The sequence below is a fragment of the Micromonospora sp. NPDC049171 genome (genome assembly GCF_040648275.1).
Lineage (GTDB): Bacteria > Actinomycetota > Actinomycetes > Mycobacteriales > Micromonosporaceae > Micromonospora.
This window is the reverse complement of sequence record NZ_JBEZDJ010000006.1, coordinates 57,672-115,342: the sequence shown is the minus strand read 5'-3', so window position 1 is coordinate 115,342 and position 57,671 is coordinate 57,672. Positions and strand designations below refer to the sequence as shown.

Annotated in this window: 45 protein-coding genes, 3 tRNA genes and 1 pseudogene (2 of these 49 cut by a window edge); 34 read left to right on the top strand and 15 right to left on the bottom strand. The window is 71.3% G+C overall.

The window, feature by feature from the left end:
• From AB0B14_RS09855 to AB0B14_RS09840, 4 genes are all read left to right on the top strand, one after another.
• Window positions 1-647: the 3' portion of a fumarylacetoacetate hydrolase family protein gene (locus AB0B14_RS09855; RefSeq protein WP_357071585.1), read on the top strand. 157 nt of this gene lie to the left of the window's left edge; 647 of the gene's 804 nt are visible here — the last part of the coding sequence; the start codon falls outside the window, past its left edge; the stop codon is at window positions 645-647.
• Between the two features lie 108 nt (window positions 648-755).
• Window positions 756-827 (top strand) — tRNA-Gln (locus tag AB0B14_RS09850).
• A gap of 135 nt (window positions 828-962) precedes the next feature.
• Window positions 963-1,035 (top strand) — tRNA-Glu (locus AB0B14_RS09845).
• Between the two features lie 197 nt (window positions 1,036-1,232).
• Window positions 1,233-1,305 (top strand) — tRNA-Glu (locus tag AB0B14_RS09840).
• A 176-nt stretch (window positions 1,306-1,481) separates the two neighbouring features.
• On the opposite strand, the gene AB0B14_RS09835 is transcribed toward AB0B14_RS09840, so the two are convergent.
• A complete protein-coding gene (locus tag AB0B14_RS09835; protein ID WP_110562481.1) occupies window positions 1,482-2,168 on the bottom strand; it encodes an IclR family transcriptional regulator in 687 nt (228 codons plus the stop codon).
• Window positions 2,169-2,217: 49 nt separating this feature from the next.
• Between AB0B14_RS09835 and leuC the strand changes: the two genes are divergently transcribed.
• The 4 genes from leuC (at window position 2,218) to AB0B14_RS09815 (ending at window position 7,416) form a co-directional block, all read left to right on the top strand.
• On the top strand, window positions 2,218-3,663 hold the full coding sequence (gene leuC / locus AB0B14_RS09830) for a 3-isopropylmalate dehydratase large subunit (protein ID WP_357522191.1): 1,446 nt from the start codon (window positions 2,218-2,220) through the stop codon (window positions 3,661-3,663).
• 14 nt (window positions 3,664-3,677) lie between these two features.
• Window positions 3,678-4,265 (top strand): 3-isopropylmalate dehydratase small subunit, encoded by a 588-nt coding sequence (leuD, locus tag AB0B14_RS09825; RefSeq protein WP_357522189.1) that lies wholly within the window; start codon window positions 3,678-3,680, stop codon window positions 4,263-4,265.
• A 172-nt stretch (window positions 4,266-4,437) separates the two neighbouring features.
• A complete protein-coding gene (locus AB0B14_RS09820; protein WP_357522187.1) occupies window positions 4,438-5,190 on the top strand; it encodes an HU family DNA-binding protein in 753 nt (250 codons plus the stop codon).
• Between the two features lie 141 nt (window positions 5,191-5,331).
• Window positions 5,332-7,416, top strand: a complete 2,085-nt coding sequence (locus tag AB0B14_RS09815) for an endonuclease/exonuclease/phosphatase family protein (protein WP_357522185.1) — start codon at window positions 5,332-5,334, stop codon at window positions 7,414-7,416.
• 42 nt (window positions 7,417-7,458) lie between these two features.
• Here the strand turns inward: AB0B14_RS09815 and AB0B14_RS09810 are convergent, their stop codons facing one another.
• Genes AB0B14_RS09810 through cofC form a run of 5 tightly spaced genes read right to left on the bottom strand, consistent with a single transcriptional unit; the run spans window position 7,459 to window position 13,166 of the window.
• Entirely contained in the window at window positions 7,459-8,337 is an 879-nt protein-coding gene (locus AB0B14_RS09810) for an NUDIX hydrolase (RefSeq protein ID WP_357522183.1), read from the bottom strand.
• The gene (locus tag AB0B14_RS09805; protein WP_357522181.1) at window positions 8,325-9,845 is read right to left on the bottom strand and encodes a CYTH and CHAD domain-containing protein; all 1,521 of its coding nucleotides are present in this window, start codon (window positions 9,843-9,845) and stop codon (window positions 8,325-8,327) included. The genes AB0B14_RS09810 and AB0B14_RS09805 overlap by 13 nt, the downstream gene beginning before the upstream one ends.
• A gap of 24 nt (window positions 9,846-9,869) precedes the next feature.
• Window positions 9,870-12,230 (bottom strand): RNA degradosome polyphosphate kinase, encoded by a 2,361-nt coding sequence (locus AB0B14_RS09800; RefSeq protein ID WP_357080896.1) that lies wholly within the window; start codon window positions 12,228-12,230, stop codon window positions 9,870-9,872.
• A 54-nt stretch (window positions 12,231-12,284) separates the two neighbouring features.
• Window positions 12,285-12,482, bottom strand: a complete 198-nt coding sequence (locus AB0B14_RS09795) for a hypothetical protein (protein ID WP_030335323.1) — start codon at window positions 12,480-12,482, stop codon at window positions 12,285-12,287.
• Window positions 12,483-12,518: 36 nt separating this feature from the next.
• Window positions 12,519-13,166 carry a 2-phospho-L-lactate guanylyltransferase gene (gene cofC / locus AB0B14_RS09790; protein ID WP_357522179.1) on the bottom strand — a complete coding sequence of 216 codons (648 nt, stop codon included), beginning with the start codon at window positions 13,164-13,166 and terminating at the stop codon, window positions 12,519-12,521.
• 128 nt (window positions 13,167-13,294) lie between these two features.
• Between cofC and AB0B14_RS09785 the strand changes: the two genes are divergently transcribed.
• The 5 genes from AB0B14_RS09785 (at window position 13,295) to AB0B14_RS09765 (ending at window position 18,357) form a co-directional block, all read left to right on the top strand.
• Window positions 13,295-14,032 carry a lysophospholipid acyltransferase family protein gene (locus tag AB0B14_RS09785; RefSeq protein ID WP_357080890.1) on the top strand — a complete coding sequence of 246 codons (738 nt, stop codon included), beginning with the start codon at window positions 13,295-13,297 and terminating at the stop codon, window positions 14,030-14,032.
• Window positions 14,029-15,036 (top strand): NAD(P)H-dependent glycerol-3-phosphate dehydrogenase, encoded by a 1,008-nt coding sequence (locus tag AB0B14_RS09780; RefSeq protein ID WP_357080888.1) that lies wholly within the window; start codon window positions 14,029-14,031, stop codon window positions 15,034-15,036. Before AB0B14_RS09785 ends, AB0B14_RS09780 begins: the two co-directional genes overlap by 4 nt.
• A gap of 7 nt (window positions 15,037-15,043) precedes the next feature.
• A complete protein-coding gene (locus AB0B14_RS09775; RefSeq protein WP_357522177.1) occupies window positions 15,044-16,162 on the top strand; it encodes a cystathionine gamma-lyase in 1,119 nt (372 codons plus the stop codon).
• Window positions 16,163-16,170: 8 nt separating this feature from the next.
• Window positions 16,171-16,950, top strand: coding sequence for a putative protein N(5)-glutamine methyltransferase (locus AB0B14_RS09770; RefSeq protein WP_357080882.1), 780 nt, complete (start codon window positions 16,171-16,173; stop codon window positions 16,948-16,950).
• Between the two features lie 357 nt (window positions 16,951-17,307).
• Entirely contained in the window at window positions 17,308-18,357 is a 1,050-nt protein-coding gene (locus tag AB0B14_RS09765) for an ROK family protein (RefSeq protein WP_357522175.1), read from the top strand.
• Window positions 18,358-18,471: 114 nt separating this feature from the next.
• Here the strand turns inward: AB0B14_RS09765 and AB0B14_RS09760 are convergent, their stop codons facing one another.
• Complete coding sequence (locus AB0B14_RS09760) at window positions 18,472-18,672, bottom strand: DUF397 domain-containing protein (RefSeq protein ID WP_357077728.1); 201 nt, start codon at window positions 18,670-18,672, stop codon at window positions 18,472-18,474.
• Between the two features lie 5 nt (window positions 18,673-18,677).
• A complete protein-coding gene (locus AB0B14_RS09755; protein ID WP_357077731.1) occupies window positions 18,678-19,523 on the bottom strand; it encodes a helix-turn-helix transcriptional regulator in 846 nt (281 codons plus the stop codon).
• A 277-nt stretch (window positions 19,524-19,800) separates the two neighbouring features.
• Between AB0B14_RS09755 and AB0B14_RS09750 the strand changes: the two genes are divergently transcribed.
• Together AB0B14_RS09750 and AB0B14_RS09745 are read left to right on the top strand one after the other, a co-directional pair.
• The gene (locus AB0B14_RS09750; RefSeq protein ID WP_357077734.1) at window positions 19,801-20,019 is read left to right on the top strand and encodes a hypothetical protein; all 219 of its coding nucleotides are present in this window, start codon (window positions 19,801-19,803) and stop codon (window positions 20,017-20,019) included.
• A gap of 194 nt (window positions 20,020-20,213) precedes the next feature.
• Entirely contained in the window at window positions 20,214-21,314 is a 1,101-nt protein-coding gene (locus tag AB0B14_RS09745; RefSeq protein WP_357077737.1) for a D-alanine--D-alanine ligase family protein, read from the top strand.
• A gap of 48 nt (window positions 21,315-21,362) precedes the next feature.
• On the opposite strand, the gene AB0B14_RS09740 is transcribed toward AB0B14_RS09745, so the two are convergent.
• The gene (locus AB0B14_RS09740) at window positions 21,363-22,055 is read right to left on the bottom strand and encodes a DUF3515 family protein (protein ID WP_357077740.1); all 693 of its coding nucleotides are present in this window, start codon (window positions 22,053-22,055) and stop codon (window positions 21,363-21,365) included.
• Window positions 22,056-22,289: an Lrp/AsnC ligand binding domain-containing protein gene (locus tag AB0B14_RS09735; protein WP_013284547.1), complete on the bottom strand. Its 234-nt coding sequence runs from the start codon at window positions 22,287-22,289 to the stop codon at window positions 22,056-22,058.
• Between the two features lie 96 nt (window positions 22,290-22,385).
• Here AB0B14_RS09735 and AB0B14_RS09730 point away from each other — a divergent pair, with 96 nt between their 5' ends.
• Both AB0B14_RS09730 and AB0B14_RS09725 read left to right on the top strand, forming a co-directional pair.
• On the top strand, window positions 22,386-23,375 hold the full coding sequence (locus AB0B14_RS09730) for a thiamine-phosphate kinase (RefSeq protein ID WP_357077743.1): 990 nt from the start codon (window positions 22,386-22,388) through the stop codon (window positions 23,373-23,375).
• A gap of 29 nt (window positions 23,376-23,404) precedes the next feature.
• Window positions 23,405-23,866 (top strand): GNAT family N-acetyltransferase, encoded by a 462-nt coding sequence (locus tag AB0B14_RS09725; RefSeq protein ID WP_357077746.1) that lies wholly within the window; start codon window positions 23,405-23,407, stop codon window positions 23,864-23,866.
• A 100-nt stretch (window positions 23,867-23,966) separates the two neighbouring features.
• On the opposite strand, the gene rpmB is transcribed toward AB0B14_RS09725, so the two are convergent.
• Window positions 23,967-24,158 (bottom strand): 50S ribosomal protein L28, encoded by a 192-nt coding sequence (gene rpmB, locus AB0B14_RS09720; protein ID WP_091671657.1) that lies wholly within the window; start codon window positions 24,156-24,158, stop codon window positions 23,967-23,969.
• A 301-nt stretch (window positions 24,159-24,459) separates the two neighbouring features.
• Here rpmB and AB0B14_RS09715 point away from each other — a divergent pair, with 301 nt between their 5' ends.
• Window positions 24,460-26,073: a DAK2 domain-containing protein gene (locus AB0B14_RS09715; RefSeq protein WP_357522172.1), complete on the top strand. Its 1,614-nt coding sequence runs from the start codon at window positions 24,460-24,462 to the stop codon at window positions 26,071-26,073.
• Window positions 26,070-28,268: an ATP-dependent DNA helicase RecG gene (gene recG, locus AB0B14_RS09710; protein ID WP_357077753.1), complete on the top strand. Its 2,199-nt coding sequence runs from the start codon at window positions 26,070-26,072 to the stop codon at window positions 28,266-28,268. The genes AB0B14_RS09715 and recG overlap by 4 nt, the downstream gene beginning before the upstream one ends.
• Before the next feature lie 7 nt (window positions 28,269-28,275).
• Here recG and AB0B14_RS09705 read toward each other — a convergent pair whose 3' ends face one another.
• A complete protein-coding gene (locus AB0B14_RS09705) occupies window positions 28,276-29,064 on the bottom strand; it encodes an AfsR/SARP family transcriptional regulator (RefSeq protein WP_357522171.1) in 789 nt (262 codons plus the stop codon).
• A 274-nt stretch (window positions 29,065-29,338) separates the two neighbouring features.
• Between AB0B14_RS09705 and AB0B14_RS09700 the strand changes: the two genes are divergently transcribed.
• The 4 genes from AB0B14_RS09700 to AB0B14_RS09685 all read left to right on the top strand — a co-directional run bounded on the left by AB0B14_RS09700 (window position 29,339) and on the right by AB0B14_RS09685 (window position 41,904).
• Window positions 29,339-33,940: a LamG-like jellyroll fold domain-containing protein gene (locus tag AB0B14_RS09700; protein ID WP_357522169.1), complete on the top strand. Its 4,602-nt coding sequence runs from the start codon at window positions 29,339-29,341 to the stop codon at window positions 33,938-33,940.
• A 43-nt stretch (window positions 33,941-33,983) separates the two neighbouring features.
• Window positions 33,984-40,487 carry an RHS repeat-associated core domain-containing protein gene (locus AB0B14_RS09695; protein ID WP_357522167.1) on the top strand — a complete coding sequence of 2,168 codons (6,504 nt, stop codon included), beginning with the start codon at window positions 33,984-33,986 and terminating at the stop codon, window positions 40,485-40,487.
• A 245-nt stretch (window positions 40,488-40,732) separates the two neighbouring features.
• Window positions 40,733-41,149 carry a hypothetical protein gene (locus AB0B14_RS09690; protein WP_357522165.1) on the top strand — a complete coding sequence of 139 codons (417 nt, stop codon included), beginning with the start codon at window positions 40,733-40,735 and terminating at the stop codon, window positions 41,147-41,149.
• Between the two features lie 404 nt (window positions 41,150-41,553).
• The gene (locus AB0B14_RS09685; protein WP_357522163.1) at window positions 41,554-41,904 is read left to right on the top strand and encodes a hypothetical protein; all 351 of its coding nucleotides are present in this window, start codon (window positions 41,554-41,556) and stop codon (window positions 41,902-41,904) included.
• A 121-nt stretch (window positions 41,905-42,025) separates the two neighbouring features.
• On the opposite strand, the gene AB0B14_RS09680 is transcribed toward AB0B14_RS09685, so the two are convergent.
• Window positions 42,026-43,243 (bottom strand): cell wall anchor protein, encoded by a 1,218-nt coding sequence (locus tag AB0B14_RS09680; protein ID WP_357522161.1) that lies wholly within the window; start codon window positions 43,241-43,243, stop codon window positions 42,026-42,028.
• Window positions 43,244-43,673: 430 nt separating this feature from the next.
• Between AB0B14_RS09680 and rsmD the strand changes: the two genes are divergently transcribed.
• The 9 genes and pseudogenes from rsmD (at window position 43,674) to AB0B14_RS09635 (ending at window position 51,725) form a co-directional block, all read left to right on the top strand.
• The gene (gene rsmD, locus AB0B14_RS09675; protein ID WP_357077771.1) at window positions 43,674-44,237 is read left to right on the top strand and encodes a 16S rRNA (guanine(966)-N(2))-methyltransferase RsmD; all 564 of its coding nucleotides are present in this window, start codon (window positions 43,674-43,676) and stop codon (window positions 44,235-44,237) included.
• Entirely contained in the window at window positions 44,234-44,716 is a 483-nt protein-coding gene (gene coaD / locus AB0B14_RS09670; RefSeq protein ID WP_357077774.1) for a pantetheine-phosphate adenylyltransferase, read from the top strand. The genes rsmD and coaD overlap by 4 nt, the downstream gene beginning before the upstream one ends.
• Before the next feature lie 273 nt (window positions 44,717-44,989).
• Window positions 44,990-45,487 carry a hypothetical protein gene (locus AB0B14_RS09665; protein WP_281899866.1) on the top strand — a complete coding sequence of 166 codons (498 nt, stop codon included), beginning with the start codon at window positions 44,990-44,992 and terminating at the stop codon, window positions 45,485-45,487.
• Window positions 45,488-45,597: 110 nt separating this feature from the next.
• Complete coding sequence (locus AB0B14_RS09660; RefSeq protein WP_110562455.1) at window positions 45,598-46,161, top strand: YceD family protein; 564 nt, start codon at window positions 45,598-45,600, stop codon at window positions 46,159-46,161.
• A 5-nt stretch (window positions 46,162-46,166) separates the two neighbouring features.
• Window positions 46,167-46,340, top strand: a complete 174-nt coding sequence (rpmF, locus tag AB0B14_RS09655; protein ID WP_252416735.1) for a 50S ribosomal protein L32 — start codon at window positions 46,167-46,169, stop codon at window positions 46,338-46,340.
• Window positions 46,341-46,454: 114 nt separating this feature from the next.
• Entirely contained in the window at window positions 46,455-47,441 is a 987-nt protein-coding gene (locus tag AB0B14_RS09650; protein ID WP_357077779.1) for a phosphate acyltransferase PlsX, read from the top strand.
• Window positions 47,438-48,145: pseudogene (gene rnc, locus AB0B14_RS09645) on the top strand (ribonuclease III); the annotation flags it as partial. The gene AB0B14_RS09650 and the pseudogene rnc, both read left to right, overlap by 4 nt.
• 280 nt (window positions 48,146-48,425) lie before the next feature.
• The gene (gene mutM, locus AB0B14_RS09640; protein WP_357077782.1) at window positions 48,426-49,283 is read left to right on the top strand and encodes a bifunctional DNA-formamidopyrimidine glycosylase/DNA-(apurinic or apyrimidinic site) lyase; all 858 of its coding nucleotides are present in this window, start codon (window positions 48,426-48,428) and stop codon (window positions 49,281-49,283) included.
• A 222-nt stretch (window positions 49,284-49,505) separates the two neighbouring features.
• Window positions 49,506-51,725: an MMPL family transporter gene (locus AB0B14_RS09635; protein ID WP_357077785.1), complete on the top strand. Its 2,220-nt coding sequence runs from the start codon at window positions 49,506-49,508 to the stop codon at window positions 51,723-51,725.
• A 174-nt stretch (window positions 51,726-51,899) separates the two neighbouring features.
• On the opposite strand, the gene AB0B14_RS09630 is transcribed toward AB0B14_RS09635, so the two are convergent.
• Complete coding sequence (locus AB0B14_RS09630; protein ID WP_357522159.1) at window positions 51,900-52,742, bottom strand: endo alpha-1,4 polygalactosaminidase; 843 nt, start codon at window positions 52,740-52,742, stop codon at window positions 51,900-51,902.
• Between the two features lie 119 nt (window positions 52,743-52,861).
• Entirely contained in the window at window positions 52,862-54,151 is a 1,290-nt protein-coding gene (locus AB0B14_RS09625; RefSeq protein ID WP_357522157.1) for a CAP domain-containing protein, read from the bottom strand.
• Window positions 54,152-54,524: 373 nt separating this feature from the next.
• Between AB0B14_RS09625 and AB0B14_RS09620 the strand changes: the two genes are divergently transcribed.
• Together AB0B14_RS09620 and smc are read left to right on the top strand one after the other, a co-directional pair.
• Window positions 54,525-54,719, top strand: a complete 195-nt coding sequence (locus tag AB0B14_RS09620; RefSeq protein WP_030487463.1) for a hypothetical protein — start codon at window positions 54,525-54,527, stop codon at window positions 54,717-54,719.
• Window positions 54,720-55,055: 336 nt separating this feature from the next.
• Window positions 55,056-57,671 carry the 5' portion of a chromosome segregation protein SMC gene (smc, locus tag AB0B14_RS09615; protein ID WP_357077794.1) on the top strand. The gene runs 999 nt beyond the window's last position, so only the first 2,616 of its 3,615 coding nucleotides appear in the window; the start codon lies at window positions 55,056-55,058; its stop codon lies beyond the right edge, outside the window.

Genomic DNA, 57,671 nt, shown 5'->3' with positions numbered 1-57,671 from the left:
TTCGGCTGCTCTCGCCGATCCTGCCCAGCAAGGTGGTCTGTGTCGGTCGCAACTACGCCGACCACGCCGCCGAGCTCGGCAACGATGTGCCCAAGGAGCCGCTGCTCTTCCTCAAGCCGTCCACCTCGGTGATCGGCCCCCGGGACGCCATCCGCCTGCCGATCTTCTCCAAGCAGGTCGAACACGAGGCGGAGCTGGCGGTCGTGATCGGGGCGCCGGGCGCGCGCCGCGCCGACCGGGCCGCCGCCGAACGCGCCATCTTCGGCTACACCTGCGCCAACGACGTCACCGCCCGAGACCTCCAGCGCTCCGACGGGCAGTGGACCCGGGCCAAGGGCTTCGACTCGTTCTGCCCGATCGGCCCGTGGATCACCACCGGTCTGGACGTCTCCGACCTGGAGATCCGCTGTGAGGTGGGTCGCAACCCGGAGGAGATGGAGGTACGCCAGCTCGGCCGCACGAAGGACATGGTCTTCGACGTGCCGGGCCTCGTGTCGTACATCTCGCACGTGATGACCCTGCTGCCCGGCGACGTCGTCCTCACCGGCACTCCGGCCGGGGTTAGCCCGCTCGTCGAGGGGGATACGGTCGCCGTGCGGATCGAGGGCATCGGGGAGCTCAGCAACCCGGTGGTTCCGGTCGCCTGATCGGTCGGATGCCCCTGTTTCCGCAGCTCACGGGCGGTTCGGGGGGATCCGATTTGGCCTGCCGGCACCGGGAGGGTAAAGTTCACTCCCGGCGCCGCAAGGGGCCAATGGGGTATGGGGTAATTGGCAGCCCGACTGATTCTGGTTCAGTTAGTCTAGGTTCGAGTCCTGGTACCCCAGCGCTACCGGAGTTCGCGAGAATTCCGGACGCTGGATTCTGATGGAGTTCGACTCCGCCCCTTCGGGGGCGGAGAGTGGTCTCCGGCAGAGTGCAGCTCCTCCGCCCGCCGGGGTGGGGGAGCGAAAAGTGGTTCTGGCCCCGTCGTCTAGCGGCCCAGGACGCCGCCCTCTCAAGGCGGTAGCGCCGGTTCGAATCCGGTCGGGGCTACATCGTGCACAGCCCGTCTCACCTGGTGAGGCGGGCTGTTTCGTTGTCTGCGTCGGAGCTGCTGTGGCCCCTGTGTCGGAGCTGCTGTGGCACCTGTGGCCCGCCGCCGCGGGTCCTGCACCCCGCGCTCGCCCCAACCGGCGGTGCCGCTAGACTACAGCCGCACCGCTCGCGAGGGCGGTGAACAGGAAAGTTCTGGCCCCGTCGTCTAGCGGCCCAGGACGCCGCCCTCTCAAGGCGGTAGCGCCGGTTCGAATCCGGTCGGGGCTACACCCAAAGGCTCATCTCGCTCCGCGAGGTGAGCCTTTCCCGTCCCCACCCCCGCCCCCTCCTCCGTCGCGTTGATCATGGAGTTATAGCCACTGGCCTCGGCGTGTCGTGGCTATAACCTCATGATCAACGCGACGGAGGAGAGGGGTGGGGGTGGGGGGTGGGGAGGGGTGGGGTTAGAGGCCGGATAGGCGTTGGCCGGCTCGCACTACGGCCATGGCGTGGCGTTCGCCGGGGCGGCGGCCCAGGCGCTCGATCGGGCCGGAGATGCTGACCGAGGCGATCACGCGGCCGGTGCGGTCACGGATCGGGGCGGAGACGCTCGCCACACCGGCCTCCCGCTCGGCGACGCTCTGCGCCCAGCCGCGGCGGCGCACCTCGGCGAGGGTGCGTCCGGTGAACTTGCTGCGCGGCAGCAGTGGCATCACCGCCTCCGGTGGCTCCCAGGCCAGCAGGATCTGGGCCGCGGAGCCGGCGGTCATCGGCAGCACCGACCCGACCGGGACGGTGTCCCGCAGGCCGCTGGCGCGTTCCGCCGCCGCCACGCAGATCCGCTCGTCGGCGCGGCGCAGATAGAGCTGGGCGCTCTCCCCGGTGGCGTCCCGCAGCGCGGCGAGCAGGGGCTCGGCGGCGGTCAGCAGAACGTCCGGTGCGGCGTTCGCCAGCTCGCCCAGACGAGGCCCGGGGCGCCACCTGCCCTGGGTGTCCCGGACCAACATCCGGTGTATCTCCAGGGCCTGGGCCAGCCGATGTGCGGTGGCTCGGGGCAGCTTGGTGCGATCAACGAGTTCGGCCAGGCTGGCGCCGTCGACGCAGGCGGCCAGGATGACCACCGCCTTGTCGAGAACGCCGACACCGCTCATACTGTGTCCCACAAGCCGAAACTTACCTCCCAGAATTTAGGATGTCCAGATGGTGGGAGTCACTCCTGAGCCGAGGACCCTGGCCGAGAAGGTCTGGGACGCACACGTCGTACGATCCGCCGCTGGTGAGCCGGACCTGCTCTTCATCGACCTGCACCTGCTGCACGAGGTGACCAGCCCGCAGGCGTTCGACGGGTTGCGTCTCGCCGGGCGCCGGGTGCGTCGTACCGACCTGACCCTCGCGACCGAGGACCACAACACCCCGACCGGGTACGCCGACCCGGCGTTTCGCCTCCGCCGTGGTGACCTGCTCACCATCGAGGACCCCACGTCGCGTACGCAGATCGAGACGCTGCGGCGCAACTGCGCCGAGTTCGGGGTGCGGCTGCACCCGCTCGGTGACGACAACCAGGGCATCGTGCACGTGATCGGCCCGCAGCTCGGTGTCACCCAGCCGGGCATGACGATCGTCTGTGGCGACTCACACACCGCCACCCACGGCGCGTTCGGCGCGCTCGCCTTCGGCATCGGCACCAGCGAGGTGGAGCACGTGCTGGCCACCCAGACGCTGCCGCAGAGCCGGCCGAAGACGATGGCCGTGAACGTCACCGGCCGTCTCGCCCCCGGCGTCACCGCCAAGGACCTGGTGCTCGCGCTGATCACCCAGGTCGGCACCGGTGGGGGGCGCGGGCACATCGTCGAGTACCGCGGCGAGGCGATCCAGGCCCTCTCCATGGAGGGGCGGATGACAATCGCCAACATGTCCATCGAGTGGGGTGCCAAGGCCGGCATGATCGCGCCGGACGAGACCACCTTCGCGTACCTCAAGGGTCGACCGAACGCGCCGCAGGGCGCGGACTGGGACGCGGCGCTGGAGTGGTGGCGGACGCTGCCCACCGACGACGGCGCGAGCTTCGACGCCGAGGTGACCCTGGACGCCAGCCGGATCACCCCGTTCGTCACCTGGGGCACCAACCCCGGGCAGGGGGCGCCGCTGAGCGCGCCCGTGCCGGACCCGGAGGACTTCGTCACCGACTCGGAGCGCGCCGCCGCCCGCCGCGCCCTGGCGTACATGGACCTGAGCCCCGGCACCCCGCTTCGGGAGCTGCCCATCGACGTGGTCTTCGTGGGGTCCTGCACCAACGGTCGGCTCGAGGATCTGCGGGCCGCCGCCGACGTGCTGCGCGGCCACCAGGTCGCCGACGGGGTCCGGATGCTCGTGGTGCCCGGTTCCGCCGCCGTACGGGAGGCCGCCGAGGCCGAGGGGCTGGACAAGGTCTTCGTCGACGCCGGGGCCGAGTGGCGGTTCGCCGGCTGCTCCATGTGCCTGGGGATGAACCCCGACACGCTGAAGCCGGGCCAGCGCTCCGCCTCCACCTCGAACCGCAACTTCGAGGGCCGTCAGGGCCGGGGTGGGCGTACCCACCTGGTCTCCCCGCCGGTCGCCGCCGCCACCGCCGTGGTCGGCCGGCTGGCCGCCCCCGCCGACCTGTAGAAGGGACCGAGGAGATGGACAAGTTCACCACCCACACCGGCACGGCCGTGCCGCTGCGGCGGTCCAACGTGGACACCGATCAGATCATCCCCGCCGTGTACCTCAAGCGGGTGACCCGCACGGGCTTCGCCGACGGGCTGTTCAGCGCGTGGCGGGAAGATCCGACATTCGTCCTCAACGATGAAAGCTATTCCGGTGCGTCGATCCTGATCGCCGGCCCGGAGTTCGGCACCGGCTCATCCCGGGAGCACGCCGTCTGGGCACTGCGGGACTGGGGCTTCCGCGCGGTGGTGGCGCCCCGCTTCGGCGACATCTTCCGCGGCAACGCCCTCAAGGAAGGTCTGTTGCCGGTCGAGTTGGAATTGAAAGCCGTCGAAGAGCTGTGGGACCTGGTCGAGTCGGATCCGACCACCCCGGTGACCGTCGACCTGACCGCCCGCCAGCTCCGGGCCGGGGACGCCAACTGGTCGTTCCCGCTTGACGACTTCAGCCGCTGGCGGCTGCTGGAAGGCCTCGACGACATTGGACTCACCCTCCGCAACGTCGCCGACATCGACTCCTACGAGGCCCGGCGACTGCCGTTCCTGCCCTCCGTGGCATAGCCGTACGCCCGGGCGCCCAGCGGATTTCACCCCCATCGGTCCGACCGGTGGGGGTGAATCCGTTACGACACAAGGGCTTTTTTCTACCGAATGTTTGTGTCCCGGCAGCGCAGGGCATAACGTGCGCGCAGAATGGCTCGCGACGAGTCAGTTGCACAATCGGGAGGAAGTCGTGAACAAGGCCGAGCTCATCGAGGCGCTCGCCGTTCGCCTGGGGGACCGGAAGACGGCGACGAACGCCCTCGAGGCGGTCCTCACCGAGGTCCAGGCGGCGGTCACCAAGGGCGAGAAGGTGGCGATCACCGGATTCGGAGCGTTCGAAAAGCGTGTGCGTGGCGCGCGAACAGCGCGCAACCCGCGGACCGGCGAGGCGGTGAAGGTCAAGAAGACATCTGTCCCGACCTTCCGCCCCGGCGCCGGTTTCAAGGAGATGGTGGCCAGCGGCAAGGTGCCGAAGGCCACGGTGGCGACGAAGAAGACCGCCACCACCACCGCCACGGCCAAGACGGCCGGCACCAAGGCGGCGGGCACCAAGACGACCGGCACCAAGGCGACAAGCGCCAAGGCCACGGGCACCAAGGCGACAAGCGCCAAGGCCACGGGCACCAAGGCGACAAGCGCCAAGGCGGCCAGCAAGGCCACGGCCAAGGCGACCACGGCCAAGGCGGCCAGCAAGAAGACCGCCCCGGCCAAGGCGAGCAAGACCGCCACGGCGACCAAGACGGTCGCCAGCAAGAAGACCGCCCCGGCCAAGGCGAGCAAGAGCACCACGGCGACCAAGACGGCCGCCAGCAAGAAGACCACCGCGGCGAAGAAGACCACCGCGGCGACCAAGTCGACCACGGCGAAGAAGACCACCGCGGCGGCGAGCAAGAGCACGGCGGCCAAGAAGGCCCCGGCGAAGAAGGCGGCCAGCAAGCGCTGACCGAGCTTCTCCGAAAGGGCGTCCACCCGTTGGTGGACGCCCTTTCGGCGTACGGGGACCCGTTGACCGGGTCGGCTCGCTCGCGCAGAATCGCCGTGCCGGCCCCCTCCGCCGGTTCGCCGACACCGAAATGGGGCACCGGTGCGCTACCGCCAGGTCACCGCCGGGACGCTCGCGCTGGGCGTGCTGCTCCTCATCGACGTGCTGCGCGTCTGGCTGCCCGGCATCATCACCATCTTCGGTCAGGCCGCCTCCACCCCGGCCGAGCTGATGGGTGCGTTCGCCCTCGGCTGGTTCGTGCTCGCGATGGGCGCACCGGCGGTGGTCCGTCGGGTGGGCGCCCGCCCGGTCACGGTCGTCGCCGCCGTCGTGCTCGCCCTCGCCCGGCTCGCGCTCACCACCGCCCCCGGAGGGCGTACGCAGCTCTGGCTGGCCACCGTCGGGCTGCTCGCCGGGCTGGTGTGGCTGGTCGGCGTCGCCGCCGACACCGACCGACCGGTACCGGGGCTGGCGTTGGGGCTCGCCGTCAACGCGGCGCTGCACGCGGTGCTGGACACCTTCGACCTGGTCTGGCGGGGCGACTGGGCGGCCTGGCTGCTCAGCTCCGTCGCGGTGGCGCTCTTCCTGGTCGGCACGATCCGGCCCGGTTCCTGGGCGGAGGCGGAGCAGCCCGGCTCCTGGGCGGAGGCGGAGCGGTCCGGCTCCCGGGCCGTGGCGGCGCGGGTCGGCTCCCCGGCCGGTGAGCCGCGGGCCGTAGCCGCGCGGCCCGACTTCCCAGCCGATGAGCCGCGGGCCGAGGTGGCTGGGTCCGGCGGTCGGGCGGGCGCTGGTGGCGTACGGGCCTGGCTGCTGGTCGGGCCGGCGCTGCTGCTGGCCGGGATGGTGGCGCTCTCCCCGGCGCTGGCCCGGACCGGGATGTCGTACCTGGTCGTCGGCGACGGTGTGGCGCGCTCGCCGCTGCTCGGCATGGCACCGGTGCCGGTGGCGGTCGCGGGGTTCCTGTACACCGCCCTGACCCGGCCGCACGAGCGGTGGGGCCGAGCGTACGGGCCGGTGGCGCTGTTGGCCGGCGCGGTGCTGTTCGCCCTCGACCAGGGTGATCTGCTCCTCCCGGCCATCCTGCTCGCCGCCGTCGGTCTCGGCGCCTGCCTCGCCCGCACCGACGACGCCACCCACCCGAACGGCGCCACCCACCCGAACGCCGGCACCGCTGACGCTGACGGGGATGACCGGCGGTGGGCGGCGCGCCGGGGGTACGCGGTCGCCACCGGCATGCTCGTCTTCGCGCTGGGGGCGGTCGGGTACTACTCCGCCTACGACCTCGGGTACCCCAACGCTGCGGTGCCCGTGCTGGTGGCGGTGCTGGTCGCGGTCGTGGCGCTCGCCGCCCGTCCCGTCGTGCACCGCCTCCCCGGGCCGTTCGCGCCGCTGCGGGCCACGGCTGCGGTCACCGCGCTGGCCCTGCTCGCGCCGGTGTTCGCCGACGACGTGCCGGTGACCAGCAACCGCGAAGGTCCACCGGAGCGGCTGACCGTGGTGGCGTACAACATCCGGATGGGTTTCGGGCTGGACGGACGGTTCGACCTGGCCGGGCTCACCGAGGCCGTCGACCGGCAACGGCCGGACGTGGTGTTGCTCAGCGAGGTGGACCGGGCCTGGCTGCTCAACGGCGGGCACGACACCCTGGACCTGCTGGCCGACCGGCTCGGTATGTCGTACGTCTTCGGGCCCGCCGCGGACCCGGTCTGGGGCGACGCGGTGCTCAGCCGTTGGCCGGTCACCGATCTGCGGACCCGTGCCCTGCCGGCCGTCGGGGCACCCACCGGCGCGCAGGCACTCGCCGTCACGCTGGACCTCGGCGCCGGCGTCCGTACCGCAGTGGTCAGCACCCACCTGCAACCTCCGCCCGGGCAGGGCCCGGCGGTCCAGGCCCGCGCGGTCGCCACCTTCGCCACCGAGTACGCGGCCGGCCGGCCCCTGGTGGTGGCGGGCGACCTGAACACGGAGCCGGGTGACGAGGCGTTCGAACAGTTCACCGCCGCCGGTCTGCTCGACGCGTTGGCAGCCGCCCGGCCGCTGGCGACGAGCCCCGCCGACGACCCGCGCGAGCAGATCGACCACGTCTTCGTGTCGCCCGGCCTCACCGCGACCAACCCGGTCGCGCCCCGCGGCACGGCCAGCGACCACCTGCCGGTCGCGGTGACCCTGACCCTCCCGCCCCGCTGACCGTGCGCCCGAGTCGACCGGCTAGGGGCTTTGACACACGCCCTATAGGCGGTCGGCGGCGAGCAGCCGGTCGCCACTGAAGGCGAGCAGCCAACCGCCGCCCTTGGGGGTGGTGAAGTCCTCGTCGGTGCGGCCGGTCAACCGTTTCAGGGCGCCCGGCAGCACCTTGCCCTGGCTGCACACCGCCACCTGCCCACCGGCGCTGGCCAACTCCAGCACCGTGGCGGCGGTGGCGAGGATCTGCTCGTCGGGCTGCTGGCCGGGCTGTGGCTCGTCCAGGTCGCCGCAGATCTCGATCGGCAGGTCGAGCAGCGCGGCGGCCGGGTCCAGGGTCTGTACGCAGCGTCGCGGCGACGCCGACACCAGCCGGGCCGGTCGGATCAGGGCGATCAGACCGGCCAGCACGCTCGCCTGGGCCCATCCCTCGGCGTCCAGGGGCCGGCCGACGTCCGGACCGGACCAGGTGGCCCGTTTCCCGGCGTGCGCGTGCCGGACCAGCGCGACAGTCGCGGTCACCGCCGGCAGCGCGGCGAACGCCGCCAACACCTCGGCGTCGTGCGGGTAGCTGACCAACCGGATCGCGTCGTCCACCGCGAGCCAGCGCATGTCGTCCACCTCGGTGTCGGGTTGGAAACCGCCGCTGGCCACCGCGAGCATCGACCAGTAGTCGACAAGCTTGGCCTGCCCCTCGCTGCGGTAGCGCACCGACGGCAGCCGGACCTGCGGTACGCCCCGCACGTCGGCCTCCTCGGCCACCTCGCGGACCGCGGCGGCGAGTGCGTGCTCGCCCGGCTCCAGTTTGCCCTTCGGCAGGGTCCAGTCGCCGTAGCGGGGGCGGTGCACCACGCAGACGCGGACACCGTCGGCCGACGGCCGCCACGGCACCCCGCCTGCCGCCCGGATGCCGGTCACGGCAGCCAACTGGTCCGCCGCCGTCGGGTGGCCCGGTGCCACGCGTCCGGGAAGAGGGCCCGCATCCGGCGTACCGACTGGCGTTCGCGCTCGGCCAGCCGACCGGCGGTCACCGCCAGGTCGTGGTCGTCCGGCCGCTCGGCGGCGATCTCCAGCCAGGTGTCCGCCGCCACTGCCGCATCCTGGTGCTCGCCGAGCACGTCCTGCACGCCAGCGAGGGCGCGGGACAGCCGGCGTGCGCCCTTGCCGACGGTCGAGGCCACCGCGTTCACCGCGTACCGGGCCTGTTTGCCCTCCTTGCGAACGGCGTGCCAGCGGTCGTCCGGTGACTCGGCGTCGAGCCCGTCGACGCCGTCCGGCCCGGTCAGCCGCCGCCACGGGCGGGCCACCAGCGCGGGCAGCGCCTGCGCTGCGGGGGCAGCCGCCCGACGGGTGAACCGGGGCGCGCGGGCGGCCAGCACCAGCGCGTCCACCAGGGCCAGGTAGCGCGGAGAGCGCAGCGCCTCGTCGATGGCGGCGAGCGCCCGCCGCTGCCGTTGGGCGAGCACCTCGTCCAGCCGGTCCACCGCGCCCTGGTCGAGCGGGCTGAGCGGGTCGGCGCTCGCGGTGTCGCGCAGCCGCTCGCGCAGCACCTCGGCGTCGCGGGCGGCGCCGAGGACACCGGCCAGCCAGCGCAGCTCGTCGCGCAGCGGGCGGGACCAGGCCCTGCGGAGCAACGGTTTGAAGGTACGCAGGTCGCTGCGCAGTCGTCGACAGGCCACCCGCATCTGGTGCACGGCGGTGTCGCCACCGCCCGCCGGGGCGCGCAGCCGGACCAGCGGGTCGTGCGCCAACAGGCGGCGGATCTCCTTGCGGACCGCCTCGGTCACCACGTCGCCGGCGCTCGGCTCTGCGGTCAGCCCGGCCGGCGCGACCAGGTCCGGGTCGGCCTGCGCCGGCGCGCCCAACGCCCGTACGTGCTTCGGGGTGAACGTGCCGCTCTGCGCGCCCGCCTCGCGCAGCACCGCGCCGACCCGGTCGAGCAGTGCCCGGTCGCCGGACTTGAACTCCACCTCCAGCTCGCGGAACGTGCCGGTGCTGGCGCCGGCGTCGTCGAGCACTGTCACCCGGTCGTCCACCACCTCGGCGAGCACCGTGCCGGCCCTGTCACACACCTCGTACGCGTGCCGGACCGTCCGGACCACCGTCACCGGGGCCAGCGGCGCCCCCCGGTGCAGGACGGTGACCAACTCGACCAGCTCCGGCGGCGGCTGGCCCTTGGGCCCGGGGCGGGAGATCTCGTGCCGGACGCCCGGCGTCCCGGTCGGCAACTTCACCGTCCAGGGCTGCTCGTCGCCCCGGCGGTGGCGCAGCGAGGCACCGGCGCGGGCCAGCCGCAGGTCGACAGTGTCGAGGTAGCGCGCGACAAGCGTCACCGGTGCCAGCTCCCGGACCCGACCCCCGGCCGGGGCCGTGGGGGCCAGGTCCGGCAGCACGTAGGCGTCGTCCACCTCGTACTTCTGTTCCTCCTCGACCATCAGTTCAGCCTAAGCGTTGATCGGTCAACTGGCCGTGCCACCGACCCGGCGCAGCAGCAGTTCCTGCAGGTGGGCCCGCGCTTTTGTGTCCTCGCCGGTACGCCGGGTCCAGGTGCCGTCGGCGGCCAGTTCGAACGCGTCCACGTCGGGGCTCATCGCGGCGGTCAACACGTGGTCCAGCTCGGCGCGGGCGATCGGGTCGCTCACCCGCACCAGCGCCTCCACCCGGCGGTCGAGGTTGCGGTGCATCAGGTCGGCGGAGCCCATCCAGAACTCGGCCTCACCGTTGTTGCCGAACCGGAAGACCCGGGAGTGCTCCAGGAACCGACCGAGGATCGAGCGGACGCGGATGTTCTCCGACAGGCCCGGTACCCCCGGACGCAGGGTGCACATGCCCCGGATGAGCAGATCGACGTGCACGCCGGCCTGGGACGCCCGGTACAGCGCGTCGGTCACTCCCTCGTCGACAAGCGAGTTGACCTTGAACTGGACCAGGCCGGGCATGCCCAGTCGGACGTGCGAGATCTCCCGCTCGATCCGCTCGACGAGCCCGCTGCGGATGCCCTGCGGGGCGACCAGCAACCGCCGGAACGCCGTCTGCCGGCTGTACCCGGTGAGCACGTTGAACAGGTCGGTCAGGTCCGCGCCGATCTCCGGGTCGGCGGTGAGCATGCCGAAGTCCTCGTACAGTCGGGCCGTCTTTGGGTGGTAGTTGCCGGTGCCGATGTGGCAGTAGCGGCGGATCTGGTTGCCCTCCTGGCGGACCACCAGCGCGGTCTTGCAGTGCGTCTTCAGGCCGACCAGGCCGTACACCACGTGGCAACCGGCGCGTTCCAGCGTGCGGGCCCAGCCGATGTTGGCCACCTCGTCGAACCGGGCCTTCACCTCCACCAGCACCACCACCTGCTTGCCGGCGGCGGCGGCGTCGACCAACGCGTCGACGATCGGGGAGTCGCCGCTGGTGCGGTAGAGGGTCTGCTTGATGGCCAGCACGTTCGGATCCGCGGCGGCCTGCTCAATGAAGCGCTGCACGCTCGTGGCGAACGAGTGGTACGGGTGGTGCACCAGGATGTCCCCGTCGCGCAGGGTGGAGAACACGCTGCGCGGCACCTCACCCTCGGCGAGCCGGGGGTGCGTGGCCGGCACGAACGGCGGGTCCTTCAGGTCCGGCCGGTCGGCCTCGCCGTAGACCTGCCACAACGCGGACAGGTCCAGCAGGCCGGGCACCCGCAGCACGTCCTGGTCGTCCATGTCCAGCTCGCGGACGAGCAACTCCAGCATGTGGTCGGAGATGGACGCGGCGGCCTCCAGCCGGACCGGTGGGCCGAACCGTCGCCGGGCCAGCTCCCGCTCCAGGGCCTGGAGCAGGTCCTCGTCGCGGTCCTCGTCGACCTCCACCTCGGCGTTGCGGGTCACCCGGAACAGGTGGCACTCGACCACCTGCATGCCGCTGAACAACTGACCCAGGTGCACCGAGATCAGGTCCTCCACCGGCAGCATCCGCACGCCCGGCTGGTCCCGGTCCACCCGGACGAAGCGGGGGACGTTGTTGGGCACCTTCACCCGGGCGAACAGCTCCGAACCCCCGTCCGGGTCGCGAACCGCCACCGCCAGGTTCAACGACCGTCCCGAGATGTACGGGAACGGGTGCGCCGGGTCCACCGCGAGCGGCGTCAGCACGGGGAAGATGTGCTCCCGGAAATAGGTGCGCAACCGCTCCCGTTCGGGGTCGCCCAACTCGGCCCAGCGCAGGATGCGGATGCCCTCGTCGGCCAGCCTGGGCAGGATGTCGTCGACGAAGCAGGCGGCGTGCCGGGCGACCAGCTCGGCGGTCCGCTCGGCGATCAGCTCCAACTGGGTACGCAGGGGCAGCCGGTCCCCGCCGCGCACCGGCAGGCCGGCGGAGAGCCGCCGCTTCAGCCCGGCGATGCGCACCATGTAGAACTCGTCCAGGTTGCTCGCGAAGATGGCCAGGAACTTGGCCCGTTCCAGCAGCGGGGTGCGCTGGTCCTCGGCCAGGGTGAGCACCCGGGCGTTGAAGTCGAGCCAGGAGAGCTCTCGGTTGAGGAAACGGTCCTCCGGCAGCGGCGGGGCCGCCGGCGGTTCGTCGTCGTCCTCCGGGGCGCCGACCGGTAGGTCGCTCGGCAGGACCGGGTGGACGTCACCGGCGGCCGGGCCGTCCGCCTCGATCACCGGCGCGGGGTCGAGGACCTCGTCCAGCCCGGAGGAGGCGCCGCCGGGGTCGTCGGCGAGGGTGTCGGCGCGGGCGGCGCCGGCCCGTTCGGCACGGGACGGGCGGAAGCGGCCGTCGGTGCCGCGTGCGCGGGAGCCGTTACGGAGGTCGGTGGCGGGCGGGTTGGCCGGGTGCTCGCGAGGGGTGCTCACCCGCTCATAATCACCCGATTACGGTAAACGCAAAATGAACTTGGGCTCGCCGGGTCAGATCATCGTCGGCAATGTCACCCGGACTACCTCGCCGTCGGGATCGGTGTCGATGCGAACCCGCTGGCCGAGCCGGAGCAGCCGCAGCCCGGAGGCGTCGAAGGCCCGGGCGGGGAAGCGCATCTCGGTGCCGTCGTCGAGCAGCAGGACCCCGCTGCGCGTCGCCGCGTCGTAGCTGGCCACCGTGCCCTGCATGCTGGCACCGTACACCCGGCGTGCGGGCCGGGCGGGTCAGCCCGCCGTGCGGGCCGGGCGGCCGGCGGTGACCAGGGCGGCGGTGCGCGGCCCCAGCCCGAGCCGGGCGGCGGCGGTCAGGTCCGCGGCGGTGTCCACGTCCCGGCGCAGGCTGGGCCAGTCGTCGGTGAGCGGCAGCGCCCCGCTCGCCTCGTGCGCGACCGCCGAGTCCACCCCGAAGCGGGGGTCCAGCGCGACACCGGGCGGGGCGGTGAGCAGCACCGTGCCGCTGCCGGGCGCGTCGGGCACGAAACGGCGTACCGCGGGTCGCCCGTTCCGCGCGGCGAGCAGCGCGCCGGCCAACTCGGCGGGGCGCAGCGCCGGCAGGTCCGCCGTGAGCCCGGCCACCCACCCGACGGTCGTCGCGGCCGCGCCGTGCCGGAACGCGGCGTTCAGTCCGGCGGCCGGCTCGTCGGGCAGCACCCGCGCGCCGGCGGCCCGCGCCGCATCCGCCACCCGGGCGTCGTCGGTCACCACCAGGGCCTCGGCGACCGCCGGGCAGGCCAACACCGCGCGGAGCGTGTCGGCCGCCAGGGCCAGCGCCAGATCCTCGTGGGGTACGCCCGGCAGCGCGCCCCGCAGCCGGCTCTTGGCCGCTGCCAGATGCTTCACCGGCACCACCACGGCCCACCTCGGCTGACTCACGCCCGCAATCCTGCCAGCCGGACGGCGGGACCCTCGCTGGCCGTACCGGGGGCGAGCAGGCATGATTTCCGCTGCGGGTGTCGCGGGCGGGGTTTCGCGGCGGGGTTGGGGCGCGACGAGGAGGCAGAGTGGCACGGCGGAGGCTGGGGTTCTGGCAACGGTTCGCCGTGGGGCTGGTGAAGCCGGTGATGACCGTGTGGACCCGGCGGACCTGGCGTGGCCAGGAGCACCTCCGACGCGACGGCGGCATGATCATCGTGGCGAACCACATCTCGCACGCCGACCCGCTGGTCTCCGCGCACTTCATCTACGATTCCGGGCGCTGGCCGCAGTACCTGGGCAAGGCCAGCGTGTTCCGGGTGCCGGTGGTCGGCTGGATCCTGCACCGGTGCCGGCAGATCCCGGTCGAGCGGGGCAGCGTCGACGCGGTCCGCTCGCTGGACTCCCTGGTCGCCGCCCTCGACCAGGGTGGCGCCGTGGTGATCTACCCGGAGGGCACCACCACCCGACAGCCGGAGCTGTGGCCGATGAAGGCCAAGACCGGGGCCGCCCGGTTGGCTCTGGCCACCGGCGCTCCCGTCGTGCCGGTGGTGATGTGGGGGCCGGAGCGGCTCTTCGACCCGCGGACCAGCCGCGTCAACCCGCGCCCGCGGATCCCGGTGACAGTTGTCGCCGGGGAACCGATCGACCTGAGCCGGTGGGCCGATGCCCAGCCGACCCGGGTCACCCTCGAGGAGATGACGGACACCATCATGTTGCGGCTGCGGGACATGCTCGGCGAGATCCGCGGCGGCACCCCGCCGCCGCTGTGGGAGCGACCGGCCCGTTCCTCCGCCGGGCACGAGCAGCAGGGTGACCTGGGGTGAGCGGCCACGTCGCGGTGCTCGGTGCCGGTTCCTGGGGCACCGCGTTCGCCAAGATCCTCGCCGACGCGGGGCGGGACGTGACGGTGTGGGCCCGTCGTGCGCCGGTCGCCGAGAGCATCCGGACCGAGCGTCGCAACCCGGAGTACCTGCCCGGCGTGCTGCTGCCGGCCCGGGTCACCGCCACCGCCGACGCGGCCGAGGCGATCACCGGCGCCGAGGTGGTGGTGCTGGCCGTGCCGTCGCAGACCCTGCGCGGCAACCTCGCCGAATGGGCCGGGCACCTGCACCCCGACTCGACACTGGTGTCGCTGATGAAGGGCATCGAGCTCGGCACCACCAAACGGATGAGCGAGGTCATCGTGGAGACCGCCGGGGTCGCCGCCGACCGGGTGGTCGTCGTCTCCGGCCCGAACCTGGCTCCGGAGATCGCCGCCGAGCAGCCCGCCGCGACAGTGGTGGCCGGGACGAACAGCCACCGCACCGTGCTCGTGCAGTCGTCGATTCGGACGCCGTACCTGCGCCCGTACACCAACGACGACGTGATCGGCTGTGAGCTGGGCGGGGCGGTCAAGAACGTGATCGCCCTGTCGTACGGCATCGCCACCGCGATGGGTTTCGGCGACAACACCCGGGCCATGCTGATGACCCGGGGGCTGGCCGAGACGGCCCGGTTGGGCGTGGCGCTCGGCGCGGACCCGATCACCTTCGCCGGCCTCGCGGGCATGGGCGACCTGGTCGCCTCCTGCTCGTCCCCGCTGGCCCGCAACCGCACCTTCGGCGAGCACCTGGGCCGCGGTGAGACGCTGGAACAGGCCCAGACCGCCACCCGGCAGACCGCCGAGGGTGTGAAGAGTTGCCTGGCGATCCGGGACCTGGCCCGGGCGCACGGCGTGGAGATGCCGATCACCGAGCACGTCGAACGGATCTGCCACGAGGGGATGGACCCCCGGCTCGCCGTGCAGACCCTGATGAGCCGGACCGCCAAGCCCGAGTCGTACGAATGAGGACCCGATGAGCGAACTGGGTGACGGCACCCGCTGCGTCCGCGCCGGCCTGCCCGAGCCGGCACCGGGAGACCCGTTCCTGCCCGGGCCGGTCTTCGCCGCGCCGTACCACCTCGACCCGTGGCAGGGCCAGGGCACGTCGCCGAACGGCTACGGTCGCCCGGACAACCCGACCCGACGGTTGCTGGAGGCGGCCGTGGGCGAGTTGGAGGGTGGGGACTGTCGGGTCTTCGCCACCGGTCAGGCGGCCATCACCGGGACGCTGCTCACCCTGTTGCGCCCGGGCGACACCGTGGTGCTGCCCGCCGACGGCTACTTCCCGGTCCGGGCCTTCGCCACCGCCGTGCTGGAGACGATCGGCGTGCGGGTGCTCTTCGTGCCGACCGTGGGGCCGTACCCGTCCTTCGAGGGCGTCCGGCTGGTGCTGGTGGAGACCCCGGCCAACCCGGGTCTGGACGTGGTCGACGTCGCCGCCCTGGCCGAGCGGGCCCACGCCGCCGGTGCGCTGCTCGCGGTGGACAACACCACCGCCACCCCGCTCGGTCAGCGCCCGCTGGACCTCGGTGCCGACCTGGTGGTCGCCTCCGGCACCAAGGCGCTCACCGGCCACTCCGACCTGCTGCTGGGCTACCTGGCCAGCCGGTCCACCGAGCTGATCCAGGCGGTCACGCTGTGGCGTACCGGCACCGGTTCGGTCCCGGGCGCGTTCGACGCCTGGCTGGCGCACCGGTCGCTGGCGACCCTCGACCTGCGCCTGGCCCGGCAGAGCGCGAACGCCGCCGCCGTCGCCGACCTGCTCGCCGACCGGCCGGACGTGACAGGCCTGCGCTGGCCGGGGCGGCGGGACGACCCGGCGTACCCGGTGGCCTCGGCGCAGATGCGCCGGATGCCCGGGGTGCTCTCCTTCGATCTGGGTGACGCCGACCGGGTGGGCCGGTTCGTCGAGGCCGCCCGCCTGGTGGCGGCGGCCACCTCCTTCGGTGGGCTGCACACCACGGCGGACCGGCGGGCGCAGTGGGGTGACGACACCGCCCCCGGCTTCGTCCGGCTGTCCTGCGGTGTGGAGGACACCCCCGACCTGGTGGCCGACATCGCCGCCGCGCTGGACGCCGCCGGGCCGGTTTGAGGGGACCGGTGGCATCCATCGACCGGCTCTCCCTCGTACGCCGGCTGCGCGCCGCCGGCTGCGTCTACGCCGAGGACGAGGCCGAGCTGCTGCTCGCCGCCGCGGACACCCCGGCGGTGTTGGCCGACCTGACCGACCGACGGGTGGCCGGCGAGCCGTTGGAGTACCTGCTCGGTTGGGCGGAGTTCTGCAACCGGCGAATCCTCGTCGACCCGGGCGTCTTCGTGCCGCGCGCCCGGACCGCCCTGCTGGTCGAGTTGGCTGCCGAGGTGACCGGCCCGGCTCCGGCCGTCGTCGACCTGTGCTGCGGCTCCGGGGCCACCACCGTCGCGCTGGCGCACCGGCTCGCTCCGCGCTGGCTGGCCGCCGCCGACATCGACCCGGCGGCCGTGGCGTGCGCCCGCCGCAACGTCGCCGGGCTGGCCGCCGAGGTGTACGAGGGTGACCTTTTCGCGCCCCTGCCCGCGCGCTGGCGGGGTCGGCTGGACCTGGTGGTGGCCAACGCCCCGTACGTACCGACCGACGCGGTGGCGCTGATGCCGCCGGAGGCGCGGCTGCACGAGGCCCCGGTGGCACTCGACGGCGGCCCGGACGGGCTCGCCGTGCTGCGCCGGGTGGGTGCCGAGGCGGCCGACTGGTTGGCGCCCGGTGGGCACCTGGTCGTCGAGGCCGGCGACACGCAGGTGGCCGCGCTCTGCGCGGCGTTCGAGGCAGCCGGGCTGGTGCCGGACGTGCGGCAGGACGAGGACCTGGACGCCACCGCGGTGACCGCCCGACGCCCCGACTGAGCCCGCGTCACGGATGACACCGCCTCGGCCGCTCCTCGGTCGAGGGCAGGGCCGGCCAGGACCCCCTGCGCACCCTTTGCTCTGCACCCGCCCATGCACCACGAACGGTCCGTAACTGGCGCATGGGCGGGTGCAGAGCAAAGGCGGGTGAGAGGAGGGTGGGGGCGAGACCCGGCGGCGGCGCCACGGCACCGTCGAGCTGACCGCGGCGCGCGCGAGACCGGATCTTCTGGTCAAACGGGACGTGCGGTGACGCATGTCGGTACCTCTGCCAGCCGGCGGGTGGCCGGGCGTGGCGGGGGAGAGGGGTTGGCACTAGCCTCGGCTCACACTCTTACGGGCGGGAGGCGGTTTTCGGTGGGCAGCGCAGGGGTGCCGGTGGTCGTCGGGCTGGACAACGGCGGCACCAGCAACAACGCCACCGTGCTGACGGTGGACGGCCGCTTCCTGGTGGACGGGCTGTTGGAGATCCCCAGCGAGGTGCGGTCCGGGCCGGAGACGGCGATCGAGGCGCTGGCCCGGGCTCTGGACGGTGCCCTGGCGCGGACCGGCGTGCCGCGTGAGCTGGTCCGGGCGGTCGGGCTGGACACGCCCGGCCCGGCGAGTGCCGACGGTGTCATCTCGTCGCGGGGTTCCACCAACTTCTCGCAGCCGGCCTGGCGGGGCTTCGACGTGCGGGGCGCGTTGGAGCGACGCCTCGGCCTGCCGGTGATCTACCACAACGACGGCAACGCCGCCGCGCTCTACGCCCACCACGTGCACTTCGGCGACGACGCGATGAACCGCTCGTCGGTCTCCGCGATCGTCGGCACCGGGCTCGGCGGCGGTGTGGTCGAGAGCGGCCGGGTGATCGCCGGTGCCGCCGGGATGGCCGGGGAGCTCGGTCACGTGCACATCCCGCTGGGTGGGCTGCTCGGCCCGGAGCAGGGGGAGCCCAGCTGCGCCTGCGGCTTCACCGGGGACGTGGAGAGCATCGCCTCGCTGACCGGCATCGAACGCAATCTGCTGCCGTACTGGCTGACCCGCTATCCCGACCACCCCCTTGCCGCCGAGCCGGTGGCCCGGGCCGCGAAGTTGGTCCGGGGGTACGGCGAGCGCGGGGACGCCCTCGCGCGGGACCTCTTCACCCAGCAGGCGATGGCGCTGGGCCGCCTGTTCACGGTCGCGGCGAACTTCACCGATCCGCACGCGTACTTCGTCGGTGGTGGGGTGGTGGAGGCGGCGCCGGAGTTCCGCGACTGGTTCCTGGCGACGGTCCGCGAGCACACCGTGCTTCGGGAGGAGCAGGCGGCGGTGGCCACCTTCGCGCTGGTGCCGGACCGGGACATGGCCGGCGCCCGGGGCGTGGCGATCGCCGCGTTGGAGGCGCTACGTGCCGTCCCGGAGCCCCGTCCGCTCGTCGCCTGAGCCTGAGCCTGAGCCCGAGCCCGCCCCGGCCGCCGCGCCCGGTGGTCAGCGGGGCGGCGGTCGGGGCGGCGGGTTGGTGGCGCGGCCGGTCGGGTCAGCGTTGCGGCCTCCCGGTCACCGCAGGGGTGGTGCCTGGGCGAAGGCGGCCCAGGCGGCCGGCGGGAACAGCAGCGCCGGACCGGCCGGGTCCTTGGAGTCGCGGACGGCCACCAGCCGCGGGATCGCGGCCACCTCCACGCAGGCGCCCTCGTCGCCGCTGCGGCTGCTCTTGCGCCACGCCGCCGCGGACATGGCCGCTGTGATCGTCGGTGTCATCGGTCTTACCGTCCCTTCAGGGCTGTCAGGAGCATTCCGCGGCTGTCGGCCGGGCTGAGCGCCACGCTTCGGAGATGCTCCATGATCTTGGTGCAGGTCCGCGTCTCGCCGGCTCGGTCGAGGATCATCTGGCCGGCGACGGTCTCCACCGAGGCGATGATCGGATCTTCCGGATCGGCGAACTCGAGGATGTGTAGCGAGCCTCGGGTGCCCCGGTGGTAGCCGGCGGAGAGCGGGATCACCTGAACGGTGATGTTCGGCAACTCGGCCATCTTGACCAGGTGCCGCAGTTGGCCGTCCATCACCGACTGCTCGCCGACCGGGCGTAGCAGCGCGCCCTCGTCGATGATCGCGTCGAGGATGGGCGGGTCGTCGCCGGTGAGCCGCTGTTGCCGATCGAGTCGGACCTTGACCCGCTGCTCCACCAGGTCGTCGCCGAGGGTGTGCGGGCCACCGCGCATCACGCCACGGATGTAGTCCGCGGTCTGGAGCAGGCCGGGCACCACCGAGGGCTCGAAGTTGGCGATGGCGGTCGCCTCGGCTTCCAGCGCGATGAAGTCGATGGTGCGCGGATCGAGCAGGTAGGAGTACGAGACCCACCAGCCTGGCTTGCGGGCGTCCTTGGCGAGTTGCACCGCGGCGGCCACCTCCTCGGCACCCACCCCGTACGAGGTGAGCAGCGCGCGCACGGTGGCCGGGGTGACCAGGGACTGGGCGTTCTCGTACCGGGAGAGGGTGCTGCGGGTGCTGTTGATCTCATCCGCCGCGGTCTCCAGTGTCAGGCCGGCGGCTTCCCGGTGGTGGCGCAGGGCGATGCCGAGCCGGCGGGCACGGGCTGTCTTCGGGGCCATACATCGATGGTTGCACACATTCGTGAGAACGTCTGCATGGGAGAGGGTCGATGAGAGTTGCATTCATGGCTGTCCACGTGTCAATCTGTTAGCGCGTCCTCACCGCCGGTTGTCGTGGCGACGGTGGTGGTGAGCGACCGGAGGGATGGGGCGCGCGGCGATCGGGTTTCTCCCCCGTGCCCGATCGTCGCGTGCCGCGCCATCCCGGCCCGCCGGAAGGAGACGACGACGTGCGTACCGTTCCGGATCCCCCCGCCGTGCAGCCGGTCGGCCCCCGATGACCCGCTTCCTGGTGGTGCTCACCGACGTGCGTTCGGTCGAGGGCATCAACCGCGACGAGCGGACCGCGCCGGAGCGCCGACGGCAGGTGGTCGGCGCCAGCAGCCGGGAGGCCGCCGACCGGATCGCCGGAGCGTTCATGGCGCTGGGCATGGTGCGTGCCGGTCGGCAGCGGGTGAAGGTGATCGCGGTCGGCCGCCGACACTCCCGCGACTGAGCAGGCACGACGGTCGATCTGCCGCACGGCAATAGTCCCGTTACGCACCGTATATCCTATGCTGGCTAATCGCCGTGTCGCGCTGCGGCTCGCCGGGTATCGCCTCGCCCTATCGCCACGCACAGTAAGGTCAACCGGGTGAGCGCCACCGGCGAGCACGACCAGCCGCAGTCGCGTACGAAGAGGTGACCGGAGTGACCACCCCAGGCAAAACCCGCGTGGCGATCGTCTTCGGCGGCCGCAGCCCGGAGCACGGCATCTCCTGCGTCAGCGCCGGCAGCGTGTTCGGCGCACTCGACCCGGACGAGTTCGAGGTGGTGCCGGTCGGCATCACCCGAGCCGGTCAGTGGGTGCTGACCAGCGGAGATCCCGCCCAACTCGCGATCAACGCCCGTCAGCTACCGGAGATCACCGCCGACTCCGGCGACGACATCGTGCTGCGCGCCGACCCCACCGGCAACGGGCTGATGGTGCTCGACCCGACCGAGGGCCCCCGCGTGCTCGCCGACGTCGACGTGGTCTTCCCGGTGCTGCACGGCACGTACGGCGAGGACGGCACCATCCAGGGCATGCTGGAGATGGCCGGCATCCCCTACGTCGGGGCGAACGTGTTCGCGTCCGCGGCCGCGATGGACAAGGAGTTCACCAAGAAGCTCTGCGCCGTCGAGGGCATCCCGGTCGGCACGTACGCCGTGCTGCGCAACGGGATGACACTCACCGAGCAGGACAAGGAGCGGCTCGGGCTGCCGGTCTTCGTCAAGCCGTCCCGGGCCGGGTCGTCGTTCGGCATCACCCGGGTCACCGACTGGGCCGACCTGGACACCGCCGTCGCCGCCGCCCGGCAGTTCGACCCGAAGGTCATCATCGAGGCCGCGATCGTCGGCCGCGAGGTCGAGTGCGGCGTGCTGGAGGGCGAGGCCGGCGGCACGCCCGAGGCGTCCGTCCTGGCCGAGGTGCGGGTCGTCGCGGACCACGACTTCTACGACTTCGAGGCGAAGTACCTCGACGACTCGTGCGAGTACGACATTCCGGCCAACCTGCCGGAGCGGGTGACCCGCCAGGTGCAGGAGTACGCGGTCCGCGCGTTCACCGCGCTGGACTGCGCCGGCCTGGCCCGCGCCGACTTCTTCGTCACACCCGAGCTGGACGTCTACCTCAACGAGATCAACACAATGCCCGGGTTCACCCCGACGTCGATGTTCCCGCGGATGTGGGCGGCCTCCGGCCTGGAATATCCGAAGCTCGTCAACCGGCTGATCCGTACCGCCCAGCGGCGCGGCGTCGGCCTGCACTGAGTCGCCCGGCCCCGCTCGCGCAGGTCAGCCGGCGCGGGCGGGGTCAGCTCAGCGCTGGCAACCGGACGGGATGGCGCCGCCGGACGGCACGCTCGCCACGATCGTGCTGGAGATCGGTGACACCCACTGCAACGGCTGCTCGTACGAGCGCGGGATGCGCACCGCGACCGGCGTCTCCCGGTCGACGGTGGTGAGCACGGTCTCCGCGCCCTGCTCGGCCAGGTGCCAGCAGACCCGGTTGACCGTCCAGACCTCGTCGGTGGCGGGGAACGTCGGCTCGGTGCCGCCGCAGGCCACGGTGAGCGCGGGGTCGCCGTAGGCGGCGTTCTGCTCCGGGCCGGCGGTGACCGGCCGCTGGGCCAGGTCGCGGATGGTCGCCGGCAACTGGGAGAGCAGGGCCCGGCAGACCACGGCCGGGCGGGCGGCCAGCGCCGGGGCGGCCATCTCCACCGGGGCGGTGGACTGCACCCGGGCGGTGGTCGCGGACGGGGACGGCGCGGCGGCCGGCGTGTCCGGGGCGAGCCTGGTGACGGCCAGCACGGCCACCAGCAGCGTGATCGGCACCGCGATCAACGTGGCCACCAGAGCGGCGCCCCGATTGCTCCGGTCCCGGCCGACCGGCGCGGCGGCGGCCGGGTCGGCCGGCTCGCCGATACCGTCAGCCGGCTCGCGTGTCCCGTCGGACGTGTCGCGTGGGCCGTCGTCGTCCACCGCAGCGGAGGAGCTCGTCATCTCGTCCACCTACAGCCGCACCACCGAACACGTGAGGGTGCGCGTGATGCCGGGCACCATCTGCACCTTGCTGACAATGAGTTTGCCGAGTTCGTCGACGGTGTTCGCCTCGGTGAGGACGACCACGTCGTACGGCCCGGTGACGGCGTCGACGCGCACCACACCGGCGAGGTCCGCGATGAGACCCGCCACGTCGCGTGCGCGGCCGACCTCGGTCTGGATGAGGATGTACGCCTGTACCACGAGTAGACCTCCGTCCGTCGCCGCTCAGGAGCGGCCCGAACGGTGAAACTACCTTACGGAGCAGGTCCGATCCCTATCGGTGGTCAAGGAGCAGCGGTGAGCGAGCACGGCGGAGCCGGGCAGCACGGACGGAACGCCGGCGGCGGCACCAGCGTGTCCGGGATCGGGGAGTTCGGGCTGATCGGAAGGATCACGGCGCGACTGACGTACGGGCCGACGACCCTGCTCGGCCCCGGCGACGACGCGGCGGTGGTGGCCGCGCCGGACGGGCGGGTGGCGGCCTCCACCGACGTGCTCGTCGACGGGCGGCACTTCCGGCGGGACTGGTCCTCCGCCCGTGACGTCGGACACCGGGCGGCGGCGGCCAACCTGGCCGACATCGCGGCGATGGGCGCCACACCGACCGCCCTGCTGGTTGCCCTCTGCATGCCCGCGGACCTGGACACCGGCTGGGCCGAGGAGTTGGCCGACGGGCTCTCCGCCGAGGCGGCCACGGTCGGCGCGAGCGTCGTCGGCGGCGACATGTCGGCCAGCCCCACCCTGACTGTCGCGGTCACCGCGCTGGGCGACCTGCAGGGCCGCCCGCCCGTGCTGCGCTCGGGTGCCCGCCCGGGGGACGTGCTCGCCCTGGCCGGGCGCATCGGGTACGCGGCCGCCGGGCTGACCGTGCTCACCCGGGGCTTCCGCACCCCCCGGCTGCTGGTCGAGGCGTACCGGCGGCCGCAGGTTCCCTACCCGGCCGGGCCGCTGGCCGCCCGGCTCGGCGCCACGTCGATGATCGACGTGTCGGACGGGCTGCTCGCCGACCTCGGGCACGTGTCGGCGGCCAGCGGGGTAGCGATCGACGTGCGCCGCGCCGCGTTCGAGATACCCCGGCAGATGGCCGACGCGGCGCAGGCGCTCGGCGTCGACCCGTACACCTGGATCCTCGCCGGTGGCGACGACCACGCGCTGGTCGCGACCTTCCCGCCGGGGGTGGTGTTGCCGCCGGACTGGCGGCCGATCGGAGTGGTCACGGACGGTGTCGGGGTGACTGTCGACGGCGCGCCCCACGACGGCCCGGCTGGCTGGGACCACTTCCGGTGAGGCCCGGCGCCGGTCGTATTCTGGATACCGTGAGTGATATTGAGATCCGGGCCGTGCGGTTCGACGCATCGGTGGCGCAGCAGTTGATCCATGCCGCACTGGCCGACCTCGGTGTCCGCTACGGCGGCTCCGGTGACGACACCCCGGTCGACGCGACGGAGTTCGAGCCGCCCGATGGCGCGTTCCTCGTCGCCTATCTGGCCGGCGAGCCGGTCGGCTGCGGTGGCTGGCGCAGCCACGGCGCGGACACCGCGGAGCTGAAGAGGATGTACACGGCCCCGGCGGCGCGCGGGCGGGGCGTGGCCCGCGCCGTGCTGGCGGCCATCGAACGCTCGGCCCGTGAGCAGGGCCGCAAGCGGGTGGTGCTGGAGTGCGGTGACAAGCAGCCCGAGGCGATCGCCATGTACGGCTCCGCCGGTTACGAGCGGATCCCGAACTTCGGCTTCTACAAGGACGCGGAGGGCTGCATCTCCTTCGGCCGCACGCTCTGACCCGTGGCCTTCGGCGCTGGGTGGGCGCGCGCACGACAGAGCCGGCGGACCTCAGGGTCCGCCGGCTGAGCCGTACGAGAAGTTGTGTGGTGCCGCCGCGTCAGGCGCGGGTGACCTTGCCGGCCTTGATGCACGAGGTGCAGACCTGCAGCTTCTTGGTGTTGCCGCCACCGGCCGGGGTGCGCACCGACTGGATGTTCGGGTTCCAGCGGCGGTTGGTCTTCTTCTTGGACCAGGGCACGTTGTGGCCGAAGCCCGGCCCCTTGCCACAGACGTCGCACACGCTAGCCACGGGATACTCCTGGGATTGAAACGTTCATGAGGTTGCCGGCAGAGGTGCTGCACGGGCAACCGCGTCAGCCTACCCGATGTCCCGCCGAGGTGACCAACCGCCCTGGCCCGGTGATCAGCCGCCCCTCCGCACGTGGGCGGTGGTCGGCCCGCCGGGTGGCGGCGGTGGTTCCGGCGGCAACTGTACCTGGAGGGCGGATCCCGTCCGCCCGGGCCAGGGTGGCGGGCCGGTCGGGTGCGGGGCAACCGGACACGCCGGACGAGTCCGACGCGTGTCGGTGCGCGCCAGTAGGCTTCTGGCCGTGCTGGACACCCTCGACGCCGCCGCGGTGCGCCGTTGGTGCGCGGGTGGGCTGGCCGCGCTGAAGCGTCACCAGGGTGAGATCGACAGGCTCAACGTCTATCCGGTGCCCGACGGCGACACCGGCACCAACCTGGTGCTCACCCTCACCTCCGCCCAGCAGGCGCTCGCGATGGATCTGGACACCCTGCCCGACAGCGGCCCGACAGCCCACGGGCACGCGCTGCGGCTGATGGCCCAGGGCGCGTTGCTCGGGGCACGGGGCAACTCCGGGGTGATCCTCGCGCAGATCCTGCGGGGGTTCGCCGACGAGCTCACCGTGGCCCCGGCGGTGCGCGGCCGGGAGTTGGCCGCCGCGCTGCGCTCGGCCACCGCCGCGGCGTACACCGCTGTCGCCCAGCCGGTCGAGGGCACCCTGCTCACCGTGGTCGCGGCGGCCGCCGCCGCGGCCGACCGGGCCGACAGCGACGACCTGCCGGCGGTGGCCCGCCTCGCGGCCCGGGCGGCGGCCGAGGCGCTCGCCCGGACCCCGGAGCAGCTGCCGGCACTGGCCCGCGCGGGCGTCGTCGACGCGGGTGGGCGAGGGCTCTGCGTGCTGCTGGACGCCCTGGTCGAGGTGCTGACCGGGGAGAGCACCGCCGGGCCCGCACCGACGCCGCGCTCCGCCCGCCCGGCGGCCACCGTCGCGCGGGAGACCGGTTCCGACGAGTACGCGTACGAGGTGCAGTTCCTGCTCGACGCGGGGGCCGAGGCGGTGGCCCGGATGCGGCGGGCGCTCGCCGCACTGGGGGATTCGCTCGTCGTCGTCGGCGACGGGCGCGAGCCGGAGAGCACCTGGAACGTGCACGTGCACGTCAACGACGTGGGCGCGGCGGTCGAGGCGGGTGTCGCCGCCGGCCGCCCGTACCGGATCTCGGTGACCCGCTTCGCCGACCAACCGGAGCCGCCCCGCGGCCCGGTGTCGGACGGCCGGGCCGCGGTGGTGGTGGCCACCGGCGGCGGCATCGCCGAGCTGTTCGCCGCGGAGGGCGCGACAGTGGTGCCGGGCAACCCGTCCACGGGTGAGCTGCTGGACGCGATCCGTGGCACCGGCGCGGCCCGGGTGGTGATGCTGCCCAACGACCCCAACACGCAGGCGGTGGCGAGCGCGGCAGCCCGCGAGGCGCATCGACACGGCATCAAGGTGAGCGTGGTGCCGACCCGCTCGCCCGTGCAGGCCCTCGCAGCCCTCGCGGTCCGCGACGCCGACCGCCGCTTCGAGGACGACGTGATCGCGATGGCCGAGGCCGCCGGGGCCTGCCGTTACGCCGAGGTCTGCCATGCCAGCCGGGAGGCGCTGACCGTGGCCGGCCCGTGCCGTCCCGGTGACGTGCTGGCGCTTGTCGAGGGCGAGGTGCACCTGATCGGCACCGACCTCACCGACACCTGCGCGGCGGTTGTCGACCGGATGCTCGGCGGCGGGGGCGAGCTGGTCACCCTGTTGGCCGGGGCCGACGCTCCGGCCGGGCTCACCGATGCCGTCCGCGCGCACGTCGCGAGGCGCTGGCCGTTCGTCGAGGTGCACACGTACCCGGGCGGCCAACCGTTTTATCCGCTCCTGGTAGGGATCGAATGAGCGAACCAGCCACCGTGGACACTCCGCTGAAGAAGCTGGTCGGGGACAAGACAGCCAAGGCGCTGGCCGCACACCTCGACCTGCACACCGCGGGTGACCTGGTCTATCACTTCCCGCGTCGCTACGACGAGCGTGGCGAGCACACCGACATCCGCTCGCTGGACGTCGGCGAGCAGGTCACCGTGCTGGCCCAGGTGCAGCGCACCGCCGTGCGCCCGATGCGGCAGCGACGGGGCAACCTACTGGAGGTGACCGTCGGTGACGGCTCCGGTGGGCTGCTGACGTTGACCTTCTTCGGCAACCAGGCGTGGCGCGAGCGGGAGCTGCGCCCCGGCCGGTGGGGGCTGTTCGCCGGCAAGGTCACCGAGTTCCGGGGCAACCGGCAGCTCAACGGCCCGGAGTACGTCCTGCTCGGCGAGGGTGGTGACGGCGAGGCGGCGGCCAGCGACGAGATCGAGGAGTTCGCCGGTGCGCTGATCCCCGTCTACCCGGCCGCCGCGGCGGTGCCGACCTGGGTGATCGCGCGGTGTGTGCGGGTCGTGCTGGACACGTTCACCCCACCGGACGATCCGCTGCCGGGCGAGGTGCGCGCCAGCCGCAAGCTGGTCGGGTTGGGCACCGCCTTGACGGAGATCCACCGGCCGTCCAGCAAGGAGGCACTGTACCGGGCGCGGCGGCGGCTCAAGTGGGACGAGGCGTTCGCCGTCCAGTTGACCCTGGTGCAGCGCAAGCACCGGGCGGCGGACTGGCCGGCCCGGCCCCGCCCGACGCGTTCCGGCGGGCTGCTGGACGCCTTCGACGCCCGACTGCCGTACGAGCTGACGGCCGGTCAGCGCGACGTCGGCGTGGAGATCGCCGCAGATCTCGCCACCCCGCACCCGATGCACCGGTTGTTGCAGGGTGAGGTGGGCTCGGGCAAGACCGTGGTGGCGTTGCGGGCGATGCTCCAGGTGGTCGACGCGGGCGGGCAGGCCGCGCTGCTGGCACCCACCGAGGTGCTGGCCGCCCAGCACCACCGCGGCATGCTCGACCTGCTCGGGCCGCTCGGGCGGGCCGGCGAGCTGGGTTCCGCCGAGCACGCCACCCGGGTCGAGCTGGTCACCGGTTCACTGGGCGCGGCGGCCCGCCGGCGGGCGCTCGGCGAGGTGGCAAGTGGCGCCGCCGGCATCGTGCTGGGCACCCACGCCCTGCTCTACGAGGGAGTCGACTTCGCCGACCTCGGCCTGGTCGTCGTCGACGAGCAGCACCGCTTCGGCGTGGAGCAGCGCGACGCCCTGCGGGCCAAGGCCGACCAGCCGCCGCACGTGCTGGTGATGACCGCCACCCCGATCCCGCGCACGGTGGCGATGACCGTCTACGGCGACCTGGAGGTCTCCACCCTCTCCCAGCTGCCCCGGGGGCGGTCGCCGATCGCCTCGCACGTGGTGCCGGCCGCCGAGAAACCCGCCTATCTGGACCGGGCCTGGCGTCGGTTGCGCGAGGAGGTGGCCGCCGGCCATCAGGCGTACGTGGTGTGCCCGCGCATCGGAGAGGGGCCGGCAGCGGACGAGGAGCCGCCCCCGGTGGACGACAACGGTCGTCGGCCGCCGGTGGCGGTGACCGAGGTGGCCCCGCTGCTGGCCGAGGGGCCGTTGCACGGGCTGCGGATCGGGGTGCTGCACGGTCGCCTGCCGGCCGACGAGAAGGACGCCGTGATGCGCTCCTTCGCCGCCGGTGACCTGGACGTGCTGGTGGCGACCACGGTGATCGAGGTCGGCGTGGACGTGCCGAACGCCACCGTGATGATCGTGTTGGACGCCGACCGGTTCGGTGTCTCCCAACTGCACCAGTTGCGGGGCCGGGTCGGCCGGGGCGCCGCCGCCGGGCTCTGCCTGCTGGTCAGCGAGGCGGCCGAGGGCTCGTCGGCACGGGAACGGCTGGACGCGGTGGCGTCCACGAGCGACGGCTTCAAGCTCGCCGAGTTGGATCTGGAGCAGCGCCGCGAGGGCGACGTGCTGGGTGCGACCCAGTCCGGGCACCGCTCCCACCTGCGGCTGCTGTCGCTGCGCCGCGACGCCGACCTGATCCGCGACGCCCGCGCCGAGGCGATCACCCTGATCGAGGACGACCCGGACCTGACCCGCAATCCGGCGCTGGCCGCCTCGGTCGCCGCACTCGTCGACGAGGAACGCGCCGAATACCTGGAGAAGGGCTGAGGCTCTCCTAGCGCAGCGCGTGCCGGGCGATGACGAGGTCGTCGCGTTGCAGGATCGCGACCTGAAGCTGTTGGAGGCGTCCAGACGGCTCGATGCCCAGAGCTTCGCCGAAGGACCTACGAGCTTTCTGGTAGGCGCCGAGTGCTCCGGCCGGATCGCCGGTGAGGTACAGCGCTCGCATGAGTTGTTCCCAGGGGCGGTCGCGCAGGGGCTGGTCGAGCACGAGGGCACGGATGTCGTGCAGGAGGCTGCTGGTGGCCCCGAGCGCAAGGCGTGCGTCGACGAAGTCTTCGGTGGCGATGATGCGCTGTTCGTCGAGGTCGGCGAGTTGTTGTGTGATGGTGCCGGTAGCGGTGATGTTGTCGCCCGCCGGGCCTCGCCAGAGTGCGAGAGCGTCGTGCAGCAGCGCTGCCGCGGAGGCGTGGTCGCCGGCCCTGAGGTGGGCCTGGCCGCGTCGGGCGAGGTCGGAGAAGACGTTGACGTCCAACTCCTTGGGTCCAAGGGTGAAGAGGTAGCCGCCACCGTCGGAGACGGTGACCAGCCGTGCCGCCAGACGGGGGTCGGCGTTACCCAGGATGGCGCGTACCCGAGCGAGGTAACTGCGGAGATTTGACAACGCGGAGCGGGGTGGCGTCGCCCAGAGCGACTGGACGAGTCTGCGGTTGCTGACGCGCTGCCCGCCGGCGAGGAGAAGCGCAGCAAGCACCGCCCTGAGCATGGCCGCAGCGTCCAGGCTCAGGACTGCTCCGTCAACAGATGCCTCCAACGTGCCGAGGAGGGCAAATCTGATCTCCAACCGGACTCCCCTGTGTGACTCGATCACGACCGTAGGTGTCGCACTGGCAACTCACAAGCCCGCGCCACGATGAAACGAAACTTTTCGATGTGCGGGGGATGTGCTGATCGGCATGCGGCCGATGCGCAACGGCTGGTCAGCATGATCTGTCAGCTGGGCTGTGAGTGTTGGGGGAGCCATGGGCCACCGTGGGCGTCGTGTTTTCTGCGTCGGGGTCGGCGCTCGTAGAACGTGGCGGTCGTCGCTCGCGGTCTTGGTAGCTCTGCTGTTGCCCATGTCAGTGGTGGTGCTCGACGGACCGGTTGCCGCGCTGGCAGCACCGTCACCGAGATGTCCCGATTCGGCGAACGATGAGGCGACGGCAACCCGAGCCGCAGCCTCTTGTCGTGGCCAGGTCGAGGTGGCGTCCGCGCGGGACGAGAAGCTGCAGGTGTTCGCGAACCCGAACGGCTCCTTCACCGCCCGCGTCGCAGCCACCGCCCAGCGCGTACGCGACCGGTCCGGCCAGTGGGTCAAGCCGGATCCGGCACTGCACCTGGCCGCTGACGGCAGCATCGTCCCGGCCGCGACCTCGCTACGGATCTCGTTCTCCGGGGGCGGCACTGGGCCGGCCGCAACCATCGGCAAGGGCTCCGCCGAGTTGAGCCTGCACTGGCCGACCGCGCTTCCCACACCGAAGCTCAGCGGCGCCCGCGCCACGTACCCGGAGGTTCTTCCCGGTGTCGACCTGGTGTTGACCGCGGAGGTTGAGGGCTACTCCGAGTTGTTGGTGGTCAAGGACGCCAAGGCCGCCGCCAACCCTGCCCTGGCCAACGTGCGTTTTGGCACCACCAGCAAGGGTCTGCGGCTTCGGCAGGGCCCGGCCGGCGACCTGACGGCGGTCGACAATGCGGGCGTCACGCTGTTTGGTTCCGGCGCGCCGGCGATGTGGGACTCCTCGGAGTCCACCGACCGCGCTGCCGGGCCGAACCTGGGCTCACGGCTGGCCGGCCCCGCCGCAGCGCAGGCGGCGATGCCAGTTCAGCTCACCGGCACCGAACTCGTGGTTCGTCCGGATGTCAACATGCTCCGCGACAAGGCGACGACGTACCCGGTCTACATCGACCCGGCGTTCGGCAAGTCCGCCTGGACCATGATCAACAGCACCTATCCGACCCAGCCCTACTGGAGCTACGACAAGCAGGACTGCCCCGACCCGTACGGATCCATCCAGTGCGCCAAGGTGGGTTACACCAACACACCGAAGAGCATGATCTACCGGTCCTTGTTCGCCTTCGGAATCGGCAGTCTCCTGCACAAGCACGTGCAGGACGCCAAGCTGTCGATGGACACCGTGTACTCCTGGACGAACACCGACTACGGCACGCAGGTGCGGGTGACCGGGGGAATCAACTCCGGCACCACCTGGTCGAACAACGCCGCCAGCTGGGGCGCGGTGGTGGCCACGGCCAACAGCCACGCACATGACCGGGTGCGCCGCCGCACCGAGTGGGGCGTCACCAGCGCCTTGCAGGCGGCATCCGGGGGGACGTCCAGCACTCTGACGCTCGGCCTTCGGGCGGTGAGCGAGTCGGACGTGAACAACTGGAAGAAGTTCGACGCCGGCACCGCCCTGCTGACCGTCATCTACAACTCGTACCCGAACGCGCCGGACTCGTTGAGTGTGGCGGACGGTCCGTGTCTCACTGGTGCCTCCCGGCCGTACCTCCGGACGCTGACCCCCGCCCTGAGGGCACGACTCACCGACCCCGACGGTACGTCCCGGCTGCTCAAGGGCACCTTCCACTGGTGGAAGCTCACCGGCGGCACACGCAACAGCACGGACTCGGTCGCGCAGGGCTCGATCGTCGCGGGCCAGTACGCCAACGTGACAGTTCCGTCCGGACGGCTCGCCGACGGCGGCGTGTACGTCGTGCAGGCCATTGCCAACGACGGCATCGATAACGGGCAGTACTCGTCGACCTGCGAGTTCGAGGTCGATGTGACGTCGCCCGCAGCGCCCAGCGCGGTCACCTCGACCGACTACCCCAACGACGGCCAGGCCCACGGTGGTGTCGGCATGCCCGGCACCTTCACCCTGAGGCCACCGACGAGCACACCGACCGACTTCGCCGGGTACGCGTACACCCTTGACCCGGGTGTCAGCGCGGCGAGCGCAACCCAGGTGACCGCCAGCGCCGACCACACCGCGACGATCTCGATCAACCCGGTCGTCGACCAGGCGTACAACCTGCGGGTGTGGTCGCGCGACAAGGCCGGCAACTTCTCCACCTCGCCGTATGTCTACGTCTTCACCGTACGCGCGGGATCGGGACCGGATGCGCGCTGGACCTTCGACGACCGGGCTGGCACGGACGTCTCCGAGCACGGCAACACCCTGACGGTCGTCAATCGTGGCACCTGGACGCCCGGCCGCGGGGGCTATGGCAGTGCCCTGCTGTTGGCCGCCCCTTGGGCGCATGCGGTGACCACCGGATCGGTAGTCACCCGGGACCCGCAGACGGGCGGGCCAACTACCCTGCATTCCAACCGTAGCTTCAGTGTGGCGGCCACGGTCCGGCTGGACAGCACCGCCGGTGCCGGTGAACGGGCGGTCGTCGCCCAGGACGGTAACCGGACGTCACCGTTCGTGCTCAGCTACAGCATCATCGACAGGAAATGGCGTTTCGCCGTCGCAGACACCGACGTGGACGGACCTGCGATCGCTGCGATCCTTTCCGATTCGACGGCGGCGGCCGGAGTCTGGACCAGGCTGCTTGCCACCTACGACGGCACCACCCACGCGCTCCGGCTCTATGTCGACGGTGTGCTGCAGACGGCAACCGCGACGTCCACGACGTTCGACGCCACCGGCCCGGTGACTGTCGGGCGGGCACGGTTAGGTGGGACCCAGACCAGCTACTTCCCCGGAGCGATCGACGACGTTCGGATGTACGGCCGGGTGGTGCTCGCCACGGAGTCGGAGTTCACCCTCCTCAAGTTGCCCAACCCGCCAATCGTGACGACGCCGAACGGCACCTCCGCGTACGCCGGTCAGACACTGCAGGCGGTGCTGAGTGCTGGCGGGGACACGGCCGTGACAAAGGTGCAGTACCAGCTGGGCGTGTCTGGCGCGGTCACCACGGTGGCCCTGCCGGCAGCGGGCGGGCAGACGACGGTCAACGTGACGGCGTCCACGGTCGGCACGCCGATGCTCATGGTGCAGGGGATCGACGCGGCGGGCCTCAAGTCACCGATCGCCTCGACCCTGCTGAATTTTCGAGAAGCGCCCGCGCTCACCGGCAAGGTGACCGATGCGAACACTGGCGCGGCAGTGGCTGGCGTCACGGTGCGGTTGTCCCCCGGGGACCTGACGCAGATCACGAGTGCGACGGGGACCTACAGCTTTACGGGAATCGCCGCCGGCACGTACAACGTGACCGCGACGAACGGCGGCGTCGGCTGCGCGGGCGAGGTCGCGACCACCGAGGTCGACGTCGACCGGGTCGTGCCGATGAACTTGATGCTCGCGGCGGAGTCCGACGTCTACGGCTACACCTGTGAAGCCACGCCCAACGTCGGCTTCGTGGCCGGCACCACAAAGCTGGCTCTCGGAACAGGATTACAGACCACCGAAGCCGTCACCTTGCCGTTCCCGCTGCCATATTATGGCCGGACTTACAGCACTGCGTGGGTATCCGAGAAGGGCGGCCTCACCTTCAAGGAACCTGCGTATTCGCTTCCGTACAAGCCTGTGAGCCTTCCCGACCGGGCGAACGCGCCGCATGCCGCGGTCCTCCCGTTCTGGGACGACCTTTCTCTGGATTCTCAATCCAGTGTTTGGACCGCCACCATTGGTACTGGGTCAGCGCAACGTTTTGTCGTGGAATGGCGCGACGCCAACTTCTACAACGACTCCCGCGTCAGCTTCGAGGTGCTGTTCGCGCCGAGCGGCGATATTACCTTCAATTACACCGGTGCGACCGACGACAGGGCGAGGGGTGGCAATGCCGCCGTCGGAATCACCAGTCCAGGAGGGGGCTACGGCCTGCAGTACTCCTTCCAGGAGCCGGCGCTGGTGCCCGGCACGGCGGTGACGTTCGTTCATCCCACTGATCCCTGGCCCCTCTCGTATGGCTCGATTTCCGGCACGGTGCTCCGTAATGGAAAGCCAGTCAGGGGCGCATACGTTCACCTTGACCAGGAGGAAGTGACGTCAGATGAGGCCGGGCATTACTCGTTCGGGGATCTTGAATGGGGGACCTACGGCCTTGAGGCGCTACAAGGATGCGATGCCGCGAACGATCCGAACCAGGACGTCGATGGTGATATCACAGTCGACCTCACGCTCACCAAATATTACGATGACTTCGGCTACTCCTGCACCCTGGAACAGGCGGATTGGATTGCCGGCGACACCCTGGTGCCCGACGGCGCGGGGGAGGTCACGCTGCCTTTCGCGTTCCCCTACTACGGAGGTCACTGGACGACCGCCTACGTCGGTCCGAGTGAGATGTACAACGACTACCCGGATGATGGTTCAGCGGGTGGAGAAATCGAGTTCTGGCCGGGTGGTAACAGAATATTCGACGACCCTCAGGCGAGCACATTGACGACTGTGGTTGGCGTGGCGCCACATCGACAGTTCGTCGTCGAGGCGCGCAACTACGCATTCACAGAGAGGCCGGACCTGCGGCTCACCTGGGAGATGGTGTTCGGTGAGGACGGGTCAATGAAGATGATTTTCAAAGACCGGCCGGACCCGGCCGCGATGCCTTACCCCGCGTCGATCTGGATGCAACCGTACGACCACGACGGAATCCATTATGACGAGAACGGTGAAGGCTTCCCGATGGGCAAGTCCGTCGTGATCCGTCCGCCCGGCACCGGTTCCTGACGTGCACCCCCGCTTGCGCACCCCTGATCTGTGGAGGTCACCGGTGAGATCCCGCTCGTACCGCGTTCGCGCGGTGCTCGCGATGCTGGTCACGACCGCGCTCGTCGTCACCATGCACCAGCAGCCTGTCATCGCGGCGAAGCCGAAGCCCTTCACTCCGCCGAAGGCCGCGGCGCAGCCGAGCGTCCCGGTGCGGAAGGTGTCGGCTCTCCCGTCACCGGTGAGCCACCTGCCGCAGGCGGGGAGCCTTCCGGCACCGGTGTGGCCGTCCGCCGGTAGTGCCGACGCCGCGCTCTCGGCGCCGACGGGCTCGCCGGTCTCCTTCCGGCCGCCGGCGGCGTCGGTAGCGGCCAGGTCGGGTCCACCGCCGTCCCGCATGCACCTCGACGTGCTTGACCAGAAGGCATCGGCGCGAGCGAACGTGGCCGGTCTGCTGTTCCGGGTACGGCGTGGTGACGGCGCAACTGCTGCGGCTCCGGTCGGCGTCGCGGTGGACTACGGCAGATTCGCCACCGCGTACGGCGCCGACTGGTCGAGCCGGTTGCGCCTGGTGCGGCTCCCGGAATGCGCGTTGACCTCGCCGGGCAGCACTCAGTGCGCAGGCAGTGAGGTACCGACCCGCAACGACACGGTGGCGAAGCGGGCCACCGCCGACATCGCGGTCGAGGGCGACCAGTTGCTGGCGCTCACGGCGGCGCCGTCCGGCCCGGCCGGCAGCTACGGCGCCACCAAGCTGTCGGCGTCCGGGACCTGGTCGGCGGGCGGGTCGTCGGGCAACTTCTCCTGGTCGTACCCGATGCGGGTGCCGCCGGCGATGGGTGGCCCGATGCCGACTGTCGAACTGGGGTACTCGTCGCAGGCGGTCGACGGGCGGATGGCCTCCTCGAACAACCAGCCGTCCGAGGTGGGCGAGGGTTTCGAGCTTTCCACGAATGGCTTCATCGAGCGCCGCTACAAACCCTGTAGCGATGACACCACGAACGGCAACAACGCCGGCGACGCCGACAAGCACGCCGATGACCAGTGCTGGGCCACCGACAACGCGTCGTTGAGTCTGAACGGTTCGGGCGGCGACCTGATCAAGGACGCCAGCACGGCGAACCTGTGGCACCTGCGCAACGACGACGGCTCGCGGATCGAGCACCGGACCGGCGCCGACAACGGAGCGCTCAACGGTGAGTGGTGGGTCGTCACGACGGCGAACGGCACCCAGTACTGGTTCGGCCGCAACAAGCTTCCCGGCTGGACCACGGGCGCCACCACCAGTTCGACCTGGACGGTGCCGGTCTTCGGCAACCAGAGTGGCGAGCCCTGCCACCAGGACGAGTTCAAGGCGTCGTCGTGCACCCAGGCGTGGCGGTGGAACCTCGACTACGTCGTCGACCCGCACGGCAACACCATGTCGTACTGGTACAAGACCGAGTCGAACAACTACCAGTCCACCACCACCAAGGTCCACTCGTACGTCCGTGACGGCTACCTGGACCACGTCAGCTACGGCACCCGGGTGGAGCCTGACCTGGCCACCGGCAAGGACACGATCTTCACCGGGCACGCGGCGGCACAGGTGACCTTCGGCTACGGCGACCGCTGCCTGAACGACTGCGGCACCCACGACGCCAAGCACTGGCCGGACACCCCGTGGGATCTGGACTGCTCGAGCGGCACCGCGTGTGACGCCCGGATGCCGTCGTTCTACAGCACCCGGCGCCTCAGCACGGTCACCACCAGCACGTACGACGCGTCGAGTGGCAAGTTCCGCAACGTCGAACAGTGGGCGCTCACACACGCGTACCCCGACCCGGAAGACGGCACGCGGGCCGGCCTCTGGCTGGAGAAGATCAGCCACACCGGCCTGGTGGGCACGACGACGACGCTCCCGGACGTGACCTTCACCGGTAAGGCCAAGGCCAACCGGGTCGACACCGTCGACAACTCGCCGCCGATGAACTGGATGCGGCTCACCGACATCAACACCGAGACCGGTGCGATCGTCCACGTCGACTACCTCGACTCCGACTGCGTCGCCCAGAGGAACGTGCCGACGTCGCCGCAGAACAACACCCTGCGGTGCTACCCCGTTCGCTGGGCACCGCCGGGCTTCAGCGAGAAGACCGACTACTTCAACCGGTATGTCGTCAACGAGGTCACCGAGACCGACAAGACGGGTCGGTCCACCCGTGTCCTGCACCACTACACCTACATCGGTGACCCGGCGTGGCACTACACCGACGACGACGGCCTGATCTCCGACGACGCCAAGACCTGGTCCCAGTGGCGGGGGTACGGCAAGGTCGGCGTCACCACCGGCGACCCGGGCGGACAGACGTACACCGAGTCGACCTTCTTCCGTGGCATGAACGGCGACCACCTGCCGAGCGGAACCCGGTCCGTGTCGGTCACCGACTCGCAGAAGGGCTCGGTGCCGGACGAGGACGCGTACGCGGGCATGACCCGCGAGACGCGCACGTTCCTCGGTCCCGGCGGCCCCGAGGTCTCCGGGGAGATTCACGACCCGTGGCAGTCGGCACCCACCGCAAGTCGGACGATCAACGGGGTCACGGTCCACGCCCGCTTCGTCAACAACGAGGGCACCCATTCGCGGGTCACCCTCGATCACGCGCCGTGGGTCCGCAAGACCTACAGCAGGAGCACCTTCGACGAGTACGGCATGGTCACCAGGGAGGACGACTACGGCGACGAGGCGGTGACCGGCGACGAGCAGTGCACGGCCACCACGTTCGAGCCGCGGAACACGTCGGATTGGCTGGTGTCACTGCCGCACCGTGTGCAGACGTACGCGCTGGAATGCGCGAAGACCACTGGCACCGTTGCCGAGGCCGACGTGATCGGCGACGGGCGCACCCTCTACGACGGGCACACCTACGGCGTCGCCCCCAGCAGAGGCGACGTCACCAAGACCGAACAGATGAGCGCGTACAACAGCGGCAGCCCGACGTACGTGCAGGTGACCCGTTCCGCCTACGACGACCTCGGCCGCGCGGTCGAGTCGTGGGACGCCCTCGACCACCACTCGGCGACCACGTACACACCCCTGCGCACCGGTCCCGTGACCCAGACCGTGGACACCAATCCGATGGACTGGCAGACCACCACGACTGTCGAACCGGCGTGGGGGCTGGCCACCTCGACCACCGACGTCAACCTGTTGAGCACCAACCTCACCTACGACGGCCTCGGCCGGCTCAAGAAGGTGTGGCTGCCGGGGCGGAACCCCGCCTCGGACACCCCCGATGTGGCGTACGACTACCTGATCCGCACCGATGGTGTGAACGCGGTGACGACCAGCCACCTGAACCCCAAGGGTGGTGTCACCAAGTCCTACAGCCTGTACGACGGGCTGCTGCGGCCGCGACAGACGCAGACCGCGTCACCCAAGGGTGGCCGGATCCTCACCGACACCTTCTACGACGCGGCCGGTCGGCAGGTGCTGGACTATGGCGCCTACTACGACAGGACCGGGGGGCCCGGCACCGACCTGGTGCAGCCGCTGATCCGGGAGGACGTACCGAACCAGACCGCGACCAGGTACGACGGCGCTGGTCGACCCGTCACCTCCATGTTCACGCCCAAGGGGGCTGAGCGCTGGCGGACCACGACGGTCTACGGCGGTGACCACACCGACGTCGAGCCACCCACCGGCGCGACCGCGACGTCCACCTGGACCGATGCGCGCGGCCGGACGGTGCAGCTGCGCCAGTACCCGACCCGCTCGGCCACCGGCACCGACTACGACCACACCGACTACAGCTACAACCGCCGCGGTCTGCTCGACTCGGTCACCACGCCCGACGGGAGCAGGTGGGCGTACGGCTACGACCTGCGGGGCCGGCAGACCAGCACCACCGATCCGGATGCCGGTAAGGCAACCAAGAGGTACGACGTTGCCGGACGGGTGACCGGCAGCACGGACGCCAACTCGGTCTCCCTCACGTACACCTACGACGCCCTGGACCGCAAGACGGCCCTGTACAAGGGCACCAGCCCCACCTCCAGCGGGCAGCTCGCCCAGTGGGACTACGACGAGGCGACCTTCACCGACGGAGTGACCCCGGTGAAGGGGCAACTCTTCCAGGCGAGTCGAATCGACTCCAACCGTCGCTACGTCAAGGCCGTCAAGCAGTACGACAAGCGCTACCAGCCGCTGATCAGCAGCGTGACGATTCCCAACGCGGAAACCGGAATCGGCGGCACCTTCGTCTTCGGCTCGGGGTACAACCCGGACGGCAGCATCAGCGGGCTCAGCTACCCCGCCACCGGTGACCTGCAGGCGGAAAGCGTCCTGAACCACTACACCGACTTCGACCAGCCCCTCAGTCTGACCGACCTCTACGGCAACTCGTCCGAGGCGAGCATCGTCTCGGACAGCCAGTACGACGCCCTGGCCCACGCCACCCAGTACACGCTCTACACCGGCATGTTCAGCAGCACCGGCTCCCGCGCGTACCTGTCCTTCGAGACCGACCAGACCACCGGACGGCTCAACGAGATCAAGGTGCACCGCGACGGTGTCACGCCCAACACCGTCACCGACACGCACTACACCTACGACGACGCCGGCAACGTCACCAAGATCGCGGACGCGCCCACCGGCGGCGGCTACACCGATATCCAGTGCTTCACCTACGACCGCTACCAACGGATCCAGGACGCCTGGACGCCGAATGCCGACGACTGCGCGGCGCCCACCGCCGCCGCGCTCGGCGGACCCGCACCGTACTGGCAGAGCTACAGCTACACCCTCGGCGGTGCCCGGCAGCAGCTCACCGACCACGCCACACCGAACGGTGACGTCAAGACCGACTACCAGTTCAGCGACAGCGCCCCCTCCGATCCGAGTGCCGGGCAACCTCATGCACTACGTGGCACCACCACGACCGACAACAGCGGCACGCGGAGCGCGGCGTACACCTATGACAAGGCGGGCAACACCAAGACCCGCCCCGGCCCGAACGGAACCCAGACCCTGATCTGGGACGCCGAGGGTCACCTCCAAAGCTCCACCGACACCGCCGGCACGGTCAGCTACCTGTACGACGCCGACGGCAACCGCCTGATCAGTCGAGACACCACCGGCCGGACCCTCTACCTGCCGAACGAGGAACTCCGATACACCAACAGCACCGCGACGGCGGCGTGCACCCGCTACTACCCGTTCGGCGGGGGAACTGTCGCCCAGCGCACCGCGAAGGGACTGACCTGGCTGGCAAGCGACCACCAGGGCACCCAGGACGTCACACTGGACGAGAAGACCCAGGCGGTCACCATCCGCAGGCAGACCCCGTTCGGCACGGCACGCGGCCAGGCGACTCCCTGGGTCAACACCAAGGGCTTCGTCGGCGGCACCGCCGATCCGACCGGTCTGACGCACCTGGGCGCCCGCGAGTACGACCCGTCCCTGGGCCGGTTCATCTCCGTCGACCCGATGCTCAACACCAGCGACCCGCAGTCGATGGAGGGCTACGCGTACGCGGACAACAGCCCGGTGGTGCACGCGGACCCATCCGGCCTGATGATCGTCTCGGACGGCGGAGGATTCGCCACCGGCCCCCCGGCCGCCACCGCACCCGACCCAGCCCAGACGAAACCATCGCCCACGAAGCCGCCCAAGCCCAAGAAGTGCGGCTGGGGCTGCAAGCTCAAGAAGCCGTTCACCGCGACCGCCAACTGGGTCGACGACCACAAGGCGACCATCGCCGGAGTCGCCGTGGGCGTGGCCGTCGGTGTCGGCTGCGGCTTTGCCATCGGTTGGACCGGGGCCGGAGCGGTCGCCTGCGGCGCCCTCGCCGGCGCCGCCGGCAACATGGTCACGTATGCCATCGAGACCAAGGTCGAACACAAGGGCAATTTCAGCCTCGGCGGCATGCTCATCCAGGGCGCGGTCGGTGCGGTCGTCGGCGGCGTCATGGCCGGCCTCGGTTCGGTAGCCGGCCAAGCCCTCAAGGCCGGAGTGTCGTCACTGCTGTCCGGAGCAGGTGCGCGGGCCGCAGCAGCGGCCGGTGGCGCGGCGGCGAAGAAGGAAGCCGGCGCGATAGTTAGCGGCCTCACCCGAAACGCCTTCACCAAGTCTGCGACGAAGGCTGCCCAGGGGGCTTCGGCAGCCCGCTCCAGCAGCATGGCCGGCGAGTACGATCCGGCCGCGTGGCAGCCGACTGTGACCCACGAAAACGGGGCGACGGGCATCGGCAACGATCCCAATACCGCCGCGGCCCTACGATTCGCGCCACGTCTTCCCGGTGTTCACAATGTAGTGATCCATGGTAACGCTGACGGGTTTGCGAACGGAACTACGGCCCGAACTGTGGCGGATGCCGTCAGGGCAAATCCGAGCTACAAGGAGGGCCAACCCGTCTGCCTGATCACGTGCTACGGCGGTAACATGACCTACTCGATGTTCCGGGAAATGCGCGCCGATGTGACAGGATACACTCAAAAGCTCTTCGTCAATCCCGATGGAACGTTCGCGGGTGGTGGTGAGTGGCAAGGCTATAAGATGGAGAGTGATTCGTGGCTTCTCGACGACTGAGATACTTCGGATTCTATGACGACCTCGGATACGCCGTGGGTAAAGCCGTAAGTGTTGGAAATCTCGAGCGTTCGACGTCCCGAGACAAAACTGCCATCGTTGCATATCTTCGTTCCGGGGTGCCGTTAGTAGTTGTGCCTGGCAGTGTCCGTGATCCCCTGGCTTCGATGGATCGTGCAATTTTAGCCGGTGAGAGCGTCCTAACGGATGGCGTGTGGGTCTGGCCCCGGATAGTGGCAGAGTTGGTGAACGTGCACGACCTTGCTGTTCCCGGTGATTTTCACGCACACATGGAAGCGTCCGCTTTCGCTCCGCCTCGTCTGACTGAGGGCGAAGTGCGCGAAGTTTTTGTCGATGCCAAACAGGCGCTTTCGTTCGAACCACGTGTCGGAACGGCCCGGGAGAGATTGCTAATTCTCGACGTGCGCGATGTTCATGATGATTCCGTTGTCTGCACGGCACGAGCAGAGGGAGGGTCGCTTCGTGAGGGGCAGAAATTGTGGAACCTTCCTTATGGTGATGCCCTGACGATCGGAAAAATAACTGGTTCCGCTGGCCGCTTGGGTCATCTGTCTGACGGTCAGACGGCCAGAGTGACTCTTGTAGGTCCCGGGTTCGGCCAAGTCGCAGCGGGGGCAGTTCTGATTGTTTCGGAAAAATAATCGTTTCAGTCTATGTGCGGTGGGTCATGCGTCGCGATGCTCTTTCTGGTAGGTCTCTTGATTACTCAGGAATAAGTTTCACGCCGACCAGGACGGTGTCTGTAGAGGGCCCGGCTCAGCCAGCTGCCGTAGCGGGCGACTGCGACGAATGTGCCGCGGCCAGGAGGGCCGCGCTGGCGTTCGACGGGCGCTACGGAGGGCTTTCGGTGGTGTCGCTGGGCGGGCCGCTAGAGGGCCGAGTGACGTTTGGTGCCGACGCTCGCAGCATCCCGCGACACCGGGGACGGTGCGGGAACATCTTCCGCTGCGGTGACCACCCCTCGATCCAGTGTGCCATCGCCGCTGCAGCTGACGGGACTCTCGGCTGTTCCTGGTCTGGAGAGTTCACTCCACTGTTCGATTCTGTGGAGTCGTTCATCGAGAACGCCGCGGCGTGGGGCGACGTCCAGGGATGGCGCTATGTGGCAGTAGGTGACCTGCCACTGGACCTCGTGCTGGATACTTTCGACGAGCTGACCCCAGATGTCCGAGCCTCGGGGCAGTTCTCTGGTTGGTGGACCGCCCAGGACCTGACAGTGATCGCTCAGCGATATTTGAACCCGGCAAGGAGCAGGCACCCGCAGGTCTCCGTCGCGGCGAGGACCCCCGGGGGGCAGGAGCAGGCCCGACATCGCCTTGCTGTGGCGGGAGCGGAAGAGATTGCCTTCAAGGCAGCCGAACTGAGCGGAACGGTGTCCACACTCCGCCTTGACTGACCTTGGCCCATCAAGGACTGTCCAGAGGCGGGCCGGAACGAGGAATTGCCCTCCGACAATGACCGAGGGCGCGCCGACCAGATGGTCGACGCGCCCTCAGTTGTTGTCAGAGCGGGTTGTCTCAGGCGGTGAAGCGGACCCGACGACGACGCGCCATTACGAACAGACCAGCACCAGCGGCGAGCAGCACCACGGCGCCAGCGATGATCCCACCGGTCGCGGCACCGGTCAGCGGCAGCGCCGGCTCATCCTTGTCGCCGCCACCCTGGCCCGGGTTGCAGTCGGCCGGCTTCTCCCAGGCGATCGGGCTGGTGTCGTCGAGGCCCTCGGCCGCCGGCGTCACGGTCAGACCCTCGGACGCCGGGAACTCGACGACCACGGTCTTGCCGGGCTCGACGGTCCGCTTCTGCGCCTCGCCCTTGTTCGGGGTCAGGGTCACCTCGAACGCCTTGCCGTTCGCCGGGTTGGCGAAGCCGAAGATCAGCTTGTCGCAGGTGGACTCGAAGCCCGCCTGGGGCTCGCCGGGCTTGACGCAGTCCTCCGGCGTGGCCCAGGTGTAGGGCTTGCCGACCGGCTTGTCACCCTCGCTGACGGTGATCGCGCCAGCCTTGGCCGGAACGACGATGTCGCTCTTGCTGGCGCCCGGCTTGACGGTGTAGGTCTGCGAGAAGCCCGTCGCCTTGACGGTGAGCTTGGCGTCGGCCGTAGCGTCGGCGCCGTTGGCCAACGTCACCGTGACGGCACCCTCACAGTCGGAGGCGAAGCTTGCGGTGGGGACGGTGACCGCAGCCGGCGGAGTCGTCACGGTGGGGCTCGGGGTGGGGGTCGGGCTGGCCGGCGGCGTCGTGGGCGGCGTCGTCGGCGGCGTCGTCGGGCTCGCTGGCGGGGTGGTCGGCGGCACGTCCTTCGTGCAGGTGCCGCGGAACGTCACAGTGCCCTTGGTGGCGTTGTCCTCCGGGTAGCCGTCATCCCACTTGGCCTTCACCGCGAGGGTGGCCTGCGTTGCCGAACCCGGCACCCGCTGCACGCCCGTGATCGGGGTGTTGACGTTGTACGGGTACTCCTTGCGGTCCGACACCTTGATGTTGGTCACCGTGGTGTTGGCGGGCGTGAGTTCGACAGTACGCAGCTGGAAGAACTTGGAGGAGTAGTGGGCCTTGCTCTTCACGGTCCAGGTCACCACCCACTCGCCGGTGGTGGTCTCGCAGACCGCTTTGCCGCTGACCTCGGAGTAGTGGGCGCTGGCGGGGGACGCCATGACGCCGACACCGGTGAGGCCGATCAGCGCGCCTGCGGCGATGGCCGCGATGCGCCGCAACGGAGACTTGGGGAGGTTCAACGCCTGCTCCTGGTGAGGGGGGTACGGATCGCGTGCGGTGAGGTCGGGAGGCGGGGCGACCGGGTAGGTCGTCTGCTCACCGGGACGTCGCGACGCGGGGGTGTTCCCGCGCGAAGCGGGGACAGAGGGTGACTGTACTGACGAGTCATGAATGAGGGGAGTTCTCATCATTGCCATCGGGCAATGTAGTTGATTCGTGATCTTTGATGAACGGAAGGTGGTCAACTGATCACTGAGGACGGGGTGGTGCCCATGGTCGGCTGGCGGCTCCGCAGTGGACCGGGCGGCGGCGACAGAGGTCAGGGGCGTTTCAGACGCGACGGACGCCGTCAAGACCCAGCGGAGATGTCGTCCGGGGTGGCGATACGGCGGTGCTGGTCGTGGTCGGCGCCGGCTCGCGTAGCGTCGCGGGCATGAGCAGGAGGAGACGGTGACCCGGATCGTGGCCGGGACGCTCGGCGGGCGGCGGATCGCCGCGCCCCCCGGCGCCGGCACCCGACCCACCTCCGACCGGGTCCGGGAGGCGCTGTTCAGTGCCGTCCAGGCCGAGGTCGACCTCGACGGCACCCGCTTCGCCGACCTGTACGCGGGCTCCGGTGCGGTCGGGTTGGAGGCGCTCTCCCGGGGTGCCCGGCACGTCCTGCTGGTGGAGTCCGATCCGCGGGCGGCTCGGGTGATCCGGGAGAACGTGGCGACCCTGGGCGTCGGCCCGGCTGTCCGCCTGGTTGCCGGGAAGGTCGCGACGGTGCTGGCCGCCGGCCCGGACGGCGGGCCGTACGACGTGGTCTTCGCCGACCCGCCGTACGCGGTGCCGGATGCGGAGATCACCTCGCTGCTGACGACGCTCGTCGATGGTGGCTGGCTGGTGCCCGACGCGCTGGTGGTGGTGGAGCGGTCCAGCCGTACCAGGCAGTTCGACTGGGTGGAGGGGATCACCCCGGACCGCAGTCGCCGGTACGGCGAGACCACCCTTTGGTACGGTCGCCGATCATGAGACGTGCGGTGTGCCCCGGTTCGTTCGACCCGGTCACCAACGGACACCTCGACATCATCGGGCGGGCCAGTCGGCTCTTCGACGAGGTGGTGGTTGGCGTCCTGGTGAACCAGTCCAAGAGTGGCCTGTTCACCGTCGAGGAGCGGATCGACATGCTCCGCGAGGTGACCTCGTCGTACGGCAACGTGCGGGTCGAGTCGTTCCGCGGGTTGCTTGTCGACTTCTGCCGGGCCCAACAGGCCAGTGTGCTGATCAAAGGCCTGCGGGCGGTCAGCGACTTCGACTACGAGTTGCAGATGGCCCAGATGAACATCGGGCTGGCCGGCGTCGAGACGCTCTTCATGCCGACCAACCCGCTCTACTCGTTCCTCTCCTCAAGCTTGGTCAAGGACGTGGCGAAGTGGGGCGGCGACATCTCCGCCCACGTGCCCGACCCGGTCCGCGAAGCCCTACAGGCCCGCCTGGGCCCCCGCCCCTGACCCAAACCCCACCCGCACCCCACCCCGGCGATCTTGCAGTTTCGGTCGCCGGTTCGTGGTTTTTGCGGCAGTTGTCGCGGTAGAAAGTGCAAGATCGCGGGGCGGGGCCGGGGCTGGGCGGCGGGGCGGCGGCAGTGGGTGGCGATGTCGCGACGCGCCGGATTGGGGTGGATGGGGCTTGTGTGGGGCGAGCACGACATGATTGGTGACGCGGGGAACGGCCGTAGCCCGCATCATGGAGGTCGGCCGAGGAACGACAGGAGTGAGGTACCGGTGGACCCGCTCGATCGCATCGACGAACTGATCGCCATGGTGGAGCAGGCCCGCTCCGTCCCGATGTCGCGCAACAACTGCATGGTCGACCGGGGTGAGATGATCGCTGCCCTCGACGAGATGCGCGCCGATCTCCCCGCCGACCTGCGTCGCGCCGCCGCGCTCCTGGAGGAGCGCGACAAGATCATGGAAGCCGGCAAGCGCGAGGCGGACCGGATCATCAGCGAGGGTGAGGCAGAACACGCCCGCCTGGTCTCGGTGAACGAGATCACCGTGTCGGCCGAACACGAGGGCGCCCGGATCATCGCCGAGGCCCGGGCCGAGGCCCAGCGCCTGCGTGAGGAGGTCGACGACTACGTCGACACCGCCCTGGCCAACTTCGAGCAGTTCCTCACCCGGGCGCTGGCCTCGATAGAGCGGGGCCGGGACAAGATGCACGCACTGCGGGAGATCGGCACCTTCGGTGGGGATGAGGCGGAACGCCCGCTACCCTTCTGAGCGGCACCTCACCAGCCGACATTCTCGCCCGGGTGTCGCCCCCGGTTCGACGGTCCGGCGGTCGCCCAGGTAACCTTTTTTGTCGGCCTCTCACCGGCCGGAGTCTGACTATGCCCAAGCACTCGCCATCGACACTCAACCCCAGGTCGCCGCTGGTCCTCGACACGAGGGACCTGCCGCGCCGCCCTGGCGCGTTGCGTGAGGTCCAGCGGGTCGTGCCGGCACCGGCGGACCTCGGTGTGGAGTTGATCGGCGTGCCGGAGGGCGCGGACCTCGACCTCGATCTGAGGTTGCAGTCGGTGTCCGAGGGCGTGCTCGTCTCCGGGACCATCACCGGTCCCGTCCGGGGCGAGTGCGGCCGTTGCCTGCGCGAGATCAACGACTCGATGGGCGTGACGATCCAGGAGCTGTACGCGTACGAGGACAGCACCACGGACGCCACGACCGACGAGGACGAGGTGGGCCGGATGCAGGGCGATCTGATCGACCTGGAGCCGGCGCTGCGGGACGCGTTGGTGCTCACGCTGCCGACCAACCCGCTCTGCCGGGAGGACTGCCCAGGGTTGTGCCCCGAATGCGGGGCGCACTGGGACGATCTGCCGGCCGACCACAGTCACCAGCAGATCGACCCGCGTTGGGCGGGCCTGTCGCAACTGACCGTTACAGAGGAGTAAGAACCGTGGCCGTCCCGAAGCGCAAGATGTCGCGCAGCAACACCCGGTCCCGCCGGGCGAACTGGAAGGCGACGGTGGTCGCGACCATCGCGTGCCCGCAGTGCAAGTCCCCGAAGCTGCCGCACGCCGCCTGCTCCGTCTGCGGCACCTACAACGGCCGCCAGGTTCTCGAGGTCTGACCTGGACGCCGAGTGACGCCCCCGACCCCAGGTCGGGCGGCGCGCGCACCCTGGCATTCGCCCGGTGCCCCGGCTTCCTCCGACGCCGGCCGGCCCACTCCGGCCGGCGTTCCGATGGAGCCGGGCACCGCGCGGATCGCCGTTGACCTCCTCGGCGGGGACGACGCTCCCGCCGTCGTGGTTGACGGCGCTCTGCGGGCCATGCGCGCCGATCCTGACCTGCACCTGCTTCTCGTCGGCCCGGCCGAGGTCGCCGACGAGCTGATCGCTGCCCTCGATCCGCCGCAACGCGCGCGGATCACGGTGCGGCCGGTCCGCGATGTCGTCGGCATGGCCGACCATCCCAGTGCCGCCCGTGCGGAGAGTACGGTCCGGGCCGCGGTGACCGCCGTACGTGACGGGACCGCCGACGCCCTGGTCTCCGCCGGTGCCACCGGTGCCACCGTCACCGCGGCCGTGCTCGGCCTCGGCCGCTGGCCGGAGATCCGCCAACCCGCGCTCGCCGCCACCCTGCCCACCGTTGCCGGGCCGGTCGTCCTCCTCGACGTCGGCGGCTCGCTGGAGCCCCGCCCGGCCACCCTCGCCCGGCACGCCGTACTCGGCGCCGCGTACGCCGCGGTGGCGCACTCGATCACCGCGCCGCGGGTCGGGCTGCTCTCGGTCGGCACCGAGGCCGGCAAGGGCGACCGGGTCCGCCGGGCCACCGACCCGTTGCTCGCCGTCGAGCCACTGCCCGGTGGGGCGCGCTACGTCGGCCTGGTCGAGGGGTACGACGTGACCCTCGGTTCGCGCGTCGATGTGGTTGTCACCGACGGCTTCACCGGTAACGTGCTGCTCAAGGCCATCGAGGGCGCGTACGCGATGGCTGGTGGGCCACCCGCGGAGGGCGGCGCGCCCCGCGCGGCCGCCCTGCTGGGCGTCGCGGGGACGGTGGTCGTCTGCCACGGTTCCGCTCGCGCCGACGACGTCGCCTCGGGCATAGCTCTCGCCGCCCACCTGTGGCGGCGGCGCGCCACCGATCTGGTCTCGGCGTTGCTCGACGGCGACGCCGCGATGGACCGCACCGACCGCTCCACCGACACCGAGGTACGCACATCATGAGCAACGACAAGCGGCGGCGGGCGTCCGTCGGTCATCTGGAAGCCGCGTTCGGCGTGAGCCTGGAGCCCGAGCTGCTACAGCGTGCGTTGACCCACCGCTCGTACGCGTACGAGAACGGGGGGCTGCCCACCAACGAGCGGCTGGAGTTCCTCGGTGACTCGGTGCTCGGCGTGGTGATCACCGCCGCGCTCTTCCACAACCATCCGGACCTGCCGGAGGGGCAGTTGGCCAAGCTGCGGGCCAGCGTGGTCAACATGCGGGCGCTCGCCGACGTGGCCCGTGGCCTGGGCCCGGACGGCCTCGGCGCGTACCTGCTGCTCGGTAAGGGCGAGGAGACCACCGGCGGCCGGGACAAGGCGAGCATCCTCGCCGACACGCTCGAAGCGCTGCTCGGCGCGATCTACCTCCAGTACGGGCTGGACACCACCGCGATCGTCATCCACCGGCTCTTCGACCCGTTGATGGCCGAGTCGGCCGGTCGGGGCGCCGCACTGGACTGGAAGACCAGCCTGCAGGAGCTGACGGCGGCGCTCGGGCTCGGCGTCCCGGAATATCGGATCGAGGGCACCGGCCCCGATCACCTCAAGACGTTCACCGCCTGGGTGGTGGTGGCCGGCAACCGGTACGGCGGCGCCGAGGGGCGCAGCAAGAAGGAGGCCGAGCAGCGGGCCGCCGAGGCCGCCTGGCGGACGCTCGCCGAGCAGAACGGCCAGGCCGGCGCCGACGGGCAGGCCGGGCGGGCCAGCGCCGACGGCGGAGCCAGCGCCGACGGCGGAGCCAGCGCCGACGGGCGGGCCAGCGCCGACGGGCAGGCCGGCGACGACGGCCGGGGGCAGCTGATCGACCCGGACGGCTCGACCGACCGGGACGAGCCGTTCGGGCCGCTGGAGCGCGCCGGGCGGGCGGCCGAGGCCGAGCAGGCCGACCACCTCGCGCAGGCACTGCCGGCCGGGGGTGCCGACGGCCACGAGACGGGGTCACGACGTGCCTGAGCTGCCCGAGGTGGAGACCGTCCGGCAGGGGCTGGCCCAGTGGGTCATCGGCCGTCGGATCGCCTCCGTCGAGGTCCGCCACCCGCGCGCCGTACGCCGGCACGTCCCTGGTGGCGTGCACTTCGCCGACGTCCTCGCCGGACGGACCGTGCTGGACGCGCGCCGTCGCGGCAAGTACCTGTGGTTGCCGCTGGACAGCGGCGACGCGATCATCGGGCACCTCGGGATGTCCGGTCAGCTGCTGCTCCAGCCATCCGGCACCGCGGACGAGGCCCACCTGCGGGTCCGGTTCCGGTTCGCCGACGACGGCCCGGAGCTGCGCTTCGTCGACCAGCGCACGTTCGGCGGGCTCGCGGTCAGCGAGGGCGGCGCCGACCTGCCCGACGAGATCGCGCACATCGCCCGCGACCCGATGGACCCGGAGTTCTCCGACGCGGGGTTCGTCGCCGCGCTGCGCCGCCGGCACACCGAGGTGAAGCGGGCCCTGCTCGACCAGACCCTGATCTCCGGGGTGGGCAACATCTACGCCGACGAGGCGCTGTGGCGCGCCGGGCTGCACGGCGGCCGCCCCACCGACGCGCTGACCGGCCCCGCCGCGCAGCGCCTGCTCGGCCACGTCCGCGACGTGCTCGCCGAGGCGATCCGGCAGGGCGGCACCAGCTTCGACGCCCTCTACGTCAACGTCAACGGCGAGAGCGGCTACTTCGACCGGGCACTGAACGCCTACGGTCGCGAGGGCGAGCCCTGCCGGCGGTGTGGAACGCCGATCCGCCGCGAGGCGTTCATGAACCGATCCTCGTACAGTTGCCCGCGCTGTCAGCCACGGCCCCGGGGTTCCCTTCGGGGATGACCCGGAGTCGAGTCCGGGTCGGCACCGGCGGGTCGCGGCCGGACGCTCCGGGCTGCACCCCGGCGTACGCCCGAATCGCGGGTTGATGCCCGTCCGGCGGGCCCGGCGCCCCCGGTGTACCGGTTCCGGGGCGAACCGGGGCCGTTCCCCGATGTGACCGCCTCGTCACGCACCTAACGTCAGCACCGTTGACAGGGGGTTGACGTGACAGGGGGACCCGAGATGGGGAGAAGACCGGTGACGGTGCGGCTGGCGCGGTGGAGCGCCGAGCACCCGTGGCGGGCGATCGCACTGTGGGTCGTGTTCGTGGCGGTGTGCTTCGTCGGCGGCAGCGCCGCCGGGCTCAACGAGGCCACCAGCGCCGACCAGGCGATCGGCGAGGCGGGGCGGGCCAGCCTGATCGTGGACGCCGGTGACTTCGACGATCCGGCCGTGGACAATGTGCTCATCACCTCGCGGGGCGGTGCGCTGGACCAGACAGCGGCGAAGGCGGCGGCCGACGACGCGGCGGCCCGGCTGCGCACGGTCACCGGGGTCGCCGAGGTGGGGCAGCCGGTCACCGCCCGGGACGGCTCGGCGCTGCTGCTGCCGATCACCATGTCCGGCGACCCGGAGACCGCCTCGGATCGGGTGCAGCCGCTGCGCGACGTCACCGCGTCCGTGCAGAGCGCGCACCCGCAGCTGCGTGTCGAGCAGGTCGGCGGGCCGTCGATCGGCCAGGCGCTCGACGACACCCTGGGCAAGGACTTCAAGCGTGCCGAGCTGCTCAGCCTGCCGGTCACCCTGGCCATCCTGATCATCGCGTTCGGCGCGTTGATCGCGGCCAGCGTCCCGGTGCTGCTGGCGCTCTCCTCGGTCGCCGCCGCGATGGGCCTGTCCACGCTCGCCTCGCACCTGGTGCCGGCCACCGACACCACGTCACCGGTGATCCTGCTGATCGGTATGGCGGTGGGGGTCGACTACTCGCTGTTCTACATCCGCCGCGAGCGGGAGGAACGGGCCAAGGGCCGCTCCGGCCTGGACGCGGTGGAGATCGCCGCGGAGACCTCCGGGCACGCCGTGGTGGTCTCCGGTGTCGCCGTGATCATCGCGATGGCCGGGCTGCTGCTCGCCGGCGACGTGGTCTTCTCGTCCCTGGCCGTCGGCTCGATCCTGGTGGTCGCCGTCGCCGTGACCGGTTCGCTGACCGTGCTGCCCGCCCTGCTCGCCAGGCTCGGCCGCTGGGTCGACCGGCCCCGGGTGCCGCTGCTCTGGCGGCTGACCGCCCCGCGCACCAACCGTCACGGCGAGCCGCGCAAGCCCCGGCTCTGGCCGGCGGTGCTCCGGCCGGCGCTGCGCGCACCGGTGGTGACGCTCGTCATCTCGGTCGGCCTGCTGCTCGCGTTGGCCGCACCTGCGCTCGGCATGAAGCTGAAGTTCCCCGGCATGGAGGACCTGCCGCGTACCACCCCGGCCATGCAGGCGTACGACCGGCTCACCGCCGCGTTCCCCAGCACCGGCACCAATCACGTGGTGGCCGTCAAGGCACCGGCCGAGCAGGCCGACCGGGTCCGCGCCGCCCTCACCGACCTCGCCGGCAGGGCCTCCGGCGATGCGCTGTTCGCCCCGGCCGAGGCGGACGGCCCCAAGATCGAGGTGTCGGCCGACCGGCGGGTGTCGGTGCTCGACGTCGCCACCCCGTACGCCAGCCGCGACGACCGCTCGGTGCAGTCGCTGGAGAAGCTGCGCGAAGACCTCGTCCCGGCCGAGCTGCGGGGCATCCCCGGCATCGAGTACGCGGTCGGCGGCAGCGTGGCCGACAGCGAGGACTACGCCCAGCACGTCCGGGACAAGTTGCCGCTGGTGATGGGCTTCGTGCTGGTGCTCACCTTCCTGGTCATGGTGCTGACCTTCCGGTCGGTGGTGGTCGCGGCCAGCTCGATCGTGCTGAACCTGCTCTCCGCCGGTGCCGCGTACGGGCTGCTGGTGCTCATCTTCCAGGGCGAGTGGGCCGAGGGCCTGCTCGGCTTCACCTCGATGGGCGCGATCGTGTCCTGGCTGCCGCTGTTCCTCTTCGTGGTGCTCTTCGGCCTCTCGATGGACTACCACGTCTTCGTGGTCAGTCGGATCCGGGAGGGAGTCCGGGCCGGCATGCCCAACCGGGACGCCGTGTCGTACGGGATCACCTCCTCGGCCGGCGTGGTGACCAGCGCCGCGATCGTGATGGTCGGCGTGTTCTCGATCTTCGCCACGTTGAGCACGATCGACATGAAGCAGCTCGGCATCGGCCTGGCGGCGGCGATCCTGTTGGACGCCACGATCATCCGGGGAGTGGTGCTGCCAGCGTTGATGACCATGCTCGGCGACGCCAACTGGTGGGCCCCGCGTTTCCTGCGCCCGCGCCCCGCACCCGCGCCGGCCGATCCGCCGGCGACCACCCCGGAACTGGTGCCGGTCCCCTAACCGCTCCACCCGCCCCACCCGTCGCCCTCGCCGCTTGATCAACTCGGTTTCACGGATGTCGCGGTATCCCAGGCCGTTCGATACCGCGACATCCTGAAAGTCGAGTCGATCAAGCGGCGAGGGCGGGTGGGGTGTGGCCCAGGACGCGACCGTGGCCGCCGGGGCGCAGCCCGGTCAGGGGAGGGGGCAGGCTTCTCGCCACGCGTCCAGGTCGCGGTCCTTGCGGATCGAGGCGAAGCCGTAGCCGACGGTGGTGACACAGAAGTCGTCGGTCGAGGCGGCGTACTCCACGTGGAAGACCGGCTTGCCCGCGTCGGCGAACGGCAGCAGTTTGGCGCACTGGCCCAGCCGGACACACTCCTCGTTGACCGCGAAGTCGAAGTCCGGGGCCAGCGCGGCGAGTTGCGGCACGTCGTTGACCAGCCCGGGGGAGAGGCTCAGCGAGCGGGCCAGCTCGGCGAGTCGGCGGTTGAACCACAGTTGGTCGTCGAAGTCGAGCGGAAAGCCGGTGCGGGACGCGTACCCGTCGGCGTCGGCGAGCGCGACCGCCCCGAAGCCCTTGCCCCGGCACAGCCGGAACCGGTCGGCCAGCACCGGCTTCAGCGCGTCCCAGCTTCGGACGTCCAGCCAACGGCTGTCGGGTCGGCGGGCGGGCCCGCCCCGCACGGCGTCCGGGAGCCGGCTGGCGTCCGGGTCGGTGGAGCGGACCGAGCCGACGTGCACCTGGCAGATCAGCCGGCGGTCCCGGTTACGCAGCTCGGCGGTCTGCGCGGCGGTGGTGTCCACCGGGTCGAGCAGGAAGACGTCCGCTTCCACCGCCGGGTCGAGCGGGCCGCTGAGCTGCCACTGCCACTGCCACTGGCGGGCCTGCTCGGCCGGCCACCGGGTGGGCGCGCCGGGTGGGGTCAGCTCGGTCCGACATCCGTACGCCGGCACCACCAGGACCAGCGCGACACCGACCGACAGGACGCGGCGCAGTGGGCGAACGGCGACGCGTCGCCGCGGCCGGATCCGCATCGGCAACTCCCGGGTCCCGGACGGCCCCGTCGCCGCCCTTCCCGGTACGCCGCCCCCCACGCTCTGGCCCGGCGTACCTCACCGGGTCAAACGAGCGCGGGGGCGCGAACGACGCGCGGTCAGCGCGGCGCCGCGAAGACCTGCGTCCAGTACGGCCCGTTGCTGCTGGCGATGCCGACGCCGATCTCGGTGAACGCGCAGTTCAGGATGTTGGCCCGGTGACCGGAGCTGTTCATCCAGGCGTCCATCACCGCGGCCGGGGTCTGCTGGTTCCAGGCCACGTTCTCGCCGTACGTGCGCCAGGCGTAGCCGACCCGGTCCAGCCGGACGCCGGCGTTGCTGCCGTCGCTGCCGGTGTGCGACATGTTCTTGTGGTCGGCCTGGTCCTGGCTGTGCTTCTGGGCGGCGGTCATCAGCTTGTCGTTGATGCTCAGCGCCCCGCAGCCGGCCTTGGCCCGCTCGGCGTTGACCAGGTCCACCACCTCGCGGGCCTGGGCGCTGACCGTGCCGCTGGACCCGCTCGAACCGTTGGAGCCGTTGCTCGTGCTCGGCGCGCTGGTGCGCGCCGCGCCACGCCGCGACGCGGCGGTGGTACGCGACGACTCCGGGGTGGGCTTGACGGTCTTACTCGGCGACGGGCTCGGCCGGGTCGGGCTGGGCGTGCTGCTCGGGGACGGCGCGGCGAGGGTGTCGAGGGTCGCCTGCTCGGTCGGCGCCGCCGACGCGGCGAACGTGTCGTCGACGGCCGTCGGCCGGCTGGCCCCGTCGTCACCGCCGGGCAGTCCGAGCGCACCGACGCCGAAACTCACCACGAGGGTGGCCGCCGCGGCCGCGCCACCGATCATCAGCGGCCGTCGCCAGCGGCGGGGGGAGCGGTGTCGCCCCTCGCCGGGCCGACCGACACCGTCGGGCCGGTCGCCGCTCGTCTCCGGGTCGGCGTCGGGCCGCCAGCCACCGGTCGTCTCCGGGTCGGCGTCGGTGTGCCAGCCACCGGCGGCCGCCCCGGCGGGACTGCCGGCCGGCCAGCTACCGGCGGCCGGCGAAGCGGTGCCGCTGGCCTGCCAGCTCCCGGGGGCCGCCGCAGCGGGGCTGCTGGCCTCCCACCCACCGGTGGCCGGCGAAGCGGGGCTGCTGGCGTGCCAGCCCTCGGTCGGCTCGTGCTCCGGGCGGTGGGCCGGCCAGGCGGCGGTGTGGTCGTCGGCCGGTGCTGTGGGGGTCTGCGGGCCCGACTGCCAGCCGGTGGGCGGCTGCTCCCGGTCCCACTCGGCGTCGGACTGGTCGGGTTCGTCACCGAACAGGTAGGCCGAGCGGGGCTCCGGGCGGTCGTGCAGCCAGGTCGGCTCGTCGGTCGGCCGCTCGGCGCGCCGGGGGGCGCCGTTCGGGTCCATCGGGTCGGTCCAGCCGTACACGCCTATGCCTCCACGGGTCGGTTGCGGGCCGGGGTGACGCTACGGCGCGCCCGCGACCTGCGGCAACGTGGCTAAGGAAGAGTTAAGGGGAACTCGGACGTCAGGGTGCGGAATTCCGTGGATCCGGGCGTACAGTAAAGGGGTCCGGACAGAGAGTGTCCGTGCCATTGCGGCAGCCCCCCGACAAGTGGACAGGTCGACGTAGAGATGATCTACGGCCTGCGAGAACTTGACGAAGGAGGGGTTTGCGGCTCAATATATAGGTGTCGCCAGCCGCGCCCGGTCATGCCCAGATACAGCCTGGAATGACAGCCGCGTGCAAAATGGGCGCGCGTTGGCCGGCCTTTCCGGCAGCGCATATCAAGGAGTCAGCATGGCGAAGGCCCTCTACGGCCACGTAGGTGCAGCGCCCGACCGGCGTCTGCTCGACGAGGTCACCAGGTTGCGTTCCAGGGTTCAGGCACTGGAGTTCGAGATCACGCGTCTGCGTGCCGACAATGATCGGCTCGCGGCGGCTGCGGCGGAGGCGGACGATCTGCTCCGTCTGGCCGAGCCAGCGCTGACCTGATCTTCGTGTCGAAAAACTGAATCGCACTCTCGCAAAATGCGCGCCGACACCTGTGTGCCGGCGCGCAACACTGTGCGGATCCTTTCGGTGCCGACGATTTATGATCTTGTGGTCGGTCGCGCCCTTACCGTGCCCTCGGTATCCGAATAGCGCGCCGATCGATAAGCCGATCATGAACGGCCCTCGTCCCTGTCGTGACCGCCAGAACAACAGCGCGCACGCGGCCCCGGGGTGGGTCGCGTGCCGGCCCGGTCCCACCACCGGGTTAGTCTGCGAGTTCACCCAGGTCCCCACAGCCGGCGACGGTACGGCGGCCACCGGACGAGGATCGAGAAGGTGTATCTCAAGAGCCTGACGGTGAAGGGGTTCAAATCCTTCGCCTCCGCCACGACGTTGAAGCTGGAGCCCGGGATCACCTGCGTGGTGGGCCCGAACGGCTCCGGCAAGTCCAACGTCGTCGACGCCATCGCCTGGGTCCTCGGCGAGCAGGGCGCCAAGGCGCTGCGCGGCGGCAAGATGGAGGACGTCATCTTCGCCGGCACCGCCGGCCGGGCGCCGCTGGGCCGTGCCGAGGTCACCCTCACCATCGACAACACCGACGGCGCGCTGCCGATCGAGTACACCGAGGTCTCCATCACCCGCCGGATGTTCCGCTCCGGCGAGAGCGAGTACGAGATCAACGGCAACACCTGCCGGCTGCTCGACATCCAGGAGCTGCTGTCCGACTCCGGCATCGGCCGGGAGATGCACATCATCGTCGGGCAGGGCCGACTCGACGGCATGCTGCACGCCAAGCCGGAGGACCGCCGCTCGTTCATCGAGGAGGCGGCCGGCGTCCTCAAGCACCGCAAGCGCAAGGAAAAGGCCCTGCGCAAGCTCGACGCGATGCAGACCAACCTCAACCGCCTCACCGACCTCACCGCCGAGCTGCGCCGCCAGCTCAAGCCACTGGGTCGGCAGGCCGAGGTGGCCCGCCGCGCCGCCGCCATCCAGGCCAATCTGCGTGACGCCCGGCTGCGCCTGCTCGCCGACGACCTGGCCACCCTGCGCACCACCCTGGACCGGGAGATCGCCGACGAGACCGCGCTGCGGGAGCGGCGTGAGCAGATCGAGGGTGAGCACGCCGAGGTGCAGGGCCGGCTCGGCGAGCTGGAGGCCGCCCTCGCCCAGGACGCTCCGCTGCTCGCCGCCGCCCAGGACACCTGGTACAAGCTGTCCGCCCTGCAGGAACGCTTCCGCTCGATCGAGCAGTTGGCCCGGGAACGGCTGCGGCACCTCAGCGCCAGCGGCGACGACGAGCGCCCCGGCCGCGATCCGGACCAACTGGAGGCCGAGGCGGAACGCGTCCGCGAGCAGGAGGAGGAGCTGCGCGCGGCGCTCACCGACGACCAGATCCGGCTGGCCGAGGCGGTCGAGCACCGCCAGGAGCTGGAACGGCAGCTCGCCGGTGCCGAGCGGGAGCTGGTCGCCGCGGCCAAGGCCATCGCCGACCGGCGGGAGGGGATGGCCCGGCTCACCGGCCAGGTCAACTCGGCCCGAGCCCGGACCACGAGCGCCGGCGAGGAGATCGAACGCCTCGCCGTCGCGCACGCCGACGCGATGGGCCGCGCCGAGCAGGCGCAGGCCGACCTGGACGCGGTGGCCGCCCAGTCCACCGAGGCCGACCGGGACAACGCGGACCTGGACGCCCGGCACGCCGAGGCGGTCGCCGTGCAGGAGCGGGCACAGGCCACCGTGCGATCGCTCGCCGACGCCGAGCGGACGGCCGAGAAGGACGCCGCCACCTGGAAGGCCCGGGAGGAGGCGCTCGCCCTGGGTCTGCGGCGCAAGGACGGCGCCGGGGCGCTGCTCGCCCGCGCCGACGACGTGCCGGGCCTGCTCGGCAGCCTCGCCGGGCTGCTCACCGTCGCGCCGGGCCACGAGGCCGCGCTGGCCGCCGCGCTCGGCGGTCTCGCCGACGCGGTCGCCGTCACCGGGGTGGACGAGGCCGTCGAGGCGATGCGGCTGTTGAAGATCTCCGACGCCGGCCGGGCCGGTCTGCTCGTCGGCAGCCCGGCGGGGCCCGGCATGACCGGCTCCGCCGACGCGCTGCGCCCGAAGCTGCCCGACGCGGCCAGGTGGGCCCCCGACCTGGTGGAGTGCGGCGAGGAGCTGCGCCCGGCGGTGCACCGGGCACTGCGCGACGTGGCGCTCGTGGACGATCTCGCCGCCGCGGCCGACCTGGTCGCCAGCAACCCGGAGCTGCGGGCGGTCACCCCGGACGGTGACGTGGTCGGGGCGTACGCGGCGGCCGGTGGGTCGGCCAAGGCCGCCAGCTACATCGAGGTGCAGGCGGCCGTCGAGGAGGCGCGCGGCAATCGGCTCGCCGCCGAGCGCGGTGGCGCGGAGCTGCGGGACCAACTCGTCGAGGCGCGCGCCGAGGTGGCCGCCGCCAAGGAGGCCGTGCAGCACGCCGCCGCCGAGAAGCGCGAGGCGGAGAGCCACCGCAACGCCGCCGCCCGCCGGTTGGCCGAGCTGGGCGCGGCGGCCCGGTCCGCCAAGGCGGAGACCGACCGTCTCGGTGAGTCCCGCGCCCGCGCCGAGGCCGCCCGACAGCGGGACCTCACCACGCTCGCCGAGTTGGAGGAGCGGCTGCGACTGGCCGAGGAGACCCCGGTCGACGCCGAGCCGTCCGCCGAGGAGCGCGACCAGCTCGCCGCCATGGTGCCGCAGGCACGGCAGAACGAGATGGAGGTCCGGCTCGCGGTGCGTACCGCCGAGGAGCGGGTCTCCTCGATCGCCGGCCGGGCCGACTCGCTGACCCGGCAGGCCACCGCGGAGCGGGCCGCCCGGGAACGCGCCGCGGCCCGGCGGGCCGCGCGTACCCGGGGCGCGGGCATCGCCCGGGCCGTCGCCGGTGGCGCCCGGGAGGCGCTCACCCGGCTCACCACCTCGATCGCGACGGCCGAGGAG

Coding starts and splice junctions, on each gene's coding strand:
- AB0B14_RS09835 (WP_110562481.1), bottom strand. CDS start 2,168: ATGAGCGGTGTCGGCGTTCTCGACAAGGCGGTGGTCATCCTGGCCGCC.
- AB0B14_RS09635 (WP_357077785.1), top strand. CDS start 49,506: ATGGGGAGAAGACCGGTGACGGTGCGGCTGGCGCGGTGGAGCGCCGAG.
- leuC (WP_357522191.1), top strand. CDS start 2,218: ATGGTGGGAGTCACTCCTGAGCCGAGGACCCTGGCCGAGAAGGTCTGG.
- recG (WP_357077753.1), top strand. CDS start 26,070: ATGAGCGAACCAGCCACCGTGGACACTCCGCTGAAGAAGCTGGTCGGG.
- AB0B14_RS09750 (WP_357077734.1), top strand. CDS start 19,801: ATGACCCGCTTCCTGGTGGTGCTCACCGACGTGCGTTCGGTCGAGGGC.
- coaD (WP_357077774.1), top strand. CDS start 44,234: ATGAGACGTGCGGTGTGCCCCGGTTCGTTCGACCCGGTCACCAACGGA.
- AB0B14_RS09760 (WP_357077728.1), bottom strand. CDS start 18,672: ATGACACCGACGATCACAGCGGCCATGTCCGCGGCGGCGTGGCGCAAG.
- AB0B14_RS09620 (WP_030487463.1), top strand. CDS start 54,525: ATGGCGAAGGCCCTCTACGGCCACGTAGGTGCAGCGCCCGACCGGCGT.
- AB0B14_RS09805 (WP_357522181.1), bottom strand. CDS start 9,845: ATGGTCGAGGAGGAACAGAAGTACGAGGTGGACGACGCCTACGTGCTG.
- leuD (WP_357522189.1), top strand. CDS start 3,678: ATGGACAAGTTCACCACCCACACCGGCACGGCCGTGCCGCTGCGGCGG.
- AB0B14_RS09650 (WP_357077779.1), top strand. CDS start 46,455: ATGGAGCCGGGCACCGCGCGGATCGCCGTTGACCTCCTCGGCGGGGAC.
- AB0B14_RS09660 (WP_110562455.1), top strand. CDS start 45,598: ATGCCCAAGCACTCGCCATCGACACTCAACCCCAGGTCGCCGCTGGTC.
- AB0B14_RS09775 (WP_357522177.1), top strand. CDS start 15,044: ATGAGCGAACTGGGTGACGGCACCCGCTGCGTCCGCGCCGGCCTGCCC.
- AB0B14_RS09795 (WP_030335323.1), bottom strand. CDS start 12,482: ATGCAGGGCACGGTGGCCAGCTACGACGCGGCGACGCGCAGCGGGGTC.
- AB0B14_RS09700 (WP_357522169.1), top strand. CDS start 29,339: ATGTCAGTGGTGGTGCTCGACGGACCGGTTGCCGCGCTGGCAGCACCG.
- AB0B14_RS09630 (WP_357522159.1), bottom strand. CDS start 52,742: ATGCGGATCCGGCCGCGGCGACGCGTCGCCGTTCGCCCACTGCGCCGC.
- AB0B14_RS09755 (WP_357077731.1), bottom strand. CDS start 19,523: ATGGCCCCGAAGACAGCCCGTGCCCGCCGGCTCGGCATCGCCCTGCGC.